At 65.1% G+C, this 56,998-nt stretch carries 53 protein-coding genes and 1 riboswitch (1 of these 54 running past the window's edge); of the genes, 35 read left to right on the top strand and 18 right to left on the bottom strand.

Going from position 1 to position 56,998, the window contains the following annotated elements:
• The 3 genes from BI49514_RS07755 to BI49514_RS07765 form a co-directional block, all read left to right on the top strand.
• Positions 1 to 1,307: the final stretch of an efflux RND transporter permease subunit gene (locus tag BI49514_RS07755; RefSeq protein ID WP_167443925.1), read on the top strand. Its footprint begins 2,500 nt before the window's first position; 1,307 of the gene's 3,807 nt are visible here — the last part of the coding sequence; the start codon falls outside the window, past its left edge; the stop codon is at positions 1,305 to 1,307.
• 24 nt (positions 1,308 to 1,331) lie between these two features.
• A complete protein-coding gene (locus BI49514_RS07760) occupies positions 1,332 to 2,093 on the top strand; it encodes a CPBP family intramembrane glutamic endopeptidase (RefSeq protein WP_101545787.1) in 762 nt (253 codons plus the stop codon).
• A gap of 206 nt (positions 2,094 to 2,299) precedes the next feature.
• The gene (locus BI49514_RS07765) at positions 2,300 to 4,840 is read left to right on the top strand and encodes a PhoX family protein (protein WP_101545789.1); all 2,541 of its coding nucleotides are present in this window, start codon (positions 2,300 to 2,302) and stop codon (positions 4,838 to 4,840) included.
• 89 nt (positions 4,841 to 4,929) lie between these two features.
• On the opposite strand, the gene BI49514_RS07770 is transcribed toward BI49514_RS07765, so the two are convergent.
• A complete protein-coding gene (locus BI49514_RS07770; protein ID WP_101545790.1) occupies positions 4,930 to 5,571 on the bottom strand; it encodes a VOC family protein in 642 nt (213 codons plus the stop codon).
• A 169-nt stretch (positions 5,572 to 5,740) separates the two neighbouring features.
• Positions 5,741 to 6,229: an inorganic diphosphatase gene (locus tag BI49514_RS07775; protein WP_101545791.1), complete on the bottom strand. Its 489-nt coding sequence runs from the start codon at positions 6,227 to 6,229 to the stop codon at positions 5,741 to 5,743.
• Between the two features lie 108 nt (positions 6,230 to 6,337).
• Here BI49514_RS07775 and dacB point away from each other — a divergent pair, with 108 nt between their 5' ends.
• From dacB to tilS, 3 genes are read left to right on the top strand one after another with little or no spacing between them, the layout of a single operon-like run.
• On the top strand, positions 6,338 to 7,831 hold the full coding sequence (gene dacB / locus BI49514_RS07780) for a D-alanyl-D-alanine carboxypeptidase/D-alanyl-D-alanine endopeptidase (RefSeq protein WP_244195028.1): 1,494 nt from the start codon (positions 6,338 to 6,340) through the stop codon (positions 7,829 to 7,831).
• Complete coding sequence (locus BI49514_RS07785) at positions 7,828 to 8,844, top strand: zinc-dependent metalloprotease (RefSeq protein ID WP_101545792.1); 1,017 nt, start codon at positions 7,828 to 7,830, stop codon at positions 8,842 to 8,844. The genes dacB and BI49514_RS07785 overlap by 4 nt, the downstream gene beginning before the upstream one ends.
• A complete protein-coding gene (gene tilS, locus BI49514_RS07790) occupies positions 8,831 to 9,853 on the top strand; it encodes a tRNA lysidine(34) synthetase TilS (RefSeq protein WP_244195029.1) in 1,023 nt (340 codons plus the stop codon). Before BI49514_RS07785 ends, tilS begins: the two co-directional genes overlap by 14 nt.
• 3 nt (positions 9,854 to 9,856) lie before the next feature.
• Here the strand turns inward: tilS and BI49514_RS07795 are convergent, their stop codons facing one another.
• Positions 9,857 to 11,131 carry an amidohydrolase family protein gene (locus BI49514_RS07795; protein ID WP_101545796.1) on the bottom strand — a complete coding sequence of 425 codons (1,275 nt, stop codon included), beginning with the start codon at positions 11,129 to 11,131 and terminating at the stop codon, positions 9,857 to 9,859.
• 116 nt (positions 11,132 to 11,247) lie between these two features.
• Between BI49514_RS07795 and BI49514_RS07800 the strand changes: the two genes are divergently transcribed.
• The 12 genes from BI49514_RS07800 (at position 11,248) to BI49514_RS07860 (ending at position 23,850) form a co-directional block, all read left to right on the top strand.
• Positions 11,248 to 12,519 (top strand): MFS transporter, encoded by a 1,272-nt coding sequence (locus BI49514_RS07800; protein ID WP_101545798.1) that lies wholly within the window; start codon positions 11,248 to 11,250, stop codon positions 12,517 to 12,519.
• Between the two features lie 47 nt (positions 12,520 to 12,566).
• On the top strand, positions 12,567 to 13,118 hold the full coding sequence (hpt, locus tag BI49514_RS07805; protein WP_101545800.1) for a hypoxanthine phosphoribosyltransferase: 552 nt from the start codon (positions 12,567 to 12,569) through the stop codon (positions 13,116 to 13,118).
• 179 nt (positions 13,119 to 13,297) lie between these two features.
• Positions 13,298 to 15,496, top strand: a complete 2,199-nt coding sequence (ftsH, locus tag BI49514_RS07810) for an ATP-dependent zinc metalloprotease FtsH (protein WP_101545803.1) — start codon at positions 13,298 to 13,300, stop codon at positions 15,494 to 15,496.
• A complete protein-coding gene (gene folE, locus BI49514_RS07815; RefSeq protein WP_101545806.1) occupies positions 15,496 to 16,119 on the top strand; it encodes a GTP cyclohydrolase I FolE in 624 nt (207 codons plus the stop codon). The genes ftsH and folE overlap by 1 nt, the downstream gene beginning before the upstream one ends.
• A gap of 23 nt (positions 16,120 to 16,142) precedes the next feature.
• Entirely contained in the window at positions 16,143 to 17,024 is an 882-nt protein-coding gene (folP, locus tag BI49514_RS07820; protein WP_208634970.1) for a dihydropteroate synthase, read from the top strand.
• Positions 17,021 to 17,977 carry a 2-amino-4-hydroxy-6-hydroxymethyldihydropteridine diphosphokinase gene (gene folK / locus BI49514_RS07825; RefSeq protein ID WP_101545809.1) on the top strand — a complete coding sequence of 319 codons (957 nt, stop codon included), beginning with the start codon at positions 17,021 to 17,023 and terminating at the stop codon, positions 17,975 to 17,977. Before folP ends, folK begins: the two co-directional genes overlap by 4 nt.
• 28 nt (positions 17,978 to 18,005) lie before the next feature.
• Complete coding sequence (locus BI49514_RS07830) at positions 18,006 to 18,467, top strand: DUF3180 domain-containing protein (protein WP_101545812.1); 462 nt, start codon at positions 18,006 to 18,008, stop codon at positions 18,465 to 18,467.
• Positions 18,464 to 18,964 (top strand): PH domain-containing protein, encoded by a 501-nt coding sequence (locus tag BI49514_RS07835; RefSeq protein ID WP_101545815.1) that lies wholly within the window; start codon positions 18,464 to 18,466, stop codon positions 18,962 to 18,964. The genes BI49514_RS07830 and BI49514_RS07835 overlap by 4 nt, the downstream gene beginning before the upstream one ends.
• Positions 18,965 to 18,966: 2 nt before the next feature.
• On the top strand, positions 18,967 to 20,811 hold the full coding sequence (locus tag BI49514_RS07840; RefSeq protein ID WP_101545818.1) for a PH domain-containing protein: 1,845 nt from the start codon (positions 18,967 to 18,969) through the stop codon (positions 20,809 to 20,811).
• The gene (locus tag BI49514_RS07845) at positions 20,808 to 21,698 is read left to right on the top strand and encodes a Rossmann-like and DUF2520 domain-containing protein (protein ID WP_101545821.1); all 891 of its coding nucleotides are present in this window, start codon (positions 20,808 to 20,810) and stop codon (positions 21,696 to 21,698) included. The genes BI49514_RS07840 and BI49514_RS07845 overlap by 4 nt, the downstream gene beginning before the upstream one ends.
• Before the next feature lie 44 nt (positions 21,699 to 21,742).
• On the top strand, positions 21,743 to 23,302 hold the full coding sequence (gene lysS / locus BI49514_RS07850) for a lysine--tRNA ligase (RefSeq protein ID WP_101545823.1): 1,560 nt from the start codon (positions 21,743 to 21,745) through the stop codon (positions 23,300 to 23,302).
• A gap of 218 nt (positions 23,303 to 23,520) precedes the next feature.
• Positions 23,521 to 23,850: a histone-like nucleoid-structuring protein Lsr2 gene (locus BI49514_RS07860; RefSeq protein WP_092015973.1), complete on the top strand. Its 330-nt coding sequence runs from the start codon at positions 23,521 to 23,523 to the stop codon at positions 23,848 to 23,850.
• A 294-nt stretch (positions 23,851 to 24,144) separates the two neighbouring features.
• On the opposite strand, the gene BI49514_RS17275 is transcribed toward BI49514_RS07860, so the two are convergent.
• A complete protein-coding gene (locus BI49514_RS17275) occupies positions 24,145 to 24,534 on the bottom strand; it encodes a phosphotransferase (protein ID WP_420836295.1) in 390 nt (129 codons plus the stop codon).
• Positions 24,459 to 24,896: a phosphotransferase gene (locus BI49514_RS17280; protein WP_420836296.1), complete on the bottom strand. Its 438-nt coding sequence runs from the start codon at positions 24,894 to 24,896 to the stop codon at positions 24,459 to 24,461. Before BI49514_RS17280 ends, BI49514_RS17275 begins: the two co-directional genes overlap by 76 nt.
• A 146-nt stretch (positions 24,897 to 25,042) precedes the next feature.
• Here BI49514_RS17280 and BI49514_RS07875 point away from each other — a divergent pair, with 146 nt between their 5' ends.
• Both BI49514_RS07875 and BI49514_RS07880 read left to right on the top strand, forming a co-directional pair.
• On the top strand, positions 25,043 to 27,583 hold the full coding sequence (locus tag BI49514_RS07875) for an ATP-dependent Clp protease ATP-binding subunit (protein WP_101545835.1): 2,541 nt from the start codon (positions 25,043 to 25,045) through the stop codon (positions 27,581 to 27,583).
• A 106-nt stretch (positions 27,584 to 27,689) separates the two neighbouring features.
• Positions 27,690 to 28,274, top strand: a complete 585-nt coding sequence (locus BI49514_RS07880) for an amino-acid N-acetyltransferase (RefSeq protein ID WP_101545838.1) — start codon at positions 27,690 to 27,692, stop codon at positions 28,272 to 28,274.
• Positions 28,275 to 28,398: 124 nt separating this feature from the next.
• Here BI49514_RS07880 and BI49514_RS07885 read toward each other — a convergent pair whose 3' ends face one another.
• Positions 28,399 to 29,430, bottom strand: a complete 1,032-nt coding sequence (locus tag BI49514_RS07885; protein WP_101545841.1) for an HhH-GPD family protein — start codon at positions 29,428 to 29,430, stop codon at positions 28,399 to 28,401.
• Between the two features lie 36 nt (positions 29,431 to 29,466).
• Between BI49514_RS07885 and BI49514_RS07890 the strand changes: the two genes are divergently transcribed.
• Entirely contained in the window at positions 29,467 to 30,270 is an 804-nt protein-coding gene (locus BI49514_RS07890; RefSeq protein ID WP_244195030.1) for a hypothetical protein, read from the top strand.
• A 4-nt stretch (positions 30,271 to 30,274) separates the two neighbouring features.
• Here the strand turns inward: BI49514_RS07890 and BI49514_RS07895 are convergent, their stop codons facing one another.
• From BI49514_RS07895 to map, 3 genes are all read right to left on the bottom strand, one after another.
• Positions 30,275 to 30,667, bottom strand: a complete 393-nt coding sequence (locus BI49514_RS07895; RefSeq protein WP_101545846.1) for a VOC family protein — start codon at positions 30,665 to 30,667, stop codon at positions 30,275 to 30,277.
• A gap of 43 nt (positions 30,668 to 30,710) precedes the next feature.
• A complete protein-coding gene (radA, locus tag BI49514_RS07900) occupies positions 30,711 to 32,078 on the bottom strand; it encodes a DNA repair protein RadA (protein ID WP_101545848.1) in 1,368 nt (455 codons plus the stop codon).
• Positions 32,079 to 32,248: 170 nt separating this feature from the next.
• A complete protein-coding gene (gene map / locus BI49514_RS07905; RefSeq protein WP_101545850.1) occupies positions 32,249 to 33,016 on the bottom strand; it encodes a type I methionyl aminopeptidase in 768 nt (255 codons plus the stop codon).
• A gap of 372 nt (positions 33,017 to 33,388) precedes the next feature.
• Here map and BI49514_RS07910 point away from each other — a divergent pair, with 372 nt between their 5' ends.
• Entirely contained in the window at positions 33,389 to 33,637 is a 249-nt protein-coding gene (locus BI49514_RS07910) for a hypothetical protein (RefSeq protein ID WP_145996190.1), read from the top strand.
• A 104-nt stretch (positions 33,638 to 33,741) separates the two neighbouring features.
• On the opposite strand, the gene BI49514_RS07915 is transcribed toward BI49514_RS07910, so the two are convergent.
• From BI49514_RS07915 to BI49514_RS07925, 3 genes are all read right to left on the bottom strand, one after another.
• On the bottom strand, positions 33,742 to 33,966 hold the full coding sequence (locus BI49514_RS07915) for a PLD nuclease N-terminal domain-containing protein (protein ID WP_101545854.1): 225 nt from the start codon (positions 33,964 to 33,966) through the stop codon (positions 33,742 to 33,744).
• A gap of 194 nt (positions 33,967 to 34,160) precedes the next feature.
• On the bottom strand, positions 34,161 to 35,696 hold the full coding sequence (gene amaB / locus BI49514_RS07920; RefSeq protein WP_101545856.1) for an L-piperidine-6-carboxylate dehydrogenase: 1,536 nt from the start codon (positions 35,694 to 35,696) through the stop codon (positions 34,161 to 34,163).
• A 102-nt stretch (positions 35,697 to 35,798) separates the two neighbouring features.
• Complete coding sequence (locus BI49514_RS07925) at positions 35,799 to 37,019, bottom strand: NAD(P)/FAD-dependent oxidoreductase (protein ID WP_244195031.1); 1,221 nt, start codon at positions 37,017 to 37,019, stop codon at positions 35,799 to 35,801.
• Between the two features lie 178 nt (positions 37,020 to 37,197).
• On the opposite strand from BI49514_RS07925, the gene BI49514_RS07930 reads away from it, so the two are divergent.
• From BI49514_RS07930 to BI49514_RS07945, 4 genes are all read left to right on the top strand, one after another.
• Positions 37,198 to 38,073 (top strand): LysR family transcriptional regulator, encoded by an 876-nt coding sequence (locus tag BI49514_RS07930; RefSeq protein ID WP_101545857.1) that lies wholly within the window; start codon positions 37,198 to 37,200, stop codon positions 38,071 to 38,073.
• A gap of 22 nt (positions 38,074 to 38,095) precedes the next feature.
• Entirely contained in the window at positions 38,096 to 38,698 is a 603-nt protein-coding gene (locus BI49514_RS07935; RefSeq protein ID WP_101545859.1) for a class I SAM-dependent methyltransferase, read from the top strand.
• Between the two features lie 75 nt (positions 38,699 to 38,773).
• Positions 38,774 to 39,094 (top strand): putative quinol monooxygenase, encoded by a 321-nt coding sequence (locus BI49514_RS07940; protein ID WP_025778004.1) that lies wholly within the window; start codon positions 38,774 to 38,776, stop codon positions 39,092 to 39,094.
• A 50-nt stretch (positions 39,095 to 39,144) separates the two neighbouring features.
• Positions 39,145 to 39,687, top strand: coding sequence for a hypothetical protein (locus BI49514_RS07945; RefSeq protein WP_101545861.1), 543 nt, complete (start codon positions 39,145 to 39,147; stop codon positions 39,685 to 39,687).
• Positions 39,688 to 39,776: 89 nt separating this feature from the next.
• On the opposite strand, the gene BI49514_RS07950 is transcribed toward BI49514_RS07945, so the two are convergent.
• The 3 genes from BI49514_RS07950 to BI49514_RS07960 are packed head-to-tail and all read right to left on the bottom strand — an operon-like array spanning position 39,777 to position 42,776.
• A complete protein-coding gene (locus BI49514_RS07950) occupies positions 39,777 to 40,604 on the bottom strand; it encodes an energy-coupling factor transporter transmembrane component T family protein (protein WP_101545863.1) in 828 nt (275 codons plus the stop codon).
• 10 nt (positions 40,605 to 40,614) lie between these two features.
• Entirely contained in the window at positions 40,615 to 42,147 is a 1,533-nt protein-coding gene (locus tag BI49514_RS07955) for an ABC transporter ATP-binding protein (RefSeq protein WP_101545865.1), read from the bottom strand.
• Entirely contained in the window at positions 42,147 to 42,776 is a 630-nt protein-coding gene (locus tag BI49514_RS07960) for an ECF transporter S component (RefSeq protein WP_101545867.1), read from the bottom strand. The genes BI49514_RS07955 and BI49514_RS07960 overlap by 1 nt, the downstream gene beginning before the upstream one ends.
• Positions 42,777 to 42,798: 22 nt before the next feature.
• Positions 42,799 to 42,907, bottom strand: a riboswitch (TPP riboswitch).
• Positions 42,908 to 43,053: 146 nt separating this feature from the next.
• On the opposite strand from BI49514_RS07960, the gene BI49514_RS16305 reads away from it, so the two are divergent.
• Positions 43,054 to 45,096: a purple acid phosphatase family protein gene (locus tag BI49514_RS16305; protein ID WP_145996191.1), complete on the top strand. Its 2,043-nt coding sequence runs from the start codon at positions 43,054 to 43,056 to the stop codon at positions 45,094 to 45,096.
• A gap of 36 nt (positions 45,097 to 45,132) precedes the next feature.
• Here BI49514_RS16305 and BI49514_RS07970 read toward each other — a convergent pair whose 3' ends face one another.
• Positions 45,133 to 46,092, bottom strand: a complete 960-nt coding sequence (locus tag BI49514_RS07970; protein ID WP_244195032.1) for a universal stress protein — start codon at positions 46,090 to 46,092, stop codon at positions 45,133 to 45,135.
• A 157-nt stretch (positions 46,093 to 46,249) separates the two neighbouring features.
• Positions 46,250 to 46,789, bottom strand: a complete 540-nt coding sequence (locus BI49514_RS07975) for a DUF4916 domain-containing protein (RefSeq protein ID WP_101545899.1) — start codon at positions 46,787 to 46,789, stop codon at positions 46,250 to 46,252.
• Between the two features lie 196 nt (positions 46,790 to 46,985).
• Between BI49514_RS07975 and BI49514_RS07980 the strand changes: the two genes are divergently transcribed.
• The 8 genes from BI49514_RS07980 to glpK all read left to right on the top strand — a co-directional run bounded on the left by BI49514_RS07980 (position 46,986) and on the right by glpK (position 56,700).
• Positions 46,986 to 48,482 (top strand): MmgE/PrpD family protein, encoded by a 1,497-nt coding sequence (locus BI49514_RS07980; protein ID WP_101545871.1) that lies wholly within the window; start codon positions 46,986 to 46,988, stop codon positions 48,480 to 48,482.
• A complete protein-coding gene (gene prpB / locus BI49514_RS07985) occupies positions 48,482 to 49,387 on the top strand; it encodes a methylisocitrate lyase (RefSeq protein WP_101545873.1) in 906 nt (301 codons plus the stop codon). Before BI49514_RS07980 ends, prpB begins: the two co-directional genes overlap by 1 nt.
• Positions 49,384 to 50,505: a bifunctional 2-methylcitrate synthase/citrate synthase gene (locus BI49514_RS07990; protein ID WP_101545875.1), complete on the top strand. Its 1,122-nt coding sequence runs from the start codon at positions 49,384 to 49,386 to the stop codon at positions 50,503 to 50,505. Before prpB ends, BI49514_RS07990 begins: the two co-directional genes overlap by 4 nt.
• A 23-nt stretch (positions 50,506 to 50,528) precedes the next feature.
• Positions 50,529 to 51,356: an enoyl-CoA hydratase/isomerase family protein gene (locus BI49514_RS07995; protein ID WP_101545876.1), complete on the top strand. Its 828-nt coding sequence runs from the start codon at positions 50,529 to 50,531 to the stop codon at positions 51,354 to 51,356.
• Between the two features lie 9 nt (positions 51,357 to 51,365).
• Positions 51,366 to 52,343 carry a Ppx/GppA phosphatase family protein gene (locus tag BI49514_RS08000; protein WP_101545878.1) on the top strand — a complete coding sequence of 326 codons (978 nt, stop codon included), beginning with the start codon at positions 51,366 to 51,368 and terminating at the stop codon, positions 52,341 to 52,343.
• Between the two features lie 203 nt (positions 52,344 to 52,546).
• A complete protein-coding gene (locus tag BI49514_RS08005) occupies positions 52,547 to 54,265 on the top strand; it encodes a glycerol-3-phosphate dehydrogenase/oxidase (RefSeq protein WP_101545880.1) in 1,719 nt (572 codons plus the stop codon).
• Positions 54,266 to 54,386: 121 nt separating this feature from the next.
• Positions 54,387 to 55,109 carry an MIP/aquaporin family protein gene (locus BI49514_RS08010; protein WP_101545882.1) on the top strand — a complete coding sequence of 241 codons (723 nt, stop codon included), beginning with the start codon at positions 54,387 to 54,389 and terminating at the stop codon, positions 55,107 to 55,109.
• 58 nt (positions 55,110 to 55,167) lie between these two features.
• Positions 55,168 to 56,700 (top strand): glycerol kinase GlpK, encoded by a 1,533-nt coding sequence (gene glpK, locus BI49514_RS08015; protein ID WP_101545883.1) that lies wholly within the window; start codon positions 55,168 to 55,170, stop codon positions 56,698 to 56,700.
• A gap of 72 nt (positions 56,701 to 56,772) precedes the next feature.
• Here glpK and BI49514_RS16900 read toward each other — a convergent pair whose 3' ends face one another.
• Positions 56,773 to 56,985, bottom strand: a complete 213-nt coding sequence (locus BI49514_RS16900) for a hypothetical protein (RefSeq protein WP_420836297.1) — start codon at positions 56,983 to 56,985, stop codon at positions 56,773 to 56,775.
• Between the last annotated feature and the right edge of the window lie 13 nt (positions 56,986 to 56,998).

Raw genomic sequence — 56,998 nt, forward strand, 5'->3', positions numbered from 1 at the left:
ATTCGGTGCTGCTCTTCGATCGCAATGCCGACACCGTGGAGAAGCTGCGCGAACTCAAGATCCCGGGCAAGCCGGAAGAGACGGCTCCCGACGGAGGAGCCGGCGCAGGTGCGGCAGGCGGCGCCGGTGGAGCGGCCGGAGGTGCCGGTGGCTCAGGTGACGCCGGCGCGGCCGGTGGTGCCGGAGGAGCTGGCGGAGGCGCCGGAGGTTCGGGTGACGCCGGTGCAGCCGGAGGCGCAGGCGGTGCTGGTGGTGCCGGAGGCGCAGGCGGTGCTGGTGCGACGGGCGGCGATCCGAACGCGGGCGCTCCCGTGACCTCGGAGCCGCGCTTCATCGAACTCGATGAGGTCGCCGACGTCAAGGAGGTCAAGACCGCCCCGACGATCCGCCACACGGATTCGCAGCGTTCGACCACCGTGTCCGTGACTCCGGAAGGCGATGACCTCGGAGCCGTGTCTACCGAGGTCCAGTCCGCCCTCGACGAGGTGGACCTGCCCGATACGGTGTCCGTCGACACCGGCGGTGCCACCCAGGAGCAGAATGAAGCGTTCTCGCAGCTGGGACTGGCGATGCTCGCGGCGATCCTCATCGTGTTCGTCATCATGGTCGCCACGTTCAAGTCGCTGCTGCAGCCGCTGATCCTGCTGGTCTCGATTCCGTTCGCGGCCACCGGTTCGGTTGCGCTCTCGCTCATCACCGACACTCCGCTGGGGCTGACGTCGATGATCGGTCTGCTCATGCTCATCGGCATCGTGGTGACGAATGCGATCGTGCTCATCGACCTCATCAACCACTTCCGAGTCCGCGGGGTCGATCTGCGTACGGCCATCGTCCACGGCGCCCGACTGCGTTACCGTCCGATCCTCATGACCGCGGCCGCCACGATCTTCGCTCTGCTGCCGATGGCCCTCGGACTCACCGGCGGGGGAGTGTTCATCTCGAAGCCGCTGGCGATCGTCGTCATCGGCGGACTGGTCAGCTCGACGCTGCTCACGCTCATCCTCGTGCCCGTGCTCTACCTGCTGCTCGAAGGGGTCAAGGAACGCCGAGCCGAGACGAAGTACGTGAAGAACATGGCTCGCGGTGAGGTCCTCGACGCCGCCGAGGCACGGGCGCATGAGCGGGAGACCGCCTCGGCGTCGGATGAATCGACGGACGCCGACCACCTCGGTGACAGCCGCGATGACGAATCGACCGGCAGCGACGAACGAGACGACGGGATCCGGGGCGAGGGGCAGGGAACGGACTTCACCCTGCGCAGCCAGCAGCCGCGTCGTGATGACGGGGACGGCGAACCCAAACACTGAGCCGTCCCGGCTAGAGTTGAGTCCATGACGACCGAGCTCGAACCACAGGAGAGAAAGCGCCTGTGGTTCGAGCTCGGTCTCATTGCGGCCCTGTCCCTGGGCCAGGCATCCGTCTATGCGATCGTGCGTCTGGCAGACATCGCCACGCGCGGACCGATCAGCGACGCCCAGGCCAAACTCAACACCTCGATCTCGCCTCGGCCGGGCTTCGACCTGATCTACCAGCTTCTCGACATCGGCTTCACCCTCGTGCCCGTCGTCCTCGCGATCTACCTGCTCACTCGAGACCGACCGGCCCGGCCGCTGCCGATCAGGCTCGGAGTCGACGGGCACCGACTCCGTGACCTCGGCCACGGCGCTCTCATCTTCCTCGTGATCGGCATCGGCACCCTCGGGGTGTATGCGGGCGGCAGGGCACTGGGGATCACTGCCGAGATCCAGCCGTCCAACCTCGGTGATCATTGGTGGACGGTTCCCGTGCTGCTGCTCTCGGCGGCGAAGAACGGAATCCTCGAAGAGGTGCTCATCTTCGGCTTCGGGGCGCTGCGACTGCGGCAGCTGGGCTTCGGACCCTGGCCGATCATCATCTCCTTGGCGCTCTTCCGCGCCAGCTACCACCTCTACCAGGGCATCGGCCCGTTCATCGGCAACGTCGCCATGGGCATCATCTTCGGCTGGTACTTCCTGCGCAAGGGCAGGCTCATGCCGCTGGTGTGGGCGCATGTCATCATCGACGCCGTCGGGTTCCTCGCCCCGGGAGTGCTCGCCCTCGTCGACTTCGGCTGAGTGCTGCAGGTGAGGTCGGGACAGGCGAGGTCGGGACAAGCGAACGCGACACTCATTCCTCCCTCCGGGTTCACCTCTGATTCACCGACGGGTAGTTCCAAGGCCGCTTGCCGGTGACAGTCTCGATCGGGTGAGTCCTTCCGGCTCCGTCCTCTGTACCGGGTGGGCCCCGGACTGGGAAGATACCCGATACAAGGAGGGAACCGATGCGAGCCTTTCTGCCGATGACCGACCATGTGCGTGGCAAGCGCAGCCCCGTCACGTGCGCACTGAAGTGCGACAACGCCTGCCTCAAGGCCACCTGCAACACATCGGCAAATGGGTATTTCCGCGATATCGTCAATGCGAAGCTCAGCCGTCGCGCGGTTCTCGGTGCCTCGGCTGCAGGTGCCTTGGCCATCGCAGTGACCACCGCTCCCAGCCCGACCGCACGCTCTGCGGCCGCAGCCACCGCAGGCAGTCTGGCCTTCACCGCCATCGACCCGGTCCAGCACGAGGTCGACGAATTCGTCGTCCCCGAAGGCTACTCCTGGCATCCGATCGTCCGCTGGGGAGACCCCTTGTTCCCCGACTCCCCGAGGTTCGACCCGGAGAATCAGAGCCCAGAGGCGCAGCGCCGCCAGTTCGGCTACAACAACGACTTCCTGTCCATCCAGATCGACCCCGACGACTCCAACCGGGCCGTGCTCTTCGCCAACCAGGAATACACGAACGACGCCATCATGTACCCCGAGGACATGGATGGAGCCGATCAGCGGGCGATCAGCCGCGAAGCCCACGGACTGACCGTCGCCGAACTCATCCGCACGGACGAGAAGTCAACGTGGACGATCGATGTCAACGGAAAGAAGAACCGCCGGTTCCTCATCGACACCGAGTACGAGTTCACCGGTCCCGCTGCCGGTTCCGATCTGCTGCGGACGAAGGACTACCCGAACGGTGACAAGGCGCAGGGCACTCTCGGCAACTGCTCGGGCGGGCTCACCCCCTGGGGCACTCTGGTGTCCGGTGAGGAGAACTTCAACTCGTACTTCAAGGCGCAGGGCACATCGGCGGCCGATAAGCGCTACGGTCTCGACAGCGAAGATTCGGCCAACGGATGGGAAGCCGATGTCGACCGATTCGATACAAACAAACCGGGCTACGCGAACGAAGCGAATCGGTTCGGCTGGATCGTCGAAGTCGACCCCTGGGACCCGAACTCCACCCCTCATAAGCACACGAACATGGGCCGCTTCAAACACGAAGGGGCGAACATCACGATCTCCGATTCGGGCCACGCTGTGGCCTATATGGGAGACGATGAGAAGTTCGACTACCTCTACAAGTTCGTCTCGAAGGACACCTACGTCGAGGGCGACCGCGAACACAACAAGACGCTGCTGACCGACGGCGACCTCTACGTCGCGAAGTTCACCGGCAACTCACCGAAGTCCGAGATCGACGGCAGCGGTAAGGTGCCCGCCGACGGCGAGTTCGACGGCAGCGGACAGTGGCTTCCGCTGGTCAAGGACGGCAAGTCGCAGGTTTCAGGATTCTCCGTCGAAGAGGTCCTCGTCAACACCCGTCTGGCCGCCGACAAGGTCGGGCCGACGAAGATGGACCGCTGCGAAGACGTCGAACCGAACCCGGTCAACGGCCGCATCTACGTCGCGTGCACGAACAACTCCGATCGAGGCACCGATGGGAAGGCCGCCGCCGACGAGGCCAATCCGCGCACGGAGAACCGCGACGGGCACATCGTGGAGATCACCGAGAGGTCCGGCGACCACACGGGCACCCAATTCGACTGGACGCTGCTGTTGGTCTGCGGGGACCCGAAACAGGGCGACGCCACCTACTTCTCCGGCTTCCCTGCCGATCAGGTCTCACCGATCTCCTGCCCGGACAATGTCGCCTTCGACACCGCCGGAAACCTGTGGATCTCCACCGACGGCGCTCCCGACGGCATCGGCTACTGCGACGGACTGTTCAAGGTCACGATCGACGGCGACCAGCGCGGCCGGGTCGAACAGTTCCTGTCCGTGCCTCGTGAAGCCGAGGTGTGCGGACCACTCGTCCACGCCGAGTATGAGTCAGCTTTCGTCGCAGTTCAGCACCCAGGTGAGGACGGCTCCTATGCCGATCAGCACTCGCAGTTCCCCGATTATGTCAAGGAAACCGATGTCGACAAGGGAGTGGCCGCGATGCCGCGGCCGACTGTCGTGCAGGTCATCAAGGGCGACGGCGGATCGGCACCGGACCCGACTGAACCGCCGAAGGACCAGGATTCCGACGCCGACGGCACAGATGAAGGGGCGAAGGACTCGGACGAGAACGGCAGCTCAGATGGTGCCGGAACGGGTGAGGACACCGATGCCAAGGGCGACAGGACCGGAACGGACGCCGACAGCTCCGGATCGACCGCCGGGTCGCAGGACGGCGCGAAGGATGCCGCGGCAGCTGGTGCGGCAGCGAGTGCCGGAAGCGACGGAGGTTCCGGTTCGGGCGGCTCCGGAGGTTCCGGTTCGGGCGGCGGTTCTTCGAACGGCGGCTCGGGTTCAGGCGGGTCCGGTTCAGGTGGGTCCGGCTCGGGCGGCGGTGAACTGCCGTGGACCGGTTCGGACAGCACTCTGCCGCTGCTCGGCGGCGGAGCAGGTCTCCTCGCCGTCGGGGGTGCGATGGCGACGGCCGCTCATCTGCGTCGGAAGAACGCAGACGGGACGGAAAGCGAGCAGGGCTTGCCGACTGAGTTCCAGGGCGACTGATGACTCCAGGACCATAAGCTGAAGAAGGCCAGAGGCGACACTGCCTCTGGCCTTCTTCGACTCCGCAGTGCGTGCGGACTCCGATGTGCTCAGATGGTGACTGGGCCGTTCTCCGTGTTGAAGCTCACCGACATAATGCCCGGCGTGCCATGGGGTGCGGACCAGTCGATGTTGATCTCAGAGATCGGCTTGGCATCCTGAGTGCCCAGCCAATCGCGCAGACGATCGCGGTCCCCGGCGATCTGCAGGGTGTCGATGTCGACGCCCTCATTCGTCTTATACGTCGATGGGTGCTGCGAGGAGTCGGCGGACCACTTGATGAAGAATGGCAGCTGGGGATCGGCAATGAGCCCCTTGACACCGATCTGCAGCCACCGAAGTTCCAAACCGGACTCCGGCGTGCGGTTTCCATCGACAGCCTTGCGCTCGAGGCGGGTTTCGACTGCGGTGAGATCGTCGACCGAGACGCACCAGCCCATCCAGCCGCCGCCGAGCTCGGAACGAGCCCGGACCGCCTGACCGAAGGGCGTCGAGAGAGCGGCCGGATGCTCCAAGGCTTCCACGACTTCGAGGTAATGGCCGTTCGCTAGGGGGAAGATGAGGTTTCTGGTGCCGAATCGAGGATGCACACCGCCGTCGTAGGGAGCCACTCCGAGCTTCTCCGCGATCCGCTCAGCGGTCGCACGATAGCCGTCAGGTTCACTGGCGTATGACACATGATCGAGTTTCATGACTCGACAATCGCATAACCTGGCTCACACTGCCCCTTAGGCTTACCTAAGAAATCGTGATGGTCATCACACTGCGGACCGGTCGGGGCCAAAACGAAACCGCCCGGATGTCATCATCCGGGCGGTCGCAGACCAGCGCTGAGTTCTCAGCACGGTGAGGGGGAGGGACTCAGTGCCCCTCGGCCTTGAAACGCTCGATCGAGGCGTTGATCTCGGCCTCGGCGGCTTCGCGGCCGGCCCAGCTCGAACCCTTGACGTACTTGCCGGGCTCGAGGTCCTTGTACCGGGAGAAGAAGTGTTCGATCGAGTCGAGCATGAACTTGTCCACATCCGAGATGTCGGTGTAGGAGTCCCAGCGAGGATCTCCGGCGGGCACGGCGAGGACCTTGTCATCGCCGCCGGCCTCGTCTTCCATCTGGAACATGCCGATGGGACGGATGTCGATGAGCACACCGGGGAACAGCGGCTCGGGCAGCAGCACGAGCACATCAAGAGGGTCGCCGTCGTTTCCGAGCGTGTCCTCGATATAGCCGTAATCGGCGGGGTACTGCATCGAGGTGTAGAGGTAGCGATCGAGCTTGACCCGACCGGTCTCATGATCGACTTCGTACTTGTTGCGGGACCCCTGGGGGATCTCGATTGTGGCCAGCAGTTCCATAGTGCTCCTTCACGTTAGGGGTGCATCACTAGAATAGATGGTACAAGTCCCCATCACCGCCCACCGACGGCGACCGCCTCACGGTCGTCGAGGAATGAGAGTCTGCGTTTGAACGACACCGATGCGCCGCAGAACCCGTCGGGCTCCGGCTCCCCGCGTCGCGACCGCAGAGAGGCGACCTCGAGGCGGAAGAAGGGCGGTGCGATCACCGCCGGGATCATCGTCCTCGTGCTCGGGACCTATGCCGCCGTCGACGCCTACGACCTCGTGCCCGGCCTGCCCAGCGTGCTGACCACCGAACCCCAGGTCGAGGTCCAGACCGTGCCCGCTCCGCAGGCCCACGCCCAGCAGGTGCCCGCCCCCGCCTCGGCGGTCGACGATTCTGCTCCTGTGCCCACGCAGATCCCGAAGACGATCGACGCCGTGCTCAAGGATTCGAAGGTCAAGGGCTTCGGCCTCGAGGTTCGCGACGGGATCAGCGACGACGTCCTCTACGCGAAGGACGAGACGAAGCCGCGCACTCCCGCCTCCGTGACGAAGGTGCTCACCGCGGCCGCCTCCCTGTCCGCGATCGGCGGGGAGACGCGCCTGGCGACGACAACGGACTTCGACGCGGACACGAACACCCTGACGCTGACCGGCGGCGGCGATGTGCTCCTGTCGGCGGGAAATTCCGATGCCGGTTCGGTCAACGGACACGGGGGACTGCGGACCCTGGCCGAAGACACCGCGGCCGCACTCGAAGAGCAGAACGTCACCGAGGTGGCCCTCAACCTGGACACGAGCCGCTACGTCGGCGAGGACTTCGACTCCGGCTGGTCCCGGTCCGATATCGCCAAGGGCGTGATCACCCCGATCCAGCCGATCATGGTCGACACCGCCTACGTCGGGTCGAAGAACGCCGAATGGCGGGGCCGGAGCGAACACCCGGCGAAGGACGCGTTCTCGATCTTCGAAAAAGAGCTGAAGAAGGCCGGGGTCAGCGTCACGGAGGCGACCGACCGGTCCGAATCGGAGGCGCCGTCCGAGTCCGAGAACCCGAAGGAACTCGCCCGGGTGGAATCGGCGACGGTCTCCGAGATCGTCGAATACGCGCTCGTGCACAGCGACAACGTCGTCGCCGAGATGCTCGGCAACGAGGTCGCCATCGCTCAGGGGCAGGACGGCAGCCTCGAGAACGGTCCCAAGGCGGTCCTGGAGGCCCTCGGCGAATCCGTCGATCTCGGGCGCACCCACCTCGTCGACACCTCGGGGCTGTCCTATGACAACCGGATAGCCCCGCACGATCTCACGACCGTCCTGCAGGCCTCGGTCGTCGCCGATGACTCGCTGGCCGGGCTCGTCGGCTACTTCCCCGTAGGCGGGCTGACCGGCACCCTGCACGACCGATTCCTCGACGAGAGGAACGCCTCAGGGGTGGTGCACGCGAAGACCGGAACGCTGTCGACCGTGACCTCCCTGGCCGGGGGAGTGCTCGACGCGGAAGGCCGCTACCTCGTATTCTCCATCCAGATCGACGACGTGGATAAGGACAAGATCTTGGCAGCCAGAAAGACCGTGGACGATATCGTCACAGCCCTCGCGAACTGCGGCTGCCGATGATCATCGACGAGAACTTCGCCGCCCGCACCGCCCGTGAGCTCGTCTCCGCGGCGAAGGTCCCCGAACCGGGTGTGCTCGACGGACTCGTCGAGGGGATGAAGGACAATGCGCTGACCGCCCAGGACCTCGTGCTCGACTCGTTCCTGCTGCCGCCGGAGCACGCCGATGATGTGCGCGGACGGCTCGCCGCCGGTTCCGTGCTCGTCCTCGACCAGGTCAGCTGGGTCAAAGCCAACGCGCAGTCCGTCAATGGAATGCTCGACGAAGCGGCCCTGCCCGCCCCGGTCAGCCCCGCCACCGCGAAGGCCGGCGCCGTCGAGGTCGCCGGGGTGCTCTCACTCCTGTCGACTCGCGTGCTCGGCCAGTTCGACCCCTTCGCCGTGGAGACGGGACGGCTGATGTTCGTCGCCCCCGCCGTGCTCATCGCCGAGACGGCCATGGACGTCGATCCGCGTGACTTCCGCATGTGGGTGGCCCTCCACGAAGCCACCCACCAAGTGCAGTTCGCGACCGCGCCGTGGCTGCGCGAACATATGCGCACCCTGCTCTCCGGGGCCGTGTCGACCCGACTGACGATGCCGGGAGTCGGCGGGATCGTCGACCTCTTCGCCACCCTCGGCCGCATCGCCAAGGGCGAGGCCAGCATCATCGACCTCATCCGTGACGAGAACATGCGCACCGCACTCGACGAGGCCACCGCGATCCTGTCCCTGCTCGAAGGCCACGCCGATGTCGTCATGGACGAAGTGGGCGCCGGTGTCATCCCGAGCGTGCGCCGGCTGCGCCGCAAGTTCGAGGCCCGCCGCGATGCCGCCCAAGGCGGGTTCCTGACGAATCTGCTCGGAATGGACCTCAAACTCGCCCAATATCGCGACGGAGCGAAGTTCGTCCGTGCCGTCCGCCGCGAGGTCGGACAGAAGGGCTTCTCCCGCATCTATGCCGAACCCGCGAACCTGCCGCGCACGGCCGAAATCCACGAACCGCAGCTCTGGCTCGACCGTGTCCACGGCTGAGGGGCCGCGCAGCGCATCGTCGCCGAGGCGGCCGACCCTTGACCCGGCCAGCGCAGCCATCCGCAATGCCGTGCGCGCAGCGCTCGCCGTCGCAGGAACGTCTGTCCCCGGCATCATCGTCGCAGTGTCCGGGGGAGCGGATTCGATGGCGCTGCTCCACGCGACCGCATTTCTCCATCGTCGCGGTGAGATCCGTGCCCGTGCCGTCACCGTCGACCACGGCCTGCAGACCGTCACCGCCGAGGTGGCCGACCGGGTCGCCGCCGCCGCCGAATCCTGGGGCATGCCCGCCGAGGTGATGCGGGTGAGCATCGATGCCAGCGAGGAAGGCCTCGAGGCCGCGGCGCGCACCGCCCGCTATGCGGCCCTCGAAACCGCTCGGGCCGTGGCCGGAGCCGACTGGATTCTCACCGCCCATACCCGCAGCGACCAGGCAGAGACCGTTCTGCTGGGCCTCATGCGCGGATCGGGCACCCGCTCCCTGGCCGGGATGAGCCCGCTGGCGGGTCGCCTCATGCGTCCCCTGCTCGGCCTCGACCGAGACCAGACCGAAGCGTCCTGTCAGGCACAGGGCATCGAGATCTGGAACGATCCGATGAACGCCGACATCGCGTTCACCCGAGTCCGGGCCCGGCGGCTGCTGGCCGGACTCGAAACCGAACTCGGCCAACCGATCACCGCGAACCTCGCCCGCACCGCCGACCTCTGCCGAGCCGACGCCGATTTCATCGATGCCCACGCCGAGGCGGCAGGGCAGTCGATCCGCGGAGCTGTCTCGGTGCCGGTGGAGGTCTTCACTGCACTCGACGATGCCGTGCTCAGCCGAGTCGTGCGCGGCTGGGTGATCTCACTCGGCGTGCCCGGACAGAACCTCGGAGCGGTGCGGGTCGCCGAACTCTGCGCACTCATCCGCGACCGCAGGCGCGGTCGACTGTCCCTGCCCGGGGACGCGGAAGTCGTCGTCTCCGGGGGTCGGGCCGTGTTCCAGCCCGCCGCGAAGGCCCGCTGAGACTCAGTTCAGCCGCGGCCCGCCTGCCAATTCGCCGCCGGAGGCGATGAGTCGACCGCTCTTGAACACATCTCTGTCCAGTGGGCAGTCCATGATCGCTGAGGTGACCGTGTCGGCGTCGACGAGCACGAAGTCGGCGGGAGCGCCCACCGCCAGACCGAACCGGGAATCGTCGACCAGAGCCGAACCGTCGGGACGAGCACCGGCCATGACCTGCGCTCCTCCGCGTGAGGCGATGTCGAGACAGCCTTCGATATCTGCGTCTGCACGGAACCCGTTCGTGAACGCCAGCTGCCAGGTCCGGCGCAGCAGATCGCCGTCACCATAGGGACTCCAGTAGTCCCGCTGACCGTCCTCGCCGAGTCCCAGAGCCATTCGGCGCTCACGGATGAGTCTCTGCGGCAGCGCACCCTTGGCCGGGGCAACCGTCGTCAGGGCCACTCCCGCCTCGGCGAGGACATCGAGGATCCGAGCGACCTCGGGTTCCGGGTTCGTGTTGAGCGCGAAGGCATGGGAGACCGTGACCTGCCCGGTCATGCCCGCGGCTCGAGTACGCGCAGCGATCTCCTCGAGCGTGAAGAGTCCCGCGGTGCCCGCCTCGTGGAGGTGGATGTCGATGCCCTTGCCGTGCTTCTCAGCCAGGCCGAAGACGACTTCGAGGTGGGAGACCGGATCCCGGTCGTAGAGCAGCGGATCGAGTCCGCCGACGAGGTTCGCGCCCTCGCTCAGAGCCGCATCGAGCAGCTCTTCGACGCCTTGCTCGTGCATGATTCCGGCCTGCGGGAAGGCGACGATCTGGAAGTCGAGGACATCGGCTTGAGCCTCGAGCGCGGTCCTGACCCCGTGGAAGCGCTCGAGACCACAGTCGGAATCGACCTGTGCGTGTGAGCGGATGCGCGTGCCTCCGGACGCGATGATCTTCGCAATTGCGTACGCGGCCTGATCGGCGACGCTGCGCTCGCCCTGCCGCCAGTTCTCGCGATCGTTCATGATGTACCCGTGCAGAGTGCCGTCGGCGGTGTGCGGACGGAACGTCTGGCCCATCCGATTCGAATCCAGATGAGCGTGGACATCGCCGAGGCCAGGCAGCAGGATCCGTCCCGCGCCGTCGATGACCTCGGTCCCGGTCGATGTCGTTCCGGTCGCCGGTGGCGCGGAATCGGGGGCGGCATCCTCGGCGGGGGAGAGGCGAGAGAACCGTCCTTCGGTGATCTCGACGTCGACGGCGGGAGCATCGGGGGTGCGTGGGAACAGGCGCACATTCTTCACAACGATCATGTGCTCAGCCTACGACCGTCAAACGGTATACCATCGGAAGCTGTGCCTGTCTGCGTGCCTCTAAGGGGCCGCGGCTCGCGCGCACGACGACTGCAGCGGTCTGAAAGGATGAGGCCATGACGACTTCGCCCGTGCAGGGATTCCGACGCAACCGCGGCCTCGACGTTCTGGCCCTGGCCTGCCTCGTCCTCATCGCCGCCTCGCTGCGCCCAGCCGCTTCATCCCTGGGGCCTGTGCTCTCCGAAGTCAGCGACGGATTCTCCCTGGCCGAATGGCAGACCGGTCTGCTCACGGCTCTGCCGGGACTCGTGTTCGCCGTCTGCGGCATCATCGCCGTACCCCTGCTCAAGCGCCTCGGTCTGTTCTCCGCTCTGGCCCTGAGCGCCGCCCTCATCGTGGCAGGCATCGGTCTGCGCGCCATCGTCACCGAATGGGTGGCCTTCGCTCTGCTTACGGTCCTCGCCCTGGCCGGAATGTCGATCGGCAACGTCATCCTGCCCGTCTACGTCAAGTCCCGCTTCCCGCACCGGCCCACCCTGGGCGCGACGACGTTCACGGTCTCGCTCGGCCTCGGTTCGATGCTGCCCTCGCTGCTGACTGCGCCCCTGGCCGAACAGGTCGGCGGGTGGCGCTTCGGTCTCGGCTTCTGGCTGGTCCTGCCCTTGTCCGCGCTCATCACCTGGGCGGTGCTGGGGTCGCTGAAGTCCGTGCCCGTCCTCTCCGGACAGGCCGCGGAGCCCGGTGGGCAGCAGGAGGAGGCGCCGCCTCGGCGAGCGGTATTCACCTCGCCCAAGGCGCGGTATATGGCCATGTTCTTCGGCCTCCAATCGGCCAATGCCTATCTCCAATTCGGATGGCTGCCGCAGATCTACCGCGACGCCGGACTCGACCCCTTCCTCGCCGGGATCATGCTCACGATCGTCACCTTCGGCGGTCTGCCCGGCGGATTCCTCGCCCCGCAGATCATCGTCCGGGGCATCGCCCCGCGCGCCTTCCTCGTCTCCTTCGGGGCCGGCGCCGTCGCCGGCTATACGGGACTGCTGCTCAGCCCGGTCAGCCTCCCCTGGCTGTGGGCGGCTCTGCTCGGATACGGCGGATTCGCGTTCCCCGCCGCGCTGGCGCTCATCACCTCCCGCACTCGCGAGGTCTCCGTCACCGCCTCGACTTCGGCGTTCGTCCAATCCTCGGGCTATGTGCTCGCCGCACTGTGCCCCCTGGCCGTGGGCGGACTGTTCGGGGTCAGCGGCGGCTGGCAGGTGCCGCTGTGGTTCATGGTCATCATCTCCGTGCTCATGGCGATCACCGGTTGGCTGTCGGCCGGTCCGGGGGCCGTCGACGACGAACTGGCACAGACATCCGGGCCCACTGGCACCGGTGAGGCAAAGTGACCCATAATGGAATCTCCAGGACCCGCATCTGAGGAGAATCGACACTCGTGGACATCAACGATCTCGGCAATGACATCGAAAAAGTACTCGTCTCGGAAGAGCAGATAGCCGCACGACTCGTTGAACTGGCCGCCGCCATCGATGCAGACTACAAAGACAAGGACATCCTCCTCGTCGGCGTCCTCAAAGGCGCCGTCATGGTCATGGCCGACCTCGCCCGGGCCCTGCACTCGCCTGTGACGATGGACTGGATGGCCGTGTCCTCCTACGGTTCGGGCACCAAGTCCTCCGGCGTCGTGCGGATCCTCAAGGACCTCGACACCGACCTCACCGATCGGCACGTCCTCATCGTCGAAGACATCATCGACTCCGGCCTCACTCTGTCCTGGCTGGTCCAGAACCTGCGCAGCCGCGGAGCTGCCACAGTCGAGATCTGCACTATGCTGCGCAAACCCGAAGCCGTCAAGGTCGACATCGACGTCAAGTACGTCGGCTTCGACGTGCCCAATGAATTTGTCATCGGCTACGGCCTCGACTATGCGGAGAAGTACCGCAATGTGCCGTTCGTGGCGACCCTGGCCCAGCACGTCTACAGCTGAGTCCGCTGGCACCGCTTTTTACGCCCGCGGCGAACCCGGGCCGAGTCCGGGGTCTGTGACGGAACAGATCCGGTCCGCATTCGGGCTATAGGGGTGCGAAGTACTAGGCTGTGGGGGATGTTCCCAGGCAGCCTCGGTAGCCTGAAACGGTTGCCCACATCTTTTTCCTGAGAGGACTTATGGCCGAGTCGAACAAACGTCGCCCCCTGCTGAACAAGGCGACGAAGGGCCCATTGGTCTGGATCGTCCTGGCGCTGCTCGTCGTATCGATCGGTGCTCTGCTGTTCAGTCAGTCCGGGTTCAGCCAGATCGACACCGAACAGGGTCTGCAGTTACTCAAGGACGACAAGGTCGAACAGGCCAAGATCGTCGACAAGGACCAGCGCGTCGACCTCACTCTCAAGGACGACTACAAGGTCGACGGCAAGGACTTCGGCAAGAAGGTCCAGTTCTTCTACGTCGAACAGCGCGGAGAGCAGGTCGTCAAGGTCGTCGACTCCGCCGGCCCGGACAAGGGCTTCACCGACGAGGTGCCCAAGCAGAGCTGGCTGATGTCGCTGCTGGGCACGCTCATCCCGTTCGTCATCATCTTCGTCGTCTTCTGGTTCCTCATCTCGCAGATGTCGGGCGGGAAGATGATGAACTTCGGCAAGTCGAAGGCGAAGCTCGTCAACAAGGAGAAGCCGGACGTCACCTTCAAGGACGTCGCCGGAGTCGACGAGGCCCTCGAAGAGCTCGAAGAGATCAAGGAGTTCCTCGCCGAGCCGGAGAAGTTCAAGGCAGTGGGGGCGAAGATCCCCAAGGGCGTGCTCCTCTACGGACAGCCCGGTACGGGCAAGACCCTGCTGGCCAAAGCCGTCGCCGGTGAGGCCGGAGTCCCGTTCTACTCGATCTCCGGTTCCGACTTCGTCGAGATGTACGTCGGCGTCGGTGCCTCCCGAGTTCGTGACCTGTTCGAACAGGCGAAGTCGAACGCTCCCTGCATCATCTTCATCGACGAGATCGACGCCGTCGGCCGCCAGCGCGGCGCCGGAATGGGCGGCGGACACGACGAGCGCGAACAGACGCTCAACCAGCTGCTCGTCGAGATGGACGGATTCGACGTCAAGACGAACGTCATCCTCATCGCCGCGACCAACCGTCCCGACGTCCTCGATCCGGCGCTGCTGCGTCCCGGACGCTTCGACCGGCAGATCCCCGTCGAAGCCCCTGACATGAAGGGCCGCAAGCACATCCTCGAGGTCCACGCCGCCGACAAGCCGCTGGCCGAGGAGGTCGACCTCGGGCAGGTGGCGAAGCGGACCCCCGGCTTCTCCGGTGCGGACCTGGCCAATGTCCTCAACGAGGCGGCCCTGCTCACCGCACGTGAGAATGCGAAGGTCATCGACAACCGGATCCTGGATGAGGCCATCGACCGTGTCATCGCCGGCCCGCAGAAGCGGACGCGACTGATGAACGACAAGGAACGCCTCGTCACCGCCTACCACGAGGGCGGGCACGCACTGGTCGCCGCGGCCATGAACCAGACCGACCCGGTGACGAAGGTGACGATCCTCCCGCGCGGACGCGCACTCGGCTACACGATGGTGCTGCCCAGCGAGGACAAATACTCGACGACCCGCAACGAGCTGCTCGACCAGCTCGCCTACGCCATGGGCGGGCGTGTGGCCGAGGAGATCGTCTTCCACGACCCGACCACCGGCGCCAGCAACGACATCGAGAAGGCGACGAACATCGCCCGGAAGATGGTCACCCAGTACGGAATGAGCGAGAAACTGGGCATGGTCAAGATCGGCGACGACCAGTCCGAACCCTTCGCCGGCCGCGGTTACGGCGGCGGCGACGAATACGGGGATTCGACCCTGTCCTCGATCGATCGCGAGGTCCGCGGTCTCATCGACTCCGCGCACGCCGACGCCTACTGGGCGCTGACGCACAACCGCGATGTGCTCGACAACCTCGCCTACCAGCTGCTCGAACGCGAAACGCTGGACCAGGCCGCCCTCGAGGAGATCTTCGCCCCCGTCGTCAAACGCGCCACCCGCGAAGTGTGGCTGGCCCACGACGATCGCCCCGTGTCCGAACGCGGCCCCATCGTTCCGCCCGCACCGCAGAGCGAACGCAGCCACGGTGAAGGATCGACCGGCGCCGAGGTGGACACCACCGACATCCCCGGAGCCGGACCCACGGGCGTCAGCGGACCCCACGTCCCGCACAACCCGCCGGGACCCGAGAACCCGAACGGCCCGACCGGCCCGACGGGCGGCCCCACCGGGGGACCGACCGGAGGACCGACCGGAGGACCAGGCACAAGCGGTCCGGGAACCGGGGGACCGGCGACGAACGACACGAACGAAGACAGAGGGAACAACGACTGATGGCCGATATCGAAGAGGTCTCCGCCGGTCTCGGCCCCGCCCCCGCAGGGCAGGACAACAAGGTCGACCAGGAGCGCATCGCCGCTGCCGTGCGTGAGATCCTCATCGCCGTCGGCGAAGACCCCGACCGGGAAGGTCTCGTCGAGACTCCCGGCCGAGTGGCTCGGGCCTATGAGGAGATCTTCGCGGGACTCCACCGCGACCCGGCCGAAGTCCTCGGCGTCACCTTCGACATCAGCCACGAGGAACTCGTCCTCGTCCGCGATATCGACCTCTACTCGACCTGCGAACACCACCTTGTGCCCTTTCACGGAGTCGCCCACATCGGCTACATCCCGAGCAAGAACGGCAAGATCACGGGACTGTCGAAACTGGCCCGCCTCGTCGAGATCTATGCGCGGCGCCCCCAGGTGCAGGAACGCCTGACCTCACAGATCGCCGACGCGCTCGTCGATCATCTCGAACCGCAGGGCGTCATCGTCGTCGTCGAAGCCGAACACCTGTGCATGACCATGCGCGGAGTGCGCAAGCCCGGAGCCTCGACCATCACCTCGGCCGTGCGCGGGCAGCTGCGCGAAAGCGCCTCCCGAGCAGAAGCGATGAGTCTCATCCTCGGTCGCTGAGGCAGAACACGGATCACACAGCGATGGACGAAACAGCCGCGAAGACGACGCAGATCATGGGCGTCCTCAATGTCACCCCCGACTCCTTCTCCGACGGCGGGCTGTGGTTCGACCATGACCGGGCGGTCGCCCACGGACTCGAACTCATGGCCGCCGGCGCCGACATCATCGACGTCGGCGGCGAATCGACGCGTCCGGGATCGGCCCGCGTCGACGAAGCCGAAGAGCTGCGCCGAGTCGTCCCGGTCGTCCGTGAGCTCGCCGCAGCCGGAGCTGTCATCAGCGTCGACACGATGCGTGCCCGCGTCGCCGCAGAATCCCTGGCAGCCGGAGCTCATATCATCAACGACGTATCTGCCGGACAGTCGGACCCCACCATGCTCAGCGTCGCCGCCGAGTCCGGAGCTCCCATCGTGCTCATGCACTGGCGCGGCTACCTCGATCATGCTTCCGCGACGTTCCACTACGACGATGTCGTCGCCGAGGTGATCTCCGAGCTGCGCACCCGCATCGACGAAGCCATCGCGGTCGGCGTCGAACCTGCGAATATCATCGTCGACCCCGGACTCGGGTTCTCGAAGAACGCCGAACACAACTGGCAGCTGCTCTCCGCGCTCGACGAATTCGCCGCCCTCGACCACCGACTCCTCGTCGCGGCCAGCCGGAAGCGCTTCATCGCCTCCCTGCTCAGCCCCGACGACCCGAAACAGGCCGAACAGGCGGCGAAGGATCAGGCCACGGCCACGATCTCCGCGATCTCCGCGCAGGCCGGCGCCTGGGCGGTCCGGGTCCACGATCCGGCCACCTCGGCGGTCGCCTGCAAGGTCATCGCCGCGGTCAGGGAACACTCCGCAGCAGCGGCACACCCGTCAGCGGACTCCGGGACTGAGGGAGCCGGGCGATGACCGGCGCAGAGGCGGCCCCCGACCGCATCGAACTGCGCGGACTGACGGTGCGCGGAAACCATGGCGTCTTCGACTTCGAGAAACGAGACGGCCAGGACTTCGTCATCGACGTCACCCTCCACACCTCCGTCGCACGTGCCGCGGCCACCGACGACCTCGCCGAGACGATCCACTACGGCGAACTCGCCGAAGACGTCGCCGGAATCGTCGAGAACAACACCTTCGACCTCATCGAAACGCTGGCCGAACGCATCGCCGACCACTGCCTGAGCCTGTGCGAACACGTCGAGGTCGTCGTCCACAAACCCTCGGCACCGATCCAACGGACCTTCGACGATGTGCGCATCCGCGTCGAACGCAGACGTGTTGGCTCTGCCGCCTCCTCGGTGGGGGAGCCTGCAACGGCTGCGGACGCCGCGCCCGCTTCGGGTGGCACGGCCGAGGGAGAGACCGAAGCGTATCTCAACCTCGGGGCGAACCTCGGCGATGCCGCGGACACACTCGACCAGGCGGTGGCCGCCCTCGACCGGCATCCGGACATCACCGTCACTTCCCGGTCCTCACTCTTCCGCACCGCGCCCTGGGGCGGAGTCGAACAAGCCGACTTCCTCAACCTCGGAGTGCTCGTGACGACCACGCTGTCGGCTCTCGAACTGCTCTCGGTGGCACAGGGCATCGAAGTCGCCTGCGGGCGGACACGCGAACTCCGGTGGGGGCCGCGCACCCTCGACATCGACCTCATCCGCTTCGGAGACGAGGGCGCCGAGCAGTACCGCCGGGGCCCGCGACTGACGCTGCCGCACCCACGCGCTCACGAACGCGCCTTCGTCCTCGCTCCCTGGGCGGAACTCGTCGGAGAGACACTCATCGACACCCCACAGGGGCGCCGCCCCATCAGCGCGGTCCTGGCCGAACTCGACGACCAGGACATCGCCCGGATCACCTCTGGATAACCGCCCGCGATCTGAGAGACTGGGAACCATGCAGAGAACCTCCTCGTCCACCCTCGCCGTCTGGGCCGTGATCGGCACGGTTCTCGCGATCGTGGTCGACGTGGTGCTCGAAAGCCAGGGGTTCTCACTGCCGGGACTGCCGTGGTTCGCCGTCATCGGCATGCTCGTCCTCTCAGCCATCCTGTTCCTGCTCGGCTGGCCCATCAAGAAATGGAACGACGGGGACCGGACGAAGGAGATCGACCCGATCCAAGCGGCGAGAGTGGCGATCATGGCCAAGGCCAGCGCCCTGACCGGCGCCGGACTCTCCGGCTGGTATCTCGGCAACGCAGGGTACTACTTCCTGTCGGCGCCCGGGATCCGCAATGATCTGGCCGCAGGTATGCTTGTCGCAATGATCTCTGCCGCAGTGCTCATGATCGTCGGTATGATCGTCGAGGGATTCTGCGAGATCCCACCCCAAGACCCGCCGGGAGCTGAAACAGCATGAACCGCGACCTCTCCTTCTCCATCGGAGCCGATGTGCCCTTCAACCGGGTGAGCCCGAAGTACGGGCTGAAAGAGGTCCTCGCCTCGATGACTCTGCTCGTCCCGCTGCTCATCGCCGGCATGGTCTTCGCCATCATCTTCAACTCCGAGGTGCCCTGGCTGCACCTCATCTGGATTGCCGTCCTCGCCTACGGCATCATCTCGACGATCATCATCCTCCGTCAGGCCCGCGCCATCGGATACGCCGAACGGGAGGACGACCTGCTCGTCCGCCGCGGCATCATGTTCCACCGCGCCACCGTCGTGCCCTACGGCCGGCTCCAGTTCGTCGACGTCGACGCCGGCCCCATCGACCGCATGTTCGGTCTGGCCACCGTCAAACTGCACACCGCGTCGGCAGCCACCGACGCGACGATCCCCGGACTGCCCCGCGCCGAAGCCGATCGCCTGCGCGACAGCCTCTCCGGACTCGGCCAGGCCAATCTCGCCGGGCTGTGACCATGAGCGACGGATCTTCACCCGGAACCCCGAACCCCGGCAGCGAGGCGGCCGCACCGGAGGTCTGGCACCGCGTCCATCCGCTGACGCCGATCCTCGAGAGCCTCGGTGTCCTCGTCGGTATCTTCATCGCCGCGGCCTACGGTCTGCAGAACTTCTTCCAGAGCGCCGTCGAAGACCTCGCCTCCGGCCGGTCAGTCAACCTCACCTTCGCCGAATGGCTGGGCGCCCACCCGCTGGTGATCCTCGCCGTCGTCGGCGGAATCATTCTGATCCTGGTCCTCACCGCCTTCTTCAGCTGGCTGGCGTGGCGAGTCATGGGGTATCGGGTCGACGCCGAAGCGATCTACTACCGTCGGGGACTGCTGTCGAAGAAGCTGCGCAAGGCCCGTCTGGACCGCGTCCAGTCGATCGATCTGCAGCAGAAGCTGCTGCCCCGCATGCTCGGCATGGCCGAACTCGTCTTCGACGTCGCCGGCGGCACCGACTCGAACATCTCCCTGAAGTACCTGTCGAAGAAACGTGCCGAAGAGCTGCGCGATGAACTTCTCGCCGCGGTGAAAGCGAAGAAGAACGCATCTGCGACGTCTGCGACGTCCGCCGATGCAGTGCCCGGAGCCGCAGCCGACCACGGTGGGACCGAGGCCGATACAGGGGCAGGCAGCGGCGCAGGAGCCGGAGCAGCACGCTTCGGGGCCGGAGACCACCGCAGCCCGGGCCCAGGTCCGGATGGAGAACAGCCGGGCATCGACCGCTCAGTGCCCGAACGCAGCGCCGACAGCATCGGCGTGCGACTGAGCAAGCGCCTGGGCGTCCTGGCCGACGATGTCTCCCACGAAGCGGAACGCAGCCTCAACGACCTGCTGGCTCCGTACAACCTCTCGACCGACGTCGGTGAAGAGGGCGAGATCATCCGTGTGCCCGCCCACCGGGTCATCGTGTCCTCCCTGCTCAGCACGGGAACCTTGATCTCCGTCGGAGTGATCATCGTCCTCGTCGTCATTGCCGTCGTGTTCCTCCTCGTCGGAGTCGAGGAGGCCTTCCTCCCGATCCTCATCGGTGGACTGCCCGGCATCTTCGCCGCGTTCGCCGGGTTCAAGAAGAACCTCGACAATGCCAACTTCGTCGTCCGCATCGGCGAAGACGGGCTGGCCGTCAGCCATGGACTCTTCTCCACGTCCCGCAAAGTCATCCCGCTCGATCGGCTCCAGGCCGTCTGCCTTCACCAGCCGCTGCTGTGGCGCTGGGCCGGCTGGTGGAGAGCCGAATACAACATCGCCAGCGATGGAGGAAAGAACGACGAGAATCTGCTCCTGCCTGTCGGCGATATCGACCAGGCACTGCTCATGGTGGGTCTCGCCCTGCCCGACCCGCAGCTGCCCGCGGGCATCTCGGCCGACGGCCTCGTCCGGTCGGCCATGTACGACAGGAAATCCACACACCCGGACGCTGCGGCAGCGGAGGAGCTGTTCCACGCGCAGCCGCGGTCCTCACGGATCCTCGACCCCCTCGTCTGGAAACGACGGGCCTATGCCCTCACCGAATCTCTGCTCGTGCTGCGCCTGGGAGTCCTCGATCGCCGGGTCGACTTCGTGCCCCATGTCAGGGTCCAGTCCCTGCGCTACTACCAAGGGCCGCTGACGAGAGCGCTCAGACTGGGCAGCGTGGCCGTGCACTCGACCGCCGGACCTATCACCCCACTCGTGAAGCATCAGGACGCCGAAGCTGCCAAACGCTTCTTCACCGAACATGCCGAACGTACTCGGATCGCCCGCCAACGCTTCGACGCCGCCGCGAAGTCGGCACACACCGGCCCCATCGAGACCCACGAGGAAGACAACGGATGAACCAGGACGACGCACCACGGCTGGGCATCGGAATCATCGGCTGCGGCCGAGTCGGAGCCAGCATCGGAGCGGCCTGGCGGCAGGCCGGTCACGCGATCATCGGAGTCAGCGCCACCTCGACGGCCAGCCTCGAACGCGCCGAAGACATGCTGCCCGGAGTACCGGTCCTCGACCCCGATGCGATCGCCGAACGCGCCGAACTCGTGCTCGTCGCCGTCCCCGATGACGAGATCGCTCCCTTGGTCACGGGCCTGGCCGACCTCGGCCGCATCCATGCCGGGCAGATCCTCATACACTGCTCCGGCCGGTACGGAACGGACGTCCTCGAGGCCGGGACCCGCCTCGGCGCTCTGCCCATCGCTCTGCACCCATCCCTGACCTTCACCGGCACCGAGGTCGATCTCAGTCGTCTGCGGCAGGCGACGATCGCGGTCACCGCGCCCGCGCCGATCCGTCCGGTGGGCGAGGCGCTCGTCGTCGAACTCGGTGCCGAACCGATCGACATCGCCGAGGCGGACCGTCCCCTCTACCACGCGGCCATCACCCATGCGTCGAACCATTCGATCACGATTCTCGCCGAGGCCATGGAGCTGCTCACCGAGGCAGGGGTCGCCGATCCGTCGGCCGTCCTCCACACCCTCGTCGACGCCAGCGTCGCCAACACCATGCAGAACGGACCGAAGGCACTGACCGGACCGATCAGCCGCGGTGACGTCGGAACCATCGAAGCGCACCTGGCGGCACTGAGCGAGTTCAGCCTCAGCCGATCGAACCCGGCCGTGCGCAACAGCTACATCGCACTCGCCCGATCGACGGCCGCGAAAGCGCTGGCGATGGGACGCATCACAGAAGCCCAGGCACAGCAGATTCTGAGCGCTCTGGACTGACCGCCGAATTCCCCCGTACGGCCCGTCCACGGTAGCCTTGAAGCATGGCGAATACCGACTCGAAGACACCTGAGAACGCAGACCTTTCACCCGAGCACCTCGATCCGGAACAGATCCGGATTCGAAAGGACAAGCGCCAGCGTCTCCTCGACGACGGAACCGATGCCTACCCGGTGACGGTGCCCCGCACCCACAGCCTCGCCGAGGTCCACGCCGCCCACGACGGACTCGAGGCGGGGGAGGAGACCGAGGCCATCGTCGGCGTCATCGGCCGAGTCGTCTTCGTCCGCACCACCGGCAAACTCTGCTTCGTCACACTGCAGTCCGGTGACGGCACCCGCCTGCAGGGCATGCTCTCGCTGCGCGAAGTCGGCCAGGAGCGCCTGGATGACTTCAAGACCGACGTCGACCTCGGCGACTTCCTGTTCCTGCACGGCAAGGTCATCAAGTCCAAGCGCGGTGAGCTCTCCGTGCTCGCGGACTCCTGGACCATGGCGTCGAAGGCCCTGCGTCCGCTGCCCGGACTGCACACCGAACTCGCCGAGGACACCCGCGTCCGCCAGCGCTACCTCGACCTCATCACCCGCGAGCAGGCTCGGGAGACGATGCTCACCCGCGCGAAGGTGATGTCGTCGCTGCGGAAGACCTTCGCGGACCAGGACTTCGTGGAGATCGAGACGCCGATGCTGCAGACCATGCACGGCGGTGCCTCGGCGCGCCCGTTCAAGACGCATATGAACGCCTACGACATCGACATGTACCTGCGCATCGCCCCGGAGCTGTTCCTCAAGCGGGCGATCGTCGGCGGAATCGAGAACGTCTTCGAGATCAACCGCAACTTCCGCAACGAGGGTGCTGACTCCACTCACTCCCCGGAATTCGCGATGCTCGAGGCCTACCAGTCCTTCGGCGATTACCATTCGATCGCCGATCTCACGAAGACCCTCATCCAGAATGCCGCCCAGGAAGCCACCGGATCGCTCGTCGTGACTCTCGACGACGGCACGGACTACGACTTCGGCGGAGACTGGCCGGTCGTGAGCATGTACGACTCCCTGTCCGAGCTGTCCGGCGTCGAGGTGACCCCGGAGACCGGGCTGGACGTCCTCGACAAGATCGCCGCCGACAACGGCGTCGACATGGGCGGAGTCTTCCGCTCACACGGAAAGTACGTCGAAGAGCTGTGGGAGCACTTCTACCAGGACAAGCTCTGGGCTCCGACCTTCGTCACCGACTTCCCGGTCGACACCTCACCACTGGTGCGTGAGCACCGGACGAAGAAGGGCGTCGTGGAGAAGTGGGATCTGTACGTGCGCGGCTTCGAGCTGGCCACCGGCTATTCGGAGCTCGTCGACCCGATCATCCAGCGTCAGCGTTTCGAGGCTCAGGCCGCGGACGCCGCTCGCGGTGACGATGAGGCGATGGGCCTCGACGAGGACTTCCTCATGGCGATGGAGCACGGTATGCCGCCGACCGGCGGAATGGGCATGGGAGTCGACCGTCTGCTCATGGCGCTGACCGGTTTGGGGATTCGTGAAACCATTCTGTTCCCATTCACCAAGCCTTTGGCTTCTTCGCAGGAGGACTCGGCTCAGGAGGGCTGATCTGATTATGTTGGATATCCTGAAAGCTCTGCTCCCGTCGATCTGTGTGGGATTGCTGTTCTGGTATGTGTTCCGGAATATCGTCCGCGCAGATCGCAATGAACGCGAACAGGTAGATAAATACTATTCCGAGATTGAAGTTAGCGAAGTCGACGATAATCCCCGAACGGATGTTAAGATGACAGCGACAAAATCCTCTGAATACGAAAAGAGTGAACATGGCAAGGGAAATGCGCCTCGTTCTCACGGATGATTTCGACGGAAGCGAAGCGGCGGAAACCGTTCGTTTCAGCCTCGACCAGGCAACGTACGAACTCGAGCTCTCAACCGAGAATGCCGACAAGCTCCGTGAGACGTTCGCCCCATTCATCGCCAAAGCACGTCGTGTAGCCAACACCGGCGGCCGTGGCCGCCGTGCGGGTTCGTCGGGACCCAAGCGGGACACGGCGAAGATCCGCGAGTGGGCTCAGAACAACGGGTACCAGCTCGGTGATCGTGGACGGATCCCGCTCGAGATCGTCGAAGCATACGAAGCAGCGGAGAAGTAAGAGGCTCATTCGAAAGCCGATAACTTCCGATTAGGTCCGAGGGGCCAGCGAATTGATTCGCTGGCCCCTCGGGCTTTTTGTGCTCGGCCTCGGTAATATGAATTGCCCTCTTCCGGTTCTGCGGCAACACAGCAGTGATGAAACATCACAGACAATTGCCAGGTGGAGAGTAGTTGAAAATCATATCGATTGATGGCGCAGCCAAATGGTTCGATGAAGTTGCAGATAAATCAAGGGAGCCTGCACTGTGGCCGCGGAAATGCCTGTGCTCACCGCACGGCTATTGAAGTCGGTTCACTTCTGCGGGTTCAATTGAATTCGTGCCGCACTCATATGCCCCGGGGCTCCGGCCTGCAGAGCGTACAGTCCCAATTCGACGGGCGGCGTCGAGCAGAGCTCGGCGCAGTGATCGGCGAACCGGGGCCAGATCCGACCGCCGGCATCGACGGATCGCGCGCTCGTGTTCTCGAACGCAGAGGCCGAGACACTGGCGTGATGGAACATGAAATCCCTGGCGGGATCGCCGATTGCAGCGGTCGTCCAATCGAGGACGCTGAGTTTGACGGGTCCGTCCATGAGCTGATGCGCCGGATACACCTCGCCATGAGTCACGGTTGAGAACGACGGCCAATAGCTGTCATCGTCGAGCCATGCGGTCCACCGCCGGAGCAGGTTCGGCGCCACCTCGAACTCGGCGGGGGGGGGGGGGAGAGCTCCGGAATGCCTGTGTCCCGAACGACAGCCGGGTCGACGTTGTGGAGTTCGACGAGGACCGATCCGAGCGATGCGGCATACTCGGAGGATTCGACATCGAAATGCCACTGCGGCTGACCACTGTCGTCGATCGTCAGTCCGGGTGTACCCGGCAGCAGCGGGTAGGCGATGAGGTCATTGAAGTGGATCTGCCAATCGGGGACCGCGACGCTCAGATGCGGTGCGACGGCGTTAAGGAACCGGCCCTCGACGGCGGCTCGGGCGGCGACATCCGGACGTCGGGGTATCCGGAGCACCCAGGACCGACCGTCGACCGCCTCGGCGATGGCCACCTGGAAGTCGAGGCCGAGCTCGTTGGGTCTCGAGTCTAGAGAATTTCGCCCACAGCCAAACGGTTTCGGCTGATGGCGAAACCTGCAATAGAACCGCGGTCGTGGTGGTTAGGCTCAGAAGAATCAGAAGACCGAGGAGGATGAATATGTTCGAGCGGTTCACCGACCGAGCACGACGCGTCGTGGTGCTCGCGCAGGAAGAAGCGAAACTTCTCAAACACAACTACATCGGCACCGAGCACATTCTGCTCGGCCTCATCCATGAGGGTGAAGGTCTGGCAGCGAAGGCACTCGAGGGCATGGACATCTCCCTCGAGCAGGTGCGCGACCAGGTCCAGGAGATCATCGGTGAGGGACAGCAGGCTCCGAGCGGCCATATCCCCTTCACCCCGCGGGCGAAGAAGGTCCTCGAGCTCAGCCTCCGTGAAGCACTGCAGCTGGGTCACAGCTACATCGGCACCGAGCACATTCTGCTCGGCCTCATCCGTGAGGGCGAAGGCGTTGCCGCGCAGGTGCTCGTCAAGCTCGGCGCGGACCTCGGACGCGTCCGCCAGGAAGTCATCAAGCTGCTGTCGGGCTACCAGGGCAAGGAACCCGTGTCCGCCGGCGGCCGCGAGGAGGGAACGCCCTCGGGATCGCTCGTGCTCGACCAGTTCGGCACAAACCTCACCGCTGCGGCCCGCGAGGCCGATCTCGACCCGGTCATCGGCCGGCACGAGCAGATGCAGCGCGTGATGCAGATCCTCTCGCGCCGGACGAAGAACAACCCGGTCCTCATCGGTGAACCCGGTGTCGGCAAGACGGCTGTCGTCGAAGGACTCGCACAGGCCATCGTCAACGGCGATGTCCCCGAGATCCTCGCCGACAAGCAGCTCTACACACTCGACCTCGGTTCGCTGGTCGCAGGCTCCCGCTACCGCGGTGACTTCGAGGAGCGTCTGAAGAAGGTGCTCAAGGAGATCCGCACCCGCGGCGACATCATCCTCTTCATCGACGAGATCCACACCCTGGTGGGTGCCGGGGCCGCCGAAGGTGCGATCGATGCCGCTTCGATCCTCAAGCCCATGCTGGCTCGCGGAGAGCTGCAGACCATCGGTGCGACCACGCTGGACGAGTACCGCAAGCACATCGAGAAGGATGCCGCTCTCGAGCGCAGGTTCCAGCCGATCCAGGTTCCCGAACCGTCGCTGGCGCATTCGATCGAGATCCTCAAGGGTCTGCGTGACAAGTACGAAGCGCACCACAAGGTCACCGTCACCGACGGTGCCCTGGCAGCCGCTGTCAACATGTCCGATCGCTATATCAACGACCGGTACCTGCCGGACAAGGCGATCGACCTCATCGACGAAGCCGGTGCCAAACTGCGCATCTCGCGTCTGTCGGTTCCCCAGGAGGTGCGTGACCTGGAGGAGAAGATCCTCGAGGCCCGCCACCGCAAGGAAGCCGCCATCGATGCTCAGGACTTCGAACTGGCAGCCTCGGAGCGCGATTCCGAGATGAAGCTGCAGAAGGAGAAGGAAGAGCAGACCGAGGCGTGGCGCAAGTCCGGCACCGACACCTCGAAGGTCGTCGACGCCGATCTCATCGCCGAAGTGCTCGCCTCTGCCACCGGCATTCCGATCTTCAAGCTCACCGAGGAAGAGTCCTCGCGTCTGCTGCGGATGGAAGACGAGCTGCACAAGCGCGTCATCGGTCAGGACGATGCGGTCAAGGCGATCTCGCGGGCGATCCGTCGTACCCGCGCCGGTCTGAAGGATCCGAAGCGCCCCTCCGGCTCGTTCATCTTCGCCGGCCCCACCGGCGTCGGCAAGACCGAGCTGGCCAAGGCTCTCTCGGAGTTCCTCTTCGGCGATGAGGACTCGCTCATCAGCCTCGACATGTCCGAATACTCGGAGAAGCACACAGTTTCGCGACTGTTCGGCTCACCTCCGGGATATGTCGGATACGAAGAGGGCGGTCAGCTCACGGAGAAGGTCCGCCGGAAGCCGTTCTCGGTCGTCCTCTTCGACGAGGTGGAGAAGGCCCACTCGGACATCTTCAACTCGCTGCTGCAGATCCTCGAGGATGGTCGCCTGACCGACTCGCAGGGTCGTGAGGTGGACTTCAAGAACACCATCATCATCATGACGACCAACCTCGGTACGCGTGATGTCTCGAGCGGACTTCAGCTCGGATTCCAGGTCGAGGGTGGCACGAAGACCAACTACGACCGGATGAAGCAGCGGGTCAACGAAGAGCTCAAACAGCACTTCCGTCCCGAGTTCCTCAACCGCGTCGATGACACGATCGTGTTCCCGCAGCTGAGCATGGTCGAGATCATCAAGATCGTCGATCTCTTCCTCGAGCGTCTCGACGGCCGCCTGGCCGATCAGGGCATGAAGGTCGACGTCACGGCCAAGGCGAAGGATCTGCTCGCCGAGCGCGGCTACGATCCCGTCCTGGGCGCCCGTCCGCTGCGTCGGACGATCCAGCTCGAGATCGAGGACACTCTGTCGGAGAAGATCCTGTTCAAGGAGATCGGACGCGGCCAGACCATCAAGGTCGACGTCAAGGGCGAAGGAAAGGAAGCTGAGTTCACCTTCGAAGGCATCGAGACCGAGAGTCTGAAGCCGGCTGAGGATGACGAAGGCGAACTCGCAGGTCTGGGGTCGTCGAGTTCGAGCGGATCCTCGGAGACCTCGGCCTGATCTTTCATCACCTTCTCGGATAACGCATAAGAGTCCGGGGAGTCGGCAGCAGCCGGCTCCCCGGACTCTTTCGTGTTCGCCTCCGGTGATGGTGTTGAATGTCGGTATGAGCTCACACGCAGGCGACTTCGATCACGGACGGATCTCCGAGGACCACCATTCCAAGCACGTACTCCCCGGAGGTCTGTACCTGCGACGAGCGAGGACCGGCGACGTCAAAGGCATCGAAGCCCTGGTCGCCCCACTGGCCGGTGAGCGGATCCTGCTCGCCAAGGACACGGTGACCTACTTCGAGTCGCTGCAGGAGTTCTGGCTGGTCGTCGATCCACAGCCCGATGGTTCCGAGATCCTCGCCGGCTGCGGCGCCCTGCACATCATCTGGGCGGATCTCGCCGAGGCGCGCACGGTCGCCACTTCACCGGACTATCGGGGCAGGGGAGTGGGCAAGGCGATCATCAAGCAGCTGCTCGCCGATGCTCGTGAGATCGGCATCGACCGGGTGTTCTGCCTGACCTTCGAGACCGGTTTCTTCGGTTCGCTCGGCTTCGAACCGATCAAGGGCATCCCCGTCTCACCCGAGGTCTACGTCGAGCTGCTCCACTCCACCGATGAGGGCGTCGCAGAGTTTCTCGACTTGGCCAGGGTCAAACCGAACACCCTGGGCAACTCACGGATGATCAAATACCTCTGAGCCAGACCCTGATCGTGCCCGTCACCGGCGGGCGTCGGCTTTGACCATGCTCTCGGCGACCGGTACACGCGACTGCCGCACACACAACGTCCAGTGGCGGCGTCTGCCACGTCCGGGTCCGGATTCAGCTGTTCGGCAGTGCCAATCGCCCGTCGACCTGTTGTGCCAGACCGTCGTCGACGAGGTCGGAGATGAGCCGATTGATCCTGTCTTGGTCGGCACTGAGTTCACGCACTCGAGCCACCGCTGCGGCCGTCGATTCGGCCAGTGAGTCGAGAAGCGCGGGGTCGAAGTCGGTCACCGCGGCGGTGAAGACGTCGAGCCGGACACCGTGTCGGCCGTCACCGGCGACGTGCGCTGCCTTGAGGGCATCCATGATCGCACCGCGCAGCTGTCGATCGGTGCCTGCCCACTTCTGAGTCTTCGGCTTTGTCGCCGAGGCGGGTCTTCCCAATCGGTTCCATGTGCAGATGTCCTGGAGCGGGCAGGCTTGGCAGTCGGGATTGCGCGCTGTGCAGACGAGGGCCCCGAACTCCATGACTCCGGCGTTCCACTCAACGTGCTTATCCTCGGGTACGAGGGCCGCCGCCCAGGCGGTCTCCTTCCGGCCGGGTGAGGTGGTGGGGCGTTCTCGGCCCGCGAAGAGGCGGATGAGGACCCGACGCACGTTCGTGTCGAGCACGGTCGTCTTTCGACCGAAAGCGAAGGAGGAGACCGCGGCGGCGGTGTAGGACCCGATGCCCGGCAGTCGTTCGAGCTCTTCGGTCGTTTCGGGAACGCGGTTGTCCAGGTCAGCGGCGATGACTTCGGCGGCTTCCTGCAGTCGCAGCGCTCTGCGTGGGTATCCTAGCCGGTCCCAGGCGTGGAGGACATCGGCGGTCGGGGCGGCGGCGAGGTCGGCCGGTGTCGGCCACTTGTCCATCCACGCCCGCCATCGCGGTTCGACTCGGGCGACAGGGGTCTGTTGGGACATGATCTCACTGACGAGGATTGCCCAGGCGCTCGTGTTCGGGTGCCTCCACGGCAGGTCCCGGGCGGTGTCCTCGAACCAGGCGATGATGGTGTCCTGCACTCGTCTGAGCACAGGTTCGGCCACCTCGGGGAAGGTGGTGGATGACCCTGTGGGATTCGATTCGGGACCGGCTCGGTGTGTCATTTGGATGCTCATTCGCAATTGCCTAGGCTCAAAGCGATGACTCCTTCCAATCGTGGTTCGCAGCCGAACAGAGCTGCAGGGCAGCCTCGCCAGTCTAGCGGGAAGCTGCCTGCTCACGTGTACCGTCGGCGCCGCATCACGCTTGCTGTGGCCAGCCTCCTCGTCCTGGGGCTTCTTGTCCTCGGAATCGTCGGAATCGCCAAAGCTATCGGCGGCCGCAGCGACGGATCGGACAAGGTCGCTGCCGAGGAGACTGCCCCGGCTGAATCGACGACCGCGGCACCTGTGCCGGATAAGAAAGCAGCGAGCGGAAAGTGCCCGGAGGACAAGGTCTCGCTGAAGGCGAAGGTCGATCCGAAATCCGTGAAGGACGGGAAAGAACCCGAATTGGGCATGGTCATCGAGAACGGCCACACCGCCACATGCCTCATCGAGGTCGGTACCGATAAGCAGGAATTCATCGTCGAGAAGAACGGTGATGTGGTGTGGTCGTCGGAGTACTGCGCGGCGGCGAAAGACGAGAATGCCGAGGCTTCCACGGAGTTCGCACCGCAGTCCGAGAAGACTGCGAAGCTCAAGTGGAACCGGATCAAGGTCGACAAGAACTGCAACCGCGAAGACGATGACTTCGCTCCCGGTGACTATGAGCTCATCGTGAAGCTCGATGACAAGAAGAGCGAACCGACGCCGTTCGAGCTCGAGAAGAGCGCCGCCGAAAAGGCCGAGGAGAAGAAGGCCGCGGAGGAGAAGAAGAAAGCCGACGAGGAGAAGAAGTCGGAAAAGGAATCCGGCGAGAGGGACTCCTCGGATGAGAAGCAGTCAGAGGAACCGCAGGACTGAGTTCTCAGGCACCGCGGTAGGAGCCGACTCCCCACGAGTTTCCATCGTGGTCGCGGAAGTCGAATTCGCGGCCGCCGTGAACCTGAGTCGCCACGGGTCGCACGATCGCATGCCCCATATCGACGACCTCCTGGTAGAGCCGGTCGACTTCGCGTTCGGTGTCGACGACGACGTAGATCGAGCTGCCGCCCACCGAATCGAGGGCCGACCCGTCGTTGCGAACCGAACCGAACATGATCCCGCCGTTGTCGCCGAGCGCGAATTCGGCATGCTCGACGACCGCCGGATCGTGTTCATTGCGCACGATCAGTCTTTCGGTGAACCCGAGCGTGACCAGCAGGTCGATCGTCGCTGCGGCATCGGCGGTCCGGAAGGCTGGAAAAACTGTCGTGGTCATGACACCAGGATGCTCCAAAACCGTGCGAAAGTCCCGGACTTTCTCACTTGTGCTCCCGAAGAGCCTGCTTCGTCAGCATCAGTTCGACCGCTCCGGCGATGTGTTCGCACTCCTCGACCTCCATCTTGTCCGGCGCCGCCACATTGGTCATCGCGCCCTTGGCGACGACAGCGTGAGTGATACCCAGCCGTTTGGCTTCATTGAGTCGTTGGCCGAGATTGGGGACGTTGCGGATCTCCCCTGACAAGCTGACCTCGCCGATCGCGACGAGGTGGCGAGCCAGCGGCTTGCCGAGCAGCGCCGATGCCAGGGACATGCAGATCGCGAGGTCGCTGGCCGGCTCGGAGAGCTTCGCTCCGCCGACGGTGGCGGTGAAGACATCGCTCTTGGCGAGGTTCGCCTGCGCGACGTTCTGGCTGAGCACAGCCAGCATCATCGCCACCCGGGAGGAATCGACTCCGGAGACCGAACGACGGGACTGGCCGCCAGCGGACTCTGTGATGAGCGATTGGACTTCGACGAGCAGCGGACGCTTGCCCTCCTGCGTCACTGTCAAGCACGTGCCGGGCGGGTTCGCACCGCTGCGCGAGAGGAACAGCCCCGAAGGGTCTTCGAGACTCTTGATCCCGTTCTCCTCCATATCGAAGCAGCCCACGTCGTCGGTCGGGCCGAAGCGATTCTTCACCGCTCGCAGCATGCGCAGACGCGAATGCCTCTCACCTTCGAAGGTGCACACGACATCGACGAGATGCTCGAGAAGGCGAGGACCGGCGATCGTGCCGTCCTTCGTGATGTGGCCGACGAGCACAGTCGGCAGAGACCGGGCCTTGGCTTCCCTGATGAGGGCAGAGGCGACTTCACGGACCTGGGTGACTCCGCCGGGGATGCCTTCGACCTCGGATGATGCCAGAGTTTGGATCGAGTCGACGACGAGCAGCTCCGGCTGTTCGGACTCGATCATTCCCAAGACCGAACCCAGATCGGTCTCAGCAGCGAGGAGAAGTGAGTCGGCCAGGGCATTGATCCGTTCGGCGCGCAGTCGCACCTGACCGGCGGATTCCTCACCGGTGACATAGAGGACCTTGACCCCGAACATGGCGATCTTCGCGGCGACGTCGAGCAGCAGCGTCGACTTGCCGACCCCCGGCTCACCGGAAAGCAGGACAACGGCGCCGGGCACGATGCCACCGCCGAGCACCCGATCGAACTCGGGGACGAACGTCGATCTCGCCTGCGCGAGCGTCGAGTCGATCTCGCTGATCGGCTTCGCCGCATTGGACTTCTTGACCTTCGTCTTCACCTTCGACGAGTTCGCGCCCTTTTCTTCAAGCGTGCCCCAGGCCTGGCATTCGGGGCAGCGTCCCAACCATTTGACCGTCGAATAGCCGCATTCCGAGCATGTGAAAGACATACCGCAATTCTGGCACGGGCCGCTGACACGAGTTTCCTTGCTCGAGAGACCGTCTTCACCAACAGGGAGCCGGCCGGTGTGCGCTGCAGCGGGGGAGTCCGGCGAACGCAGAGGGGCGCCCGACGATGAGTTCGTCGGGCGCCCCTTGCCGGCAGAGTGCGGCAGCCAGGTCAGTCGAGCGTGGTGAGGATTCGGGGGCCATCCTCGGTGATGGCGATCGTGTTCTCCGAATGGGCACCATTCGAACCATCGGCCAGACGCAGGGTCCAACCGTCCTTGTCGACGGAGAGCTTCTTCGAAGTGAACGACCACCAGGGTTCGATCGCCAGGGTCAGGCCTGGTTTGAGGACCAGCCCGCGACCGCCCTTGCCGCGGTTGGGCACGTGCGGATCCTCGTGCATCGTGTGGCCGAGACCGTGGCCGCCGAAGTCAAGGTTCACGGGGATGCGGTGGGCATCGGCGACGTCACCGATGGCCTTCGAGATATCGCCGAGGCGGTTGCCTGCTTGGGCGGCACCGATTCCGGCTTCGAGACCGGCCCAGGTGGTGTCGATGAGGCGCTGGTCCTCGTCGCTGCGGTTGCCGACGACGACGGAGCGGGCGGCGTCGGCGACCCAGCCGTCGATGGAGACGGCGAAGTCGAGGGTGAGCAGGTCGCCGTCCTTGAGGACATAGCTGTGCGGTTTGCCGTGGAGGACGCCGTCATTGACGGACAGGCAGATGACGTTGCGGAAGGGGCCGGAGCCGAAAGAGGGGGCGTAGTCCCAGTAGCAGGACTTCGCTCCTGCATCCTCAATGAGCTTCCGCGCGGTCTTCTCCAGGTGCATGATGTCCATGCCCGGTTCTGCGATCGAGGTCAGCTCGGCCAAGGTCTTCGCGACGAAACGGCCGGTCACCGCCATCTTGTCGATCTCGGCGGGCGTCTTCAGCTCAATCACAGGGGTCTCCTTCAGCGAGGTGCAGGGTTTTGACGGCGTTCACGGGTTCAGACTCGATTTTAGTCCTCGGCGGTTGTGAAGTCGCGGCCGCACCCGGATCTGTGGGCAAGCAGACAGGCCCGAGCCGAGCTCAGCGTCACTCGGTTCGGTCTGCCGGACAGCCGCCTTTTGCCCGAAACCTGCTCGTTCAAGGGTTCGCTCGAATATCGCTCCGTTTACGTCGTGTGATTCGAGCGAGCCCTTGATCGATGCGCGAAGGCGGGCGTTAAGCGGTCGGGGACCTCTCAGAGGTGGGGTCGTGAACGAGGCAGCAGTTCCGACTTCGTGCAAGGATGCTTGTGTCTTGATTTCCCGGTGCGTAGGGTGCGGAGCATGAGGAACATCATCACAGCGTTCAGTGTGGGCATCGCCTTGGCAACCTCGGTGCTGTCGGGGGAACAGGACCTCCGTTCGGGTGGCCCCTGGACCCTCACGCTCATCATCTTTCCCGCTTGCTCGCTGCTCTGCCTCGCCTTGCTTCTCCGTGACCAGCGGCGAAGAGAGCGTGCAGACGGCCAGCGTGAGCATGATTCTGCTTCTTCGAGCGCGGAGACAGGCGAGAGCGTGAGCAGCGAACGCTGAGGACGCTGTCCTGCACGAGAGTTGCTCAGTCAACGCGAAACTCGAAAAAGTCGTCACTGGCGACGACTTTTCCGAGTTTCGCGTGACCTGAGCGCGATTGCGCGTCAGCTGAGGCTGGTGTCCGACTTCTGCGGTCGTGCAATGAGCCAGCAGATCGGCCCGACGACGGGCAGCAACAGGACGATCATCGCCCAGACGAGTCTCACCCGAGGGTCGAGTCCTGATCGGGCGATGCTCACCATTGCCCAGATGAGCAGGACGACGAGCAGTACGACGACTCCGGACCAGATCACGTCATAGGCAGCGGGCAGCAATGGATTTTCGCTCATGGCATCAATCTACCTTGGTTTTTATACGAAAGTCGCTCGTTCAAGAGTCAGCGCGGATATCGCGTCGTGCACCACGTGATATCAGCGCTGGCCCTTGAACGACGTGAAGAGTCGCCGGTCGGACAGCCTGCGCTTGGATCGGCCCACCGGCCCACCGGTCGAGGACGTCACTTCGCTCAGAGGACCCAGTTCTCTCAGAGGAACTCGACGCCCTGCGCCAGCGGCAGCTCTCCGGAGTAGTTGATCGTATTCGTGGCCGGGCGCATATAGGCCTTCCACGAATCCGAACCCGACTCGCGTCCGCCGCCGGTCTCCTTCTCACCGCCGAAAGCACCGCCGATCTCCGCACCGGAGGTGCCGATGTTGACGTTGGCGATTCCGCAGTCGGAGCGGGACAGGAACTTCTCGGATTCGGCGAGTTCGGCAGTGAAGATCGCCGAGGACAGACCCTGTGGCACCCCATTGTGGATCTCCAGTGCCTCATCGAGATCCGAGTACGTGACGACGTAGAGGATCGGGGCGAACGTCTCCTCCTTGACCACTGCGCTCTGATTGGGCATCCGCACCACTGCCGGCTCGACATAGTGGGCATCCGGGCGTTCATCGGCGAGCACCCTGCCGCCTCCGCAGAGGATCTCGCCGCCCTCTGCCTCTGCCTGCTTGAGGGCCGCCTGCATCGCATCGTACGAACCCGAATTGATGAGCGGTCCCACGAGCACTCCATCATCGGTCGGCGATCCGATGCTCAGCGTCTTGTATGCGGCGACGACCTTGTCGACGAACTCGTCGGCGATGGATTCGTGCACGATGAGCCGCCGCAGGGTCGTGCACCGCTGACCTGCGGTCCCGGCGGCTGCGAAGACCACTCCGCGCAGCGCCAGATCGATGTCGGCGCTCGGGGCGACGATGGCGGCGTTGTTGCCGCCGAGCTCGAGCAGGATCTTGCCGAAGCGCTCGGCCACGACGGGCCCGACCTCGCGACCCATCCGCACCGATCCCGTCGCCGAGACCAAGGCCACGCGTTCATCCCGGACCATCAGATCACCGATGTCCCGGCCGCCGATGAGCACCGGCGCGAGGTTCTCCGGTGCCCCCACCTCGGCGGCGGCCCTGGCCAACAGGGACTGCGCCCCGAGGGCCGCGAACACGGCGTTCTCCGAGGGCTTCCACACGACCGCGTCACCGGCGACCAAGGCCAGGGCGGTGTTCCAGGAATACACGGCCACGGGGAAGTTGAATGCGGAGATGACACCGACGACGCCGAGGGGATGCCACGTCTCCATGAGCCGGTGACCCGGCCGTTCGCTGGGCATGGTCTTGCCCCACAGCTGCCGGGACTGACCGAGTGCGAACTCGCAGATGTCGATCATCTCCTGGACTTCACCGGCCGCCTCGGAGGGGGTCTTGCCGGCTTCGACGGTGATGATCTTCGCCAGATCCTCCTTGTGCTCGCCGAGCAGCTGTCCCCACCGCTGCACCAGCTGACCGCGGACCGGAGCGGGCACGTCCCGCCAGGTCTCGAACGCGGTCTGGGCTGCGGCGATCTTGTCCGCCGCCGTCTGCGCGGTGTCCGCGGCGATCGTGCCGAGGTCCTGTCCCGTGATGGGGGAGCGGGCCGGAAGGCTCGCCGAGGCGGCCGATCCCTCAAGCACGGATGCGTCCACTCCGCAGGCGCTCAGTCCTGTGGTGAGGAGGTCGGTGATGGTCTGATCGGTGGGCAGTGCGGTCATTGCTGTCCTTTCGTCGTCTGCTGTGGCGATCGGTCGCTTGGCCGGTCGGCGGGGTTCAGTCGTTGTGGGGAGGCGGGGTGTGAGGGGCGGGTGTGCGAGGCCTCAGATCACATTGAGCTCCTTACGCAGTCCGGTGGTGGCGAAGCGTCGTTTGTCCATGGCAGCTACGTCGACGAAGGGGGCGCGGCCGGTCATGAGGTCGGCGACGACCTCTCCGACGGCCGGGCCCATGAGGAAGCCGTGACCGGAGAACCCGCAGGCGTAGAAGAATCCCGGCCTCTCCTCGGCCTCGCCGATGAGGGCATTGTGGTCGGGCGTCATCTCATACAGTCCCGCCCACCCGTGTTTGGCCTCGACTTCGCCGAGTTCCGGGGTGCGGGCTTCGATGTGCTCGGCCAGGGTGGCCAGCCAGTTCGGGTCGCGTTTGTCGTTGAAGGACCAGTCATCGACCTCATCGGGGCAGCCGAACAGCAGCCCGGACCCTTCCGGGTGGACGTAGTAGCTGGTGGAGAAGTCGATCGTGAAGGGCATCCGCGAGGTGTCGAAATCGACGGGCTCGGAGACCATGATCTCCCGCCGCAGCGGCTTCACCGGCAGGTCGACCCCGGCCATGTCCCCGATGGGGCCGGACCAGGCTCCCGCCGCGACGACGACCTGTTCGCAGCTGATCGGGCCCTGATTCGTGATCACCGAGGTGGCTCTGCGGTCCGTCCTGCCGTCGGTGTCGAATCCGGCGACCTCGCAGTTCTTGACCACTGTGACCCCGCGCTCGCGGGCGGCGGTGACGAAGCCTGCGACGACGGCTTCGGGGGTGCAGTGACCGTCGCCGGGGTTGAACGCCCCGGCGATCAGCCCTTCGGTGTTGACGAACGGGGCCAGCTCGGCCACCTCGGCGAGGGTGAGCATCCGCGAATCCAGGCCCATCCGCTGTTGCAGAGCCACATTGTCGGTGAACGCGCGCACGTCGTCATCGTTGTCGAGGAGGAACAGATAGCCGTTGCTGACCAGATCGATGTCGACGCCGAAATCGGTCTCGAAGTTCCGCAGCACTTCGAGCCCGCGGGCGGCCAACGCGATGTTGACCTCGTCGGAGAATTGGCAGCGCACACCTCCGGCGGCCTTCGACGTCGATCCGGCTCCGGGGGTATCGCGTTCGACGATGACGATGTCGCTGACTCCGCGTTCGGCCAGGTGGTAGGCGATGGCCGCTCCCATGACGCCGGCGCCGATGATGACGACGGAGGCTTCGGCGGGCAGGGCTCTGGTCGTATCGAGGACCCCGTCGGTGTTCGGGGTGGTGGTTGATGCGGTTGGGGATTCCACGGTTCACCTCGCTGTCTGCTGCCGGGGCGACCGTCGTTGGTCGCCCCGGAAGCGGAGAGTGCCGACGGCGATGTCGGCGTTTGCGTCTTGACTTCATTGTGGTTGCCATCACACTTAAGAACAAGGGAGAGTTTGTGAACACTGTGTTCAAGAAACCTAAAGACAGGAGAGCGCTGCCATGACATGGACGCTCGGACAGCTGCGGACGTTCGTCGCTGTGGCCGAATTCGGATCGATGACGCGGGCGGCCGACCACCTCGGCTACAGCGTCGGGGCGGTGTCCCAGCACATCTCAGCGCTGCGCAGGGTCGTCGATTCCGACCTGTTCCGACGTCGCGGCCGTGGGCTCGTCCTCGCCGAAGCCGGGCGCACCCTGCTGCCCAGAGCACGGAACATCCTCGCCGCTCAGCAGCAGGCGGAGATGGCGATGCTCGGCCGGGACTTCCGCAGAGAGGCCATCGTCACCCTCGGCGTCTTCGGATCGGCATCGACGACGGCGCTGCCGAAGGTAGTGCGGGAACTGGCCGAGCGCCATCCGCATATCGAAGTTCGGGCGCGGGAGATCAATGTCGAGACCATGTCGGCCGCCGTCATCGACGGGGTCATCGATCTGGGGATCGGGATCAACTACCCGGCCGCGCCGCTGCCGCCGATGCGCGGGCTGCGCTGGGAGGCCGTGGCCGAGGAGGACTTCGGCATCGTCGTCCCCGCGGGGACGTCCCGGCCGAGCGATGACGATCTGGCCGAGGCCGACTGGATCCTCCCACCGGCCGAGGAGCTCTTCGGCCGCGCGATGCGGTTGGCTACCTCGGCGCTGGGAATCAACGCGAAGGAGACCCACATCGTCACGGACACCGCGGTCGCGTTGGCGCTCGCCGGAACCGGACTCGGCCTGACCCTGGCGACGCCGATCATGATGTCGTTGGGCGGGCCAGACGTCGACCTCCACCCGGTCGCCGAGGCGGGCGGACGCGAGATCATCGTGCTGACTTCTCCGGACCCCAGCGATCCGGTCCGGGCCGTCGCCACGGTGGTCACCGAAGTCTTCGCATGAGGTTCCGGCCTAGGATGAGGGCATGAGCTTCGACCATCAGTGGAACAAGGTACGCAGGGCCAACCCCGACCATTCGGCAAACTACGCGCAGCGGTGGCGCGACCTTGCGGCCGCCGGGCATGACATCGGCGGTGAGGCCAGGTTCGTCAACGCCATGGCTCCGCGGGGGTCGCGCATCCTCGACGCCGGCTGCGGAACCGGACGGGCCGGCGGACTGCTCATCGACGAAGGACACACCGTCTTCGGCGTCGACCTCGACGAATTCCTCATCTCCGTCGCCGAGGAGGACTTCCCCAGCGGTGAATGGCACACCGGCGACCTCGCCGACTTCGATTTCGCCGGTGCCGGGATCACCGAGATCGATGTGGCCTTCTGCGCCGGAAACGTCCTGTCCTTCCTTGATCCGGCTTCGCGGCGTCAGACCTTGGGCAACATCAAATCGACGCTCAAGCACGGCGGCCGGTTCGTGTCCGGGTTCGGTGCCGGACGCGGATATGATTTCGACGACTTCATCGAGGACGTCAAGGCCACGGGGATGTTCGTCGACCAGAAGTTCTCCACCTGGGAGCTCCGCCCGTTCGAGTCTGACAGCGACTTCCTCGTCCTCATCGCCGAAAGGCTGTGAGCCGGTCGATTCGCAATTGCGGCCGAACTAAGCTGGGATCGACCCGTACTGCTGATCAGCTGAAGGAGAATAACCATGATCTTCATCGTCGTGAAATATGACGTGAAACCCGAAAGCGTCGAGAAGTTCCCCGAGGCGGTGCGGGCCTTCACCGAGGCCGTGCGGGAAGAGCCCGGCAACCTGTGGTTCGAATGGTCGAAGAGCCTGGAGAACCCGAACGAGTTCGTGCTCGTCGAAGCGTTCACCGACGAAGGTGCCGAACCTCATGTCAAGAGCGACCATTTCGCCGCCGGTCTCGAAGCGATGCGCCCGCACCTGGCCACGACGCCGAAGATCATCTCCCGCAAGATCGACGGCGAAGGCTGGGACGAGATGGGCGAACTCAAGATCGACTGATCGCCTTCCACTCCTTCATCTCGGATCGATCGAGCACATAGACTTCTGCTATGGCGACCAAAGCGCAGAACATCGCATCGATCGAAAAGGCCCTCGATGAACCATGGGCCGACACCCGTGCTCGCTTGGAAGCGGCCGGGGGAGCGTCGGCGAGTCACAAAGAGCTCGCCGACGCTCTCTATCCCCAGTTCGACGGCAAGGTCGACAACCACGGCTGGTGGGTCCAAGGAGCCGTCGTCGCCTTTGAGCAGGAGATCGGCCGTCGCGTCCCCGGCCAGCGCGCCGACGGCACCTTCGATGTCGCCGTCTCCCGCACCATCCCGAGCGATCGTTCCGCACTCATCGCAAAGTTCGCCTTCCTCGTCGGCGACACCCTCAACGAGGTGGCCCTCGACGGCGAGCCCCGCACCTCGGAGACGGCGAAGCGCTCCTTCTGGCGAGCGAACCTCGACGGCGGCATCAAGGTCGAAGCCGCCGCTGAGACGAAGAGCGACGACAAGACGCTCTTCGTCCTCACCACGTCAAAGCTTCCCAGCCCCGAAGCCCTGGAACAATGGCGGGCCTTCGGCAAGGACTTCCTCAAACAGCTCTGAGCTCTGACCGTCCGGCAGCTCTGATCGACCGGCAGCGGAACGGCTCCGACTTCTCGTGAGCACGGCAGTGCCGAGACACGCGATCCGCCTCAGCCGATGATCGGGTTCCAGACTCCGAGCATGTGAGCCGCACCGATTGCGACCGCGCAGACAGCCAGACTGAGAAGCACCGCCACGACATCTCGGACCGCGAAACTCGACCGCCTGCGCCACGTGCGGCCCGGACGACCGAATGCCCGCCCCTCCATCGCCATCGCCAGGGTCGTCGCCCGGCGAATCGAGACCACGAGCAGGACGAACACTCCGCTGAAGAGGCTGCCCGTGCGCCGCAGAAGCGAACCGCCCGCGACGCCTCTGGCCCGCCTGGCCATCGCCAGCACCTGCCACTCGCTGACCAACAGTCCGAGCAGACGCGAGGCCGCGAGAACCGAGACCACGACGACCTCTGGCAGCCGCAGGTGCTGAATGAGCGCATCGGCGAGATCACGCGGATCGATCGTCGACGCGAGCACGATGAGCGGGATCGCCAACGCCAGGGCACGGACGAAGATCGCCGCGGCCGCGGCCAGTGACCCCGTGGTGAACAGAATCGGACCGAAGTCGACGACCACATCCCCGGTCTTCTCCGCCAGCAGCGCCGTGCCCCAAGCCGCGAGCAGAGCTCCGGCGGGTAGGAACCACAGCCGCTTGGCCGCGGCCGCCAGATCGAGTCCCGTCGCAGGCAGAGCCAGCAGCGCTGCGGGCAGCACCACCCCTGCAGAGACGAGATCGATGCTCAACAGCGCCCCAACCATGAGGATGAGGGCCACTGCGATCTTCGTCAGCGGATTGCACCGAGCCAAAGCGGTGGAACGCACCACGGGGATGAGCTGCCCCGGATCCTCTGCGGCGACCTCGGAGGCGGGGCGAGAATGCATATCGAGACTGTCACTCACCGCTATCACCCGCCCTGACATGCGAATCCGACCCATTGGCGCCGGCTTGTTCTGCGCTGCTGCGGTCGCCGAGCTCGAGGAGATCGGCCCCTATGGCCTCGAGGAACGCCTGATCGTGGCTGACCGCGACCACCGCGGAACCGTGTTCCAAGACATCGAGGAACATCTCCACCAACCCCGCCCACGTCAGCGCATCCTGACCGAAGGTCGGCTCATCGACGATGAGCACCCGGGGCCGGGGAGCCAGCATCGCCGCCACCGATAGGCGTCGCTTCTCCCCACCTGAGAGACTCTGCGGATGAGCCTGCGTCAAGCCGGTGAGCCCGAGTCCCTCAAGAAGTTCATCCACCCGAGCCTGCGACTCGGCGGCAGACCACCCGGCCAGTCGGGGACCCAGCTCGAGTTCGGTCGCCACGCTCGAGGTGAGGAACTGGTGCGCCGGTTCCTGGAAGACCATGCCGATGCGCGCCGCCAACTGCTTCGACGGCCAGGCGAAAGGCCGGGCCCGTTTGGCTCCTTCCCGCAGGGCCGCCTCGGCGCTGACCTGCCCGGAGAATTCGGGCAGCAGCCCCGCCAAGGTCAGGGCCGTCGTCGATTTGCCTGCCCCGTTCGCACCGACGATTCCGAGCGCCTGACCGGCACGCAGGCTCAGCTCCAGGCCGGCCGCGGTGGGGGCGGCCATGCGCGGTCGAGCAACGCTGAGCCGATGGGTGCGCAGCAGAACCTCGCCGAGGCGGCACGACGTTCCGCCGATTCGGTCGATCCCGCCTCGGCGCGGGGTGGGGGAGCGCCGCGGCATCCAGATTCCGCAGTCGATGAGCGTCTCGGTCAGGTCCGGATCGGAGAAGATCTGCGAGGGCGGACCTTGGGCGACGATTCCGTCACGGCCGAGCACGATGACCCGGTCGGCGTGATCGATCCACAGCTCCACCCGGTGTTCGACGACGAGCATGGTCGCCTGTGTCTCGGCCTGCACGGTGAGCACGGCATCGCGGACCTCGGCGGCCGAGGCGGGATCGATATTGGCCGTCGGTTCATCGAGGACGATGACCTCCGGGGCCATCGCATGGATCCCGGCCAGAGCCAGCCGCTGCTTCTGCCCGCCGGACAGAGCGGCACTCGGATGCTCCGGCGGCAAATCGAGCCCCATCGCCCGCAGAGATCTGGGAACCTGAGCCTTGATTGTCTCGGACGGGAGTCCGAGGTTCTCCATCCCGAACGCCACATCATCACCGATGCGGGAGAAGATCACCTGCGAATCGGGATCTTGGAGGACCAGCCCGGTGTTGCCTCGGCGAGGATCCGGTCTTTCGCCGCCGACGAGGAGTTCACCGGTGGCCTCACCCGATTCCTCGGGCAGGACACCGGCGACAGCGTGAAGGAACGTCGATTTGCCGGCCCCGGAGGCACCGAGCAGCAGCACCTTCTCTCCGGCCGTGATCTGCAGATCGAACGGTCCGACTGCCGGCCGGTCACGGTCGGTGTGTGTCCATGAGAAGCCGGCGGCCGTGATCGGCAGCGCCATCAGCGCAGTCGGCCTGAGGCGAAGGAGCTGAGCGCTCCGGTAGCCGCGATCGCCCGGTAGGCGAACCAGGCGCCGATCCCGGAGATGACGAGGCCGGAGACGATCGCGCAGACGGCGTAGATCGCCTGGAAGGCGAACTGCCATTCGGCGTTGTACATGATGTTCTCGCTCACTGCCATGAACGCAGCCGCCAGCATGCCCGAAGCGGCGGTTACCCACAGGGTGAAGCGCTTGTAGCCGAAGGCGGCGAAGACGAGTTCGGCACCGAGACCCTGCAGCAGACCCGAGAGCAGAACTGTCGCTCCGAAGTGGGAGCCGAGGACGGCTTCGACGATGGCGGCGATGAGTTCGCACAGGAGCGCGGCACCGGGTTTGCGGATGATGGCACCGGCGAGCGGACCGGCCAGCACCCAGAGTCCTGCGATGAGACCGATCGACGGCGGGAATGCCTGGAAGGCGAGTTCGAGGACCTTCCAGCTCAGCGCCAACACCCAGAACACAAGCCCCACGGCAATGCCGAGAACGGCGGTGGTGACATAGTCGACGACCCGCCACTGTTTGGATTTCGGCGCCGCGGTGAAGGCGCGTGAAGAGGTGGGGGTGGTGCTCGGCGTGGTGGTGTTCGGCATTGTGCCTCCTCATTTCAAGGAGGGGTGAAGAGTCTCGACTTCCTTCGGCGGTGCTAACCGCATCAGGTTCGAGGGTCTGCAGCTTCTTCTGCACTCTCAGCGCCCCTGACGGCGCTCCCCTGTCGTAGCCACCACTGTACAACAGGGGAGCGGAGCAGCGACCGGGATCCGTGGCGACGGGGAGGCCGGGGGCGGTCATCGAGGATTCACTTCCCGTTCCCATTCCCGTCGATGGGCCTCGAACAACCGGACACTACTGGTCAGTAGGAATGGGCGGGTGAATACGCATCGACTTAAGAGACCGCTCAGTGCCCTGTCCGCCGCTACCCTGCTCGCCGCTCTGGTGGCGGCCCCGGTTCCCGTGCGTGCCGAACCATCTCTCGGTTCCGGAGGGTCGACCGCGACCCAGGGCACGAATGCCGACTCTGCTCAGGCTCCCAGCCCGGACCGAACGGATTCGCCCGCCGAGGCGGATGCGGGGAGTGAGGCGATCACCGATCCCGTACTGCAGGTCGGGGCCGACTCCACGGCGCGCAATCTCTCGTGGATGAGCGAGAGTGCCGGCGGGGGAGAGGTCCGGTGGGCGCCGGCGAGTGAGCTCGACGGCGGAAAGCTCCCCGCCGATGCTGACAAGGCTGAGACCACGGACTCGGGCCTTGCCACCGACCTCAAGCGTCACTTCAACCATGCGAGCATGACCGACCTGAAACCTGGCACTGACTACGCCTACCAGGTCGGCAGCGAAGAGGACGGGTACACCGAGGTGGAGCAGTTCGCCACAGGATCTGCTGGAGGAGACGACGAATTCCTCGTCTTCGGCGACCCCCAGGTCGGCGCCGGAGGCGGGGATCCCGACGACGCTGCCGGTTGGGACCGGACCCTGTCTTCGGCAGCGGCCACCGCCGATGACCCGAGCTTCATCTACTCGCTGGGAGACCAGGTCAACTCCGCCGGCAACCAGGAGCAGTACGCTCAATACCTGGCACCGGAAGCGACCCGGACGATCCCGCAGGCAACGACGATCGGCAACCACGATGTGTCATCGAAAGCCTACGAACAGCACTTCAACCGCCCCAATGTCAGCCAGGATCACGGCGGTGGCGGCGTCATCACCTCCGGCGGCGACTACTGGTTCATCGAGGACGGGGTCCTGTTCCTCAACATCAACTCGAACAGCCCGGACATGGATGCCCACGCCGAGTTCATCGACGAGGTCGTCGCCGAGCACGGTGACCAGGCACGGTGGACGGTTCTCGGGTTCCATCACTCGATCTATTCGACGGCAACCCATTGGAGCGACCTCGATGTGAAGCGGCTGCGGAAGGCGATCCCTCCGGTCGCGGCCCGCAATGACATCGACCTCGTCGTCTCCGGCCACGACCACATCTATAACCGCACCTTCCTCATGGACGGCGAAGGCAAGCCCGTTGAGGGCTCCGAAGCAGGAGCCGAGGAAGAGAAAGAGGACGGGCAGACGCTCTACCTCACGCTGACCTCGTCATCTGGGTCGAAGTTCTATGACTACGTTCCCGGCCTCGGCTGGGAAGGCAAGAGCGTTCACAATGACGTGCCCGCCTTCACCCGAGTCCGGGTCAGCGACGAGGCGCTGCGGGCGACGACCTATGAGGTGCCGGCAGGTGGGGCACCGGCCGACGGTCAACGCGCGGAAGCGCAGGCCGTCTCCGAGCAGATCGACGATGTCGAACTCAGGCGCGCCGAGGCGGAAGAACCAGCCCCGGATGACGACGCGGAGGCCGACGCCGGTTCCGGAGCCGGCGCCGAAGCCGACGCCGCGGCGGATGGTTCGGACGCCGAATCAGACGCCGGTGCGGGGGCCGGGGCTGAAGCGGATGGCCCTGATGCCGGATCAGAGGCCGGCGCCGGAGTCGAAGCGGATGGCGCGGGAGAAGACGCAGACGCCGGCGCGGCGGGGGCCGGAGCCGACGGTTCGGAGAGCGATTCGGACGGTTCGGACGACGGTGCGGTATCGGCAGATACCGATGGCGGCACTAACGCAACCGGTTCGAATGCCGACGCTGATGCCGCAGGCGCCAACGACGACGGGAACGGAACAGACTCGGGGACAGCAGATGCCGGCACCGCCGACTCTGGCGCCGAGGCAAGCGGTACCGAGGCGAACGCCGCAGGAACGGGCGATGATTCGGATTCCTCCGGGACCGCCTCGGCCGGTGGGGGCGGAGACCTGCCCCGCACCGGCGGTGGGTTCGCACTGCCCTTGGCTGTCGGCGCGGGGGCGCTGGCACTCGGCGCGACGCTCCTCGTTGTGAGCCGTCGCCGCCGAGGTGCCGGGCTCAGCTGATCAGCACAGCCTTGCTGATCAGCACGGCGCCGCCGATCAGCTCGGAACCACCATGACCGGGCCTTCGGCATGGTTGAGGACTCCACGCGAGACGGATCCCAGCAGAGCGCTGCGGATCCTTCCGCGCCCACGGGTTCCCATCACCGTGAGCTGTGCGCGCGAGGTGATCTCGACGAGGGTCTCAGTCGGATCGCCGACCGGCACCGAGGTGGTCACCGTCAGATCTGGGAACTGTTCCGACAGCGTCGCGGCTTCCTTCTCAAGTGATTCGGTCAGCTGCCGCTGCCGGCGCGCGGTGACCTCGGAGCTGAGTTCGAGGTCGGGGTACCAGTAGAGCCATTCCTCTCCGGCTGGAAGCACGGCGATGACCTCGAGAGGAGCCCTGCGCACTGCGGCCTCGGCGGCGGCAGTGACCATCGCGACCCGAGCGGGCTCCGAGCCGTCGACGGCCACGGCCACCGGTCCATGCGACTCAGACGACGTGGCGTGGTGAGGGATGACGATCGTCGGACAGTGGGCGTGAGCTGGCACAGCGGTTGACACCGAACCGAGGGCCCGGCCCACGAATCCGCCGCGACCGCGCGCACCGACGATGATGATCTCGGCATCGGCACTCAACGTGGTGATGACCCCCGCGGCATCGCCCGGAGCAGTGCGGAAGCTCTTCTCCCCGGGATGGTCACGGACGAGCTCGACCGCCTCCGCGAGGGTCTTCTCCGCTTGCTTCCTCGCCTTCTCGTCTTCCGGCTCGCTGGGAATCGACGCCATGTTCGGATAGATCATCGTCGGCAACGGATAGGCGGTCACGACGGTCAGTGCGGTCTTCCGGCGGGCGGCCTCCGCAGCGCCGAAGCGTACTGCGAGTGCCGCGAGTTCGGAGCCGTCGAAGCCGACGAGGACGCCGAACTCCCGATCGCGACCGGACTCGGACGCTTTGCGTCCGGCCGATCGTGCTTCGGCGGTGGTGGACTCGGGCATGGGGGACTGAGCAGACATCTCGCACCTCTCGATCGGGGCCTGTCCAACCCAGACGCCGACGACGGCCCCGACTGGCGGTATCGTCCGCGTCGCTTTCAGTCTACCAAGACTGTTCTACAACTTGTAGAAAAAACGTGGGGTGAGAGGGTTCGTCTCACCTGGGCGTGCATCTGGCTCAGACGCGGAAGCCCAGATGGGCCAGTGCGATGCGCAGGATATGGTCCTGGCCGTAGCAGAGCTCGCCGACGATATCGGTACGCAGGGTCTCCTCGGGGGTCAGCCAATCGAGGCTGAGGGCATCGGCCCGCGGGGTGCATTCGCCGCGGACCTCCATGACGAAGCACATGGCGATCGCATGCTGGCGCGGATCATGGAGGAGAGCCGAACCCTCGGTGGGGAAGTACTCGGCGATGTGGAACGGGCTGATCGCAGGCGGAATGACCGGCAGCGCCATCGGGCCGAGGTCGTTCTCGGCGTGACGCACCAGTGCGGTGCGGATGGTCTCGTGGAAGCGGATCCGCCCGCCCACGACCTCCCGTCCGAGGGTGCCGTCCTCGAGGCTGCGCAGCAGCAGGCCGATGCGTTCGACATTGCCGGTCTCGCCCACCCGCACCGGAATGGCGTTGACGTAGGGGATCGGCATGCGTCTGCGCAGGCGAGCGTATTCCGCGTCGTCGAACCAGTTCTCGTCGAAGTCCAGGGCAGTCCGAGTCATGACCCAATATTCCCACAACCATCCCTCGCGGCAGAAGACCATGAAGGCCCTGTTGGTGAACTGGGACACGCTTCGGGTAAAATATCTTGATGTCGAGATAAATTTCCGACCATGCACCATCACGAGAAGTGACGTGGCCTACAGTTGTGTCAGCACTATGTGACCATTTCCGGTCAAGGACTATGAAGGGGTATCCATGATCAATCATGAAGTCCGCACCTACAAGAGCTCAGAGAACCTGGCTCGCGAAGATCAGCTCGCATGGAAGATCGCCGAGGTCGCATCCGACCCGACGCCCGTCGACTCCGATGTCACCGAGATGGTCATCAACCGCGTCATCGACAACGCTGCCGTGGCTGCAGCTTCCGTGCGCCGCTCCGCTCCGACCCACGCACGCGAGCAGGCTCAGACCCACCCGTTCAACCCCGGTGCCAACATCTTCGGCCTGCCGGTGAGTGACCGCTTCTCACCCGAATGGGCCGCTTGGGCCAACGGCGTGGCAGTGCGCGAACTCGACTTCCACGACACCTTCCTCGCCGCAGAGTACTCACACCCCGGTGACAACATCCCGGCCGTGCTCGCAGTCGCCCAGCACAAGGGCATCGGCGGCAAGGACCTCATCAACGGCATCGCCACCGGCTACGAGATCCAGGTCGACCTCGTCAAGGGAATGTGCCTGCACGAGCACAAGATCGACCACGTCGCCCACCTCGGCCCCTCGGCCGCAGCCGGCATCGGTTCCCTGCTCCACCTGCCCACGGAGATCACCTTCCAGGCTGTTCAGCAGGCCCTGCACGTGACCACCGCGACCCGCCAGTCGCGCAAGGGCGAGATCTCGTCCTGGAAGGCCCACGCTCCTGCCTTCGCCGGCAAGATGGCCGTCGAGGCTGTCGACCGTGCGATGCGCGGCGAGGGCGCACCGAACCCGATCTACGAAGGTGAAGACGGCTTCATCGCCTGGATCCTCTCAGGCCCCGAAGCCCGCTACACCATCCCGCTGCCGGGCAAGGGCGAAGCCAAGCGCGCGATCCTCGACACCTACACCAAGGAGCACTCGGCCGAGTACCAGGCCCAGGCGCTCATCGACCTCGCCCGCAAGCTCGGCGGACAGATCGAGGACCTGTCGAAGATCAAGCGCATCGTCATCCACACCTCGCACCACACCCACTACGTCATCGGCACCGGTGCAAACGATCCGCAGAAGATGGATCCCAAGGCCAGCCGTGAGACCCTCGACCACTCGATCATGTATATCTTCGCGGTGGCCATGCAGGACCAGGGCTGGCACCACGAGCACTCGTACGCTCCCGAGCGCGCCGGTCGTCCCGACACCGTCGAACTGTGGCACAAGATCGAGACCACCGAGGATCCCGAGTGGACCCGCCGTTACCACTCGATCGACCCGAACGAGAAGGCCTTCGGCGGACGCGTGGAGATCGAATTCGAGGACGGCTCGACGCTGGTCGACGAGATCGCCGTCGCCGACGCTCACCCCTTCGGCGCCCGTCCCTTCGCCCGTGCGAACTACATCGAGAAGTTCAAGACCCTGGCCGAGGGCATCGTCTCCGACTCGGAGCAGGCTCGCTTCATCGATCTGGCCGAGAACCTCGAGAGCCTCGACGCCAAGGGCGTCGGCGAACTCAGCTTCGTCGTCGACGGACTCGAGCACAGCGGATCGAAGGGCATCTTCTGATGCTCGGCGCACAGGCAACCCCCGCCGAGCGCCGCGCCAAGTTCCGCGAGCTGCTCGCGGGCGATGACATCGTCCAGTTCCCCGGCGCCATCAACCCGATCAACGCTCAGATCATCGAGCAGACCGGTTTCGAAGGCGTCTACATCTCCGGCGGTGCGTTCTCCGCGGCCATGGGTCTGCCCGACATCGGGCTGACCACCCTCACCGAGGTGGCCGACCACGGACGCAATATCGCCCGGGTGACGAACCTGCCGACCTTCATCGACGCCGACACCGGATGGGGCGAGGCTATGAATGTGGCCCGCACCGTCCAGGAGTTCGAGGATGCCGGAATCTCGGGCATGCACCTGGAGGACCAGGTCAACCCGAAGCGCTGCGGCCACCTCGACGGCAAGGAGGTCGTGACCGCGGCCGAGATGTCCAAGCGCATCAAGGCCGCCGTCAAGGGACGCCGGGATGAGAACTTCGTCATCTGCGCCCGCACGGATGCCCGTGCAGGAGAGGGCCTCGACGCCGCGATCGACCGGGCCAAGGCCTATGCCGACGCGGGAGCGGACATGATCTTCCCCGAGGCGATGCGCGACCTCGGCGAGTTCGAGAAGTTCGCCTCGTCCGTCGATGTGCCGATCCTGGCGAATATGACGGAATTCGGAAAGAGCGAACTGTTCACCACTGAGCAGTTGGCGAATGTCGGAGTCAAACTTGTGATCTACCCGGTCACGACTCTGCGCATCGCCATGGGTGCGATCAAATCGGGCCTGCAGACCATTCGGGACAAGGGCACTCAGGTGGACCTGCTCGAGGGCATGCAGACCCGTGCGGACCTGTACGACACGATCGACTACTCGGCGTACAACGAATTCGACGCCGCAGTTTTCAACTTCTCACAGGAGGGTCACCAGTGACCGAAGAAATCAAGAAGGGCCTTGCCGGTGTCGTGGTCGACACCACCGCCGTGTCCAAAGTGGTCCAGGAGACCAACTCGCTGACCTACCGCGGCTACCCCGTGCAGGAACTGGCCGCCAAGCGCAGCTTCGAGGACGTCGCCTACCTCATCTGGAACGGCGAACTGCCCACCGAGGCGCAGCTGGCCGAGTTCCAGGAACGCGAACGCTCCCAGCGTGCCATTGATGACAAGCTCGTCGACCTCATCCTCGGCCTGCCCAAGGACTGCCACCCGATGCACGTCGTGCAGACGGCCGTGGCCTACCTGGGTGCCGTCGACCCCGAGGCCGACACCGAAGGTGCCGAGGCGAACCTCGCGAAGGCTGAGCGCCTCTACGCCCAGCTGCCGACGATCGTGGCCATCGACCACCGTCGCCGCCACGGACTCGACCCCGTCGCCCCGACGAAGGACCTCGGCTACGCCGCGAACTTCTTCAAGATGGTCTTCGACGAGGTTCCCGCCGACGAAGTCGTGCGCTGCTTCGACGTGTCGATGATCCTCTACGCCGAGCACTCGTTCAACGCCTCGACCTTCACCGGTCGTGTCATCACCTCGACGACCTCGGACCTGTACTCCGCTGTCGCCGGTGCCGTCGGCGCCCTCAAGGGCCCCCTGCACGGCGGTGCGAACGAAGCCGTCATGGCGATGCTCGAAGAGGTCGGCACCGCCGACAAGGCTTCGGCCTGGATCGACGAAGCACTGGCCAAGAAGGCGAAGATCATGGGCTTCGGCCACCGTGTGTACAAGAACGGCGACTCGCGCGTTCCCACCATGCGCAAGGCCTTCGAAGACATGGTCGCCGTCAAGGGTGCGAAGGATCTGCTCGATCTGTACAACACCTTCGAAGAGGACTTCGTCGGGCGCAAGGGCATCTACCCGAACCTCGACTACCCCTCGGGCCCGGCCTACCACCTCATGGGCTTCGACACCGAGCAGTTCACCCCGATCTTCGTGATGGCACGCATCACCGGCTGGACCGCTCATATCTTCGAACAGCAGGCGAACAACGCTCTCATCCGTCCCTTGAGCGCCTACGACGGTGAGGACCAGCGCGAGGTCCCCGACAACCGGGGCTGAAGCGTTCGAAAGGCAGAACACATATGAGACCTGACGGTTCCTACCGTCCGGTCGATCTCGAGGGTTTCGACTTCACCGTCACCGGTGGGGTCGGAACCCTCGTCATTGATCGGACCGAAAAGCGCAATGCCATCTCCCGCCCGATGTGGCGGGCCATTCCGGAGATCATCGCCGGTGTCGATGCCGATGATTCCATCGACGCACTCGTGATCACCGGGGCGGGCGGACATTTCTCCGCCGGTTCGGACATCGCCGACCTCAATGTTCCCCTCGATGATTTCTGGGAGCTCAATTCCACCGCCGAGGCGGCCCTGGCCGGATCCCGGACACCGACGATCGCGGCCATCACCGGAAACTGTGTGGGCGGGGGAACGGAGATCGCCGCAGCCTGCGATATCCGCATCGCCGCACCCGGTTCGATCTTCGGCGTCACCGCCGCCAAACTCGGCCTCGTCTATCCGGCCGGACCCACGCAGCGCTTAGCGCAGATCCTCGGCGATGCCTGGGCACGCTACCTGCTCATCACGGCCTCGATCGTGAAGTTCGAGAAGATGGCCGAGCTCGGGTTCTTCCACGAGATCTCCGAGACCCCGTTGGACGCCGCCCAGGCTTTGGGGGAGCGGATCGTCGGGCTCTCCCGCCTCAGCCAGGTGGGAGCCAAGGCCGTCCTCGACGGCGAACTGACCGACAGCACAGCGCCGCCTCGGTGGCTTGATGATGCCTACCGGCAAGAGATCACCCGAGGTCAGGAAGCGTTCTTCGCCAAGGAACCGCCGGACTTCGGCTTCACCAAAACTGCCTGGCAGGCCGGTTCCGAAGTCCGTGGGCACGGAGTCCCACGGAGAGGATAAACTGAGCGAATGCGCCTAGCAGTCCTCGATATCGGCTCCAACAGCGTCCACCTCCTGGTCGTCGACGCCCACGTCGGAGCACCGCCCCTGCCGGCCACCTCGCACAAAGAGGTGCTCCGGCTGGCTGAGTATCTCAGCGATGACGGAATGATCGACGCCGAAGGTCAGGAGCGACTGCGGTCCTTCATCGCCGAGGCTGTCGAAATCGCCGAAGACCAGGGCGCGGAGCAGATCCTCGCCTTCGCTACCTCAGCGGTCAGAGAAGCCCCGAACGGAGTCGAGCTCATCGACTCGATCAACGCTCAGCTCGGGGTCACCCTCAACGTGATGAGCGGCCGCGACGAAGCCCGGGTGACCTTCCTCGCCGCCCGCCGCTGGTTTGGCTGGTCGGCCGGAAAGATCCTGCTGCTCGACATCGGCGGCGGCTCGCTTGAGATCGCGGCGGGTCAGGACGAATACCCGCTGGCGGCCGTGTCGATTCCCCTCGGCGCCGGACGCACCTATTCCGAGTTCCTCCCGGACCCGATGCCCACCGAAGAGGACATCCACCGCCTGCGCAAACATGCCCGGGCGCAGATCGGACGCATCGCCGGCGATATCAACAGGGTCGGAGTGCCCGACCAGGTCGTCGGTTCGTCGAAGACCTTCCGCTCCCTGGCGCGCATCGCCGGTGCCGCTCCGAGCGGCGACGGAATCTATGCTCCCAGGAAGCTCTTCCGCCGCGACCTCGAAGGCATCATCGACACCCTCGCATCCCGCACCCCCGAAGAGCGGGCGACCCTGCCCGGCGTCTCCGAGGCGCGTGCCGGTCAGGTGCTGGCCGGAGCGATCGTCGCCGAGGCGGCCTTCACGATCTTCGACATCGGCGTGATGAACATCTCCCCATGGGCGCTGCGCGAAGGCATCATCATGCGCAAACTCGACCTCCTCGACTCTGCCGAGCAGTCCTCGGCGATGCGCGTGGAGACCGTCTCCGCCCTCGACTGAGCCGCCCTCACGGACCTCGCAACGGCTGCCCGTCACGCCGCGCTTCGGCCGCCGATCTCAGCAGGCTTTCGCTACCGGTCGGTATCGCCGTTCAGAATAGCCTGCTAGTTTTTGATTATTCGCCGCAGTGCGCCCTCGGCATCAACCGCTGGGGTGATAATGGTGAATGACAACAACGTCTGAAAGAAAGCGCGCTTCTGCCGATGCGAAATGGTGAGCTGTCCCCGAACTTCCGTGACCAGGCACTCGAGACACTGAAGAAGACGAGTGCGGCCGACCCGCTCGACGTCTTCGTCGTCGGCGGGGGAGTGACCGGAGCCGGGTCCGCCTTCGACGCAGCCACCCGCGGACTCAAAGTCGGAGTCGTCGACGCAAAGGACTGGGCGTCAGGCACCTCCTCGCGGTCGTCGAAGCTCATGCACGGCGGACTGCGCTACCTCGAGATGCTCGACTTCAAACTCGTGGCCGAAGCGCTCAAGGAACGCGATCTGCTGCTCCAGCACACGGCTCCCCACCTCGTCGAACCCGTCGCTTTCGTCTTCCCCTTCGAACACCGCCTCATCGACCGTGCCTTCATCGGCTCCGGAGTCCTTCTCTACGACACGATGGCCACCCGACCGGGGCGCAAACGGGCCGTGCCGATGCACCGCCACCTCGGCAAGAAGGCCCTGAGCTCGCACTTCCCGGGCTTGGCCGACGAGGCAGCCGTCGGAGCTCTCGAATATTATGACGCGAAGGTCGACGACGCCCGCTTCGTCATGACGCTCGTCCGTTCGGCCGTGAGCTACGGTGCGGCAGCGGCCAACCACGTCTCCGTCATCGGCTACCTCCACGACGGCGACCAGGTCACCGGCGTGCACGCCCGCGATGAGATCAGCGGCGAAGAATTCGATATCCACGCCCGCCGCACGATCCTCGCGGGAGGGGTCTGGACCGAAGAGCAGCAGGATCTGGCGAAGACCGATGCCGGGCTCAAGGTGCTCGCCTCCAAGGGCGTGCACATCACTGTGCCCGAGGACAAGATCAAGGCCGACCCGAACACCGGAATCATCTCGAAGACGGAGAAGTCCGTCCTCTTCGTCATCCCTTGGGAAGGCTACTGGGTCATCGGCACCACCGACACCCCGTGGAACGAAGACGTCGACGCCCCGGTGGCGACCTCGCAGGACATCGACTACCTGCTCGAACACGCCAACGCCATCCTCGCCGACAAACTCACCCGTGACGACGTCATCGGCGTCTACTCCGGACTGCGGCCGCTGCTCCAGCCGGTGGCCAAAGAGGGGCAGGCGTCGACGAAGGTCTCCCGCGAACACACCGTCATGGAGGTCGAGCCCGCACTGGCTGCGATCGCCGGAGGCAAGTTCACGACCTACCGGGTGATGGCAGAAGACGCCGTCGACTTCGCCCTCGGCGACGATGCTAAGGACCGCCGGTCGCTCACCGAATCCGTGCCGCTGCTCGGAGCCCACGGCGTGGGTGCGCTGCGTCGCGGACTGTCCGGAATCGCGGAGAAGTACGGATGGGACGAAGACCGCGTGCGACGACTCATTCGCCGCTACGGCACGCTCATCGAGGACCTGCTCGACCTCGTCGATGAGGACCCCGAACTCGGTCAGCCGCTGGACGGAGCCGGTCGCTATCTGCGCGTCGAAGCCCACTACGCAGCGGCCGCGGAGGGAGCCGTCCACCTCGACGACATCCTCGAGCGGCGAATGCGGCTGAACTACGAAGCCCGGGATCGGGGGAAGAGCGCCGCCGAGGCGGTCGCCGCCATCGTCGCTCCCATCCTCGGCTGGGATGACGCTCGGCGCGCTCAGGAGATCACGGATTTCCATGCTCACGTCGATGCCCAGGTCGCGGCCGAGTCCACCGAGGACGACGCCTCGGCGGCGGCTCTGGTCGGTGCGACTCTGCGCTGAAACCTGTACAGGGCAGTGCGGACCACAGCCGATCTGTCACCACTGACCGGCCCGGAGTCTCCTCCGGGCCGACCACCAACCGGAAACCCACCGGAAGACAAACAATAGGAGTTAGTGGAATATGGGCACTATCTTCCTCTACGAGATCGCCGGTACGGCGACGCTCATTCTGCTCGGCGTCGGCGTCGTCGCCAACGTCGTCCTCGGCAAAACCAAAGGCAACGGCGGCGGCTGGCTGCTGATCTCCTTCGGCTGGGGCCTCGGCGTCTTCGCCGGTGTCTACGTCGCCTTCAAGACCGGGGCGCACCTCAACCCGGCCGTGACCTTCGGCATCCTCGCCAGCGGGGCGAGCGAATACGCCGACGGCATCCCCGTCAACTTCGCCAATACCGTGGCCTACCTGGCCGCCGAACTCATCGGTGCGATGATCGGTGCCCTGCTGGCATGGGCCGTGTACAAGAAGCACTACGACGAGGAGAAGGACGCCGGAAACATCCTCGGCACCTTCTCGACCGGGCCGGAGATCCGCTCCTACGGCTGGAACTTCGTCACCGAAGTCGTGGCCACTTTCGTGCTCGTCATCGTCATCCTCCTGTTCGGTGGAACACCGGACAGGCTCGGACCGCTGGCAGTCGCACTGATCGTCGTCGCCATCGGCGCCTCCTTGGGCGGACCGACCGGCTACGCCATCAACCCCGCACGTGACCTCGGTCCGCGCATCGTCCATGCGCTGCTACCGATCCCGAACAAGGGCGGCTCGGATTGGGCCTATTCGTGGGTGCCGATCGCCGGGCCTCTCGTCGGCGCGGTGCTTGCCGGCCTGGCCTCACAGGCGTTCGTCTGAGTAGGGTCACAGTTAACCGAGTTCGATCACAGCCAACCACTTCGACACAGGAGTCAGAATGAGTCAGGAAAAGTTCATCCTCGCCATCGACCAGGGCACCACCTCGTCGCGGGCGATCGTCTTCAACCATGACGGGCAGATCGTGTCGTCCGGCCAGCTCGAGCACGAACAGATCTTCCCTCGCGCCGGCTGGGTCGAGCACGATCCGATCGAGATCATCAAGAACACCAACGAGGCGATCGGTCAGGCCCTGGCTCGGGCGAACATCAATCGCCACCAGCTCGAGGGCGTGGGCATCACCAACCAGCGTGAGACCACCGTCATCTGGAACAAGAACACCGGCGAACCCGTCTACAACGCCATCGTGTGGCAGGACGCGCGCACCCAGAAGGTCTGCGATGAGCTTGCCGGGGACGAAGGACCGGATAAGTACAAGGACCGGGTGGGACTGCCTCTGGCGACCTACTTCGCCGGTCCGAAGGCAAAGTGGATCTTCGACAACGTCGACGGGGTCAAGGACGCCGCCGCGGCCGGGGACCTGCTCTTCGGCACCATGGACACCTGGGTGATCTGGAACCTCACCGGCGGGGTCAACGGCGGAATCCACGTCACCGACGTCACGAACGCCTCGCGGACGATGCTGATGAACATCGACACCCTCGACTGGAACCCCGAAATCGCGGCAGATATGGGCATCCCCGTCGAGATGCTGCCCGAGATCAAATCCTGCTCCGAGATCTACGGCTACGGGGCGAAGAACGGGCTCATCATCGACACCCCGATCTGTGGCATCCTCGGTGATCAGCAGGCGGCGACCTTCGGTCAGGCCTGCTTCGAGAAGGGGCAGGCGAAGAACACCTACGGTACCGGCAACTTCATGCTCATCAACACCGGCAATGAGCCGGTGGCCAGCAAGAACGGCCTGCTCACCACGGTCGCGTACAAGATCGGCGAGGACGAAGCCGTCTACGCACTCGAGGGATCGGTGGCCGTGACCGGTTCGCTCGTGCAGTGGCTGCGCGACAACTTCGGCATCATCAAGGACGCCCCCGAGGTCGAGACCCTGGCCAAACAGGTCGAGGACAACGGCGGCTGCTATATCGTGCCGGCGTTCTCCGGACTCTTCGCCCCGCACTGGGAATCCGATGCCCGCGGCGTGATGGTGGGTCTGACACGGTATGTGAACAAGAACCACATCGCTCGGGCAGCTCTGGAATCCGTGGCGTTCCAGTCGCGCGAGGTCCTCGACTCGATGAACCTCGACTCCGGTGTCGAACTCACCGAGCTCAAGGTCGATGGAGGCATGGTCGCCAACGAGACGCTCATGCAGTTCCAGGCCGACCTCCTCGGCGTGCCCGTCATCCGTCCCGAGGTTATCGAGACCACGGCACTGGGCGCGGCCTATGCGGCGGGCATCGCCGTGAAGTTCTGGAACGGTGAGGACGACGTGAAGGGCAACTGGCGCGAGGACAAGCGCTGGAACCCGTCGATGGACGACGAGACGGTGGACCGCCTCTACCGCCTCTGGAACAAGGCGGTGGAGAAGTCGAAGAAATGGGTCGACGACGACACCGAAGCCCTCTACGCCTGAATTACTACCTGACGGCGGCCCAGCAACCTCGCGCGAGGTTGCTGGGCCGCCGTCAGGATCCTTCTATGTCTGTCAAGCGGCTTGGCCGATCGGTTTCGTGGCCTCGAGAATCCGATACACAGAACGAGCGACGTGACGCTTCATACACCGGATCGTTTCCTTCTTCGTCTTCCCCTCACCAAGCCGTTTCGCCATATATTCCTGGGACCGCTGATGGTGAGATAGCCGCGTGATAGCCACCATGTACAACGCAGAATTCAACCTACGATCACCACTGCGATTCAGCCTGAACCTGACC

This window comes from Brevibacterium iodinum ATCC 49514 (assembly GCF_900169265.1).
GTDB lineage: Bacteria > Actinomycetota > Actinomycetes > Actinomycetales > Brevibacteriaceae > Brevibacterium > Brevibacterium iodinum.

Bases quoted from the DNA above. Each gene is read 5' to 3' on its own strand.
- BI49514_RS07760 (WP_101545787.1), top strand. From the start codon at position 1,332: ATGACGACCGAGCTCGAACCACAGGAGAGAAAGCGCCTGTGGTTCGAG.
- BI49514_RS07765 (WP_101545789.1), top strand. From the start codon at position 2,300: ATGCGAGCCTTTCTGCCGATGACCGACCATGTGCGTGGCAAGCGCAGC.
- BI49514_RS07770 (WP_101545790.1), bottom strand. From the start codon at position 5,571: ATGAAACTCGATCATGTGTCATACGCCAGTGAACCTGACGGCTATCGT.
- BI49514_RS07775 (WP_101545791.1), bottom strand. From the start codon at position 6,229: ATGGAACTGCTGGCCACAATCGAGATCCCCCAGGGGTCCCGCAACAAG.
- BI49514_RS07785 (WP_101545792.1), top strand. From the start codon at position 7,828: ATGATCATCGACGAGAACTTCGCCGCCCGCACCGCCCGTGAGCTCGTC.
- BI49514_RS07795 (WP_101545796.1), bottom strand. From the start codon at position 11,131: ATGATCGTTGTGAAGAATGTGCGCCTGTTCCCACGCACCCCCGATGCT.
- BI49514_RS07800 (WP_101545798.1), top strand. From the start codon at position 11,248: ATGACGACTTCGCCCGTGCAGGGATTCCGACGCAACCGCGGCCTCGAC.
- ftsH (WP_101545803.1), top strand. From the start codon at position 13,298: ATGGCCGAGTCGAACAAACGTCGCCCCCTGCTGAACAAGGCGACGAAG.
- folE (WP_101545806.1), top strand. From the start codon at position 15,496: ATGGCCGATATCGAAGAGGTCTCCGCCGGTCTCGGCCCCGCCCCCGCA.
- folP (WP_208634970.1), top strand. From the start codon at position 16,143: ATGGACGAAACAGCCGCGAAGACGACGCAGATCATGGGCGTCCTCAAT.
- folK (WP_101545809.1), top strand. From the start codon at position 17,021: ATGACCGGCGCAGAGGCGGCCCCCGACCGCATCGAACTGCGCGGACTG.
- BI49514_RS07830 (WP_101545812.1), top strand. From the start codon at position 18,006: ATGCAGAGAACCTCCTCGTCCACCCTCGCCGTCTGGGCCGTGATCGGC.
- BI49514_RS07835 (WP_101545815.1), top strand. From the start codon at position 18,464: ATGAACCGCGACCTCTCCTTCTCCATCGGAGCCGATGTGCCCTTCAAC.
- BI49514_RS07840 (WP_101545818.1), top strand. From the start codon at position 18,967: ATGAGCGACGGATCTTCACCCGGAACCCCGAACCCCGGCAGCGAGGCG.
- BI49514_RS07845 (WP_101545821.1), top strand. From the start codon at position 20,808: ATGAACCAGGACGACGCACCACGGCTGGGCATCGGAATCATCGGCTGC.
- lysS (WP_101545823.1), top strand. From the start codon at position 21,743: ATGGCGAATACCGACTCGAAGACACCTGAGAACGCAGACCTTTCACCC.
- BI49514_RS07860 (WP_092015973.1), top strand. From the start codon at position 23,521: ATGGCAAGGGAAATGCGCCTCGTTCTCACGGATGATTTCGACGGAAGC.
- BI49514_RS07875 (WP_101545835.1), top strand. From the start codon at position 25,043: ATGTTCGAGCGGTTCACCGACCGAGCACGACGCGTCGTGGTGCTCGCG.
- BI49514_RS07880 (WP_101545838.1), top strand. From the start codon at position 27,690: ATGAGCTCACACGCAGGCGACTTCGATCACGGACGGATCTCCGAGGAC.
- BI49514_RS07885 (WP_101545841.1), bottom strand. From the start codon at position 29,430: ATGACACACCGAGCCGGTCCCGAATCGAATCCCACAGGGTCATCCACC.
- BI49514_RS07890 (WP_244195030.1), top strand. From the start codon at position 29,467: ATGACTCCTTCCAATCGTGGTTCGCAGCCGAACAGAGCTGCAGGGCAG.
- BI49514_RS07895 (WP_101545846.1), bottom strand. From the start codon at position 30,667: ATGACCACGACAGTTTTTCCAGCCTTCCGGACCGCCGATGCCGCAGCG.
- radA (WP_101545848.1), bottom strand. From the start codon at position 32,078: ATGTCTTTCACATGCTCGGAATGCGGCTATTCGACGGTCAAATGGTTG.
- BI49514_RS07910 (WP_145996190.1), top strand. From the start codon at position 33,389: ATGAGGAACATCATCACAGCGTTCAGTGTGGGCATCGCCTTGGCAACC.
- BI49514_RS07915 (WP_101545854.1), bottom strand. From the start codon at position 33,966: ATGAGCGAAAATCCATTGCTGCCCGCTGCCTATGACGTGATCTGGTCC.
- amaB (WP_101545856.1), bottom strand. From the start codon at position 35,696: ATGACCGCACTGCCCACCGATCAGACCATCACCGACCTCCTCACCACA.
- BI49514_RS07930 (WP_101545857.1), top strand. From the start codon at position 37,198: ATGACATGGACGCTCGGACAGCTGCGGACGTTCGTCGCTGTGGCCGAA.
- BI49514_RS07935 (WP_101545859.1), top strand. From the start codon at position 38,096: ATGAGCTTCGACCATCAGTGGAACAAGGTACGCAGGGCCAACCCCGAC.
- BI49514_RS07940 (WP_025778004.1), top strand. From the start codon at position 38,774: ATGATCTTCATCGTCGTGAAATATGACGTGAAACCCGAAAGCGTCGAG.
- BI49514_RS07945 (WP_101545861.1), top strand. From the start codon at position 39,145: ATGGCGACCAAAGCGCAGAACATCGCATCGATCGAAAAGGCCCTCGAT.
- BI49514_RS07950 (WP_101545863.1), bottom strand. From the start codon at position 40,604: ATGCATTCTCGCCCCGCCTCCGAGGTCGCCGCAGAGGATCCGGGGCAG.
- BI49514_RS07955 (WP_101545865.1), bottom strand. From the start codon at position 42,147: ATGGCGCTGCCGATCACGGCCGCCGGCTTCTCATGGACACACACCGAC.
- BI49514_RS07960 (WP_101545867.1), bottom strand. From the start codon at position 42,776: ATGCCGAACACCACCACGCCGAGCACCACCCCCACCTCTTCACGCGCC.
- BI49514_RS07970 (WP_244195032.1), bottom strand. From the start codon at position 46,092: ATGTCTGCTCAGTCCCCCATGCCCGAGTCCACCACCGCCGAAGCACGA.
- BI49514_RS07975 (WP_101545899.1), bottom strand. From the start codon at position 46,789: ATGACTCGGACTGCCCTGGACTTCGACGAGAACTGGTTCGACGACGCG.
- BI49514_RS07980 (WP_101545871.1), top strand. From the start codon at position 46,986: ATGATCAATCATGAAGTCCGCACCTACAAGAGCTCAGAGAACCTGGCT.
- prpB (WP_101545873.1), top strand. From the start codon at position 48,482: ATGCTCGGCGCACAGGCAACCCCCGCCGAGCGCCGCGCCAAGTTCCGC.
- BI49514_RS07995 (WP_101545876.1), top strand. From the start codon at position 50,529: ATGAGACCTGACGGTTCCTACCGTCCGGTCGATCTCGAGGGTTTCGAC.
- BI49514_RS08000 (WP_101545878.1), top strand. From the start codon at position 51,366: ATGCGCCTAGCAGTCCTCGATATCGGCTCCAACAGCGTCCACCTCCTG.
- BI49514_RS08005 (WP_101545880.1), top strand. From the start codon at position 52,547: ATGCGAAATGGTGAGCTGTCCCCGAACTTCCGTGACCAGGCACTCGAG.
- BI49514_RS08010 (WP_101545882.1), top strand. From the start codon at position 54,387: ATGGGCACTATCTTCCTCTACGAGATCGCCGGTACGGCGACGCTCATT.
- glpK (WP_101545883.1), top strand. From the start codon at position 55,168: ATGAGTCAGGAAAAGTTCATCCTCGCCATCGACCAGGGCACCACCTCG.